Source organism: Streptomyces pratensis (assembly GCF_037137275.1).
GTDB lineage: Bacteria > Actinomycetota > Actinomycetes > Streptomycetales > Streptomycetaceae > Streptomyces > Streptomyces pratensis_B.
Window position 1 is genome coordinate 1 of record NZ_JBBBEN010000066.1, and the last position, 57121, is coordinate 57121.

Consider the following 57121-nt stretch of genomic DNA (forward strand, 5'->3'; position numbering starts at 1 on the left):
CACCAGTGTGTGGACTGCCGGACGTTGGGAACTCCGGGTGCAGGCCGGGCCGGCGGCGTTCCCCTGGGGGCTGGTTCGGCTGAGGTTCCTCCGGTTCTGTCACGTGCCGGGGGAGCCGCTCCCCCCGTGCTCCGGCCGGGGCAGGGCACCGAGTTCGGCGACGTGGCGGGCGACCTCGCGCAGCTTGATGTTGTGGTTCTGCGAAAAGCGACGCAGGACGTTGAAGGCTTCGTTCTCGGCGAGGCCGTGGCCGGCCATGAGAATGCCCATGGCTTCACCGATGACGTGCCGGGAGGCGATCGCCTGCTCCAGTTGCTCGTGGACCCGTGCGCTGGAGAGGGCGACGGCAGCGTGGGAGGCCAGGACCCAGGCGGAGGCCTCACCGACCTCGTTGAACCGTCCAGGATGCCTGGCATACAGGTTCAGCGCGCCGAGGTTGTCGTCCTCGGTGAACAGCAGGACGCCCACCATGCTGCCCACTCCGAGTCCGCGGGCGGAAGACGCGAAGGCGGGCCAGCGCTGATGCGGGGCGGTCATGTCAACGACGCGGTAGACCCGCTCCCCATCCCGGTGGCGGGCCGCGTCGAAACAGGGGCCCTCCTGGAGACGCTCCTGCAGCCGGTCGCTGTCGGTGACCCACTGCTCGGTGGCTGCGAGGGTCCGCACTCGGTCTTCGCGCATGACGAGGACGCCGGCGGCGTCGCAGCCCTCGACCAGCTCGGTCGCGGACGTGGTGATCAGCTCGAACATGTCGGATACGCAGTCTTGCGCCGACAGGTCGCGTGCCATCGTCGCCATCTGTTGCGCGAAATCCTGCCAGTCCATGCCCGTGCGGCTCCCTACCTGGCACCAGCCCTACGGCGGCGGCACAGCGTCCAAGGTGTCCTCACGACCCTACGGAAGACGCGATCAGGAACGGGGCGCCGCCCCTGCGCCGTGAGGGCAGACGTCGATTCCCACATGGGTCAGACCCTGCGGGAGCGGCCTGCCTCGCTCATCGACGCAGGACCCTCCCGCTCCCTGGCCCCCGAGCGGCCGGGCGCCCGCCCGTCGAGGCCGCCCCGGCAGGAGCCTTCTGCGGCCCGGACCGCACCTGCACCGTCCCTCCCACCACGCCGTAACCAGGCAGCAACGCAGCACCATCGCCACAACCCGCGGACTATTCCCGCCCCGCATGATCCTTGCCCGCCGCCCGGCCTGTCGCCCCGCGCCACACCGCCCGCGTCGCTGTCGACGCCGGCCGCGAGCACAGGACGACGAACGCGAACCAGCCGATGAAGCGCCCGGCAGGCGTGCCGGGCGCTTCATCGGGCCATACCTGCAGGTAGGTGTCTCATGCCGGACATACTGGCCGGATCGGTGCTGCGCCCGACACGTCCTGCCGGTTGAACGCGGTGTCCATCGGCCGGTGGGCAAGGGGGGCGGGAGGGGTGGAGGCCGCTCCGCGCCGGAACGGCCCCCGGGAGTTCAAGCTGATCAGCTGTAGACGCCGAACTCGTGTAGTGAGTAACCCCAGCCCGTGCCGCGGGCGGTGAGCTGGAGCCGCACGTGGCGGGCCGTTTCGGTCAGGGCGATGGTGTCGATGTCACCGTTGCCGGTCGTCGTGGTGTGGACCGTGCGCCAGACATTGCCGTCGTCCGAAACCTGGACCTGGTAGGACTTGGCGTAGGCCGGGTCCCACACCAGTTGCAGGGTGCGGACGGGCACCCGTGCGCCGAGGTCGACCGATATCCACTGGGGGTCGCTCCAGTCGCTGGCCCAGCGGGTGTCGGTCTTGCCGTCCGTGGCGCGCTCCGGCGGGCAGGGGCAGTCGCCGTACGAGGCCTGGGAGCTGGAGGCCGTGGTGGCCTTGCCCAAGGCGACATTGGTGCCGGTCACCGGCGGGGCGACGACCTTGACCGACTTCGTCTCGATGCCGGCGTTGCCCTTTCCGTCCTCGGACTGGATGTAGACCTTCCACACACCGAGCTTCTCGGGAGCGGCGACCGCGAACGTGCCGTTGCCCGTGGACCTGAACTGCGCCGGAACGAGCCGCTTGTCGCCGTTGGCGTAGTTGCCGCTGAGGAAGATCTTGTTGGTGAGCCGGTCGCCCTCGGGGTCATGGATGTCCGCGCGGACGGTGAACTCCTTGCCCGCCGGGGCGGACCCGGCGGGCGTCACCGTCATGTCGGTGATGACCGGCGGCAGGTTGTCACCGGCGTTGGAGCCGGTGTATGCCTTCTTCACCGCGTAGTACGACAGCCGCTTGAGACCGTCGGGGAGCAGGTTGAACCACACTCCGCCGAAGTCGTGCTCCAGTCCGTAGTGGAAGAGGGTCGCGCCCAGGGACACGCCCTGGTGGCCGGTGATGCAGTCCCAGGCCTTGGTGTAGCCGTCGCGCTTCTGCACGTCGGTCGGCTCGTCGGGGACGCCGTTGGCGTCGTCGGGCACCTCCCACTCACCGGCGGGGCCGCTCTCGGTGATGATGTAGGGCTTGGTGTAGCCGCCCTCCTCCCAGTCCTGCTGGACCCCGCACGTGTCGCCGTAGGCGTTCATCGAGTACAGGTCGAGGTCGGGGGCGTTGCGCTTGTAGTAGGGCCAGGCGCCGGTCCATGCGTCGGTGGAGGTCACCGGGTGGTCGGCGTCGATGGAGTGGATCTTCTTGGCCGCGTCGTTGACGAACGTCGTGTAGGCGTTGCGCTGGGCTTCCAGCTCTGCGCCGCTGTAGCAGTTCTGGAGGCCGAGGACGGATTCGTTGCCGACGTTCCACATGAGGGTCGCGGGATGGTTCTTGTAGGTCTCGACCCACTTGGCGATCTCGGTGAGCATGGTCGACTTGTACCCGGTGTCGGTGACGTAGTTGGCGCAGCCGCCGCTGCCGGGGCCGCCGCCGGGCTGGAGCCAGAAGCCGTTCATGACCCGCAGGCCGTTCGCGGCGGCCGCGTCGAGAAGCGGCTTGGTGCTGGCGTCCGTGCCCCAGGTGCGGACGGTGTTGACGCCCATCGACGTCAGGTCGGGCATGTACTTCGGAGCGTCCGCCATGGACGGGCCCCAGGTGAGGCCCTTGACCGTGTACGGCTGTCCACCGACGGTGAGCTGCCACGCACCCTGGCCGCCGGTGACGTTGACGGCGCCGCCGGGCGGAGGGTCGATGGTGCCCTGGGAGCCGTAGATCTGGAACTCCCAGAGGGAGTAGCCGTAGCCGCCGGGGCGTGCGGTGCCGAGCATCCGGACGTAACGGCCGGAGCCGGTGAGGGCGAGGTCGTCGGTGCCGCCGTCGCCGTCGGTGACCTTCTTCAGAGTGGTCCAGTCGGTGCCGTTGTCGCTGGCCTGGATCTCGTAGGCCTTGCCGTAGGCGCTCTCCCAGGTCAGTACGGCCCGGCTCAGATTGGCCCTCTCGCCGAGGTCGATCCGGATCCACTGCGGGTCTGACCACTGGCTGGACCAGCGGGTGCCGGTGAGGTCGCCGTCGACGACCTGGGCGGCGGAGAGGCCGTCGCCCTCGTTCGAGGAGGCGGTCGCGGTCTTGCCCTGGGAGATCAGGGGGTCGGCGGCGCGCGCCTCGGTCGGTGCGGCGATGAGTGTGAGGGAGGAGGCGAACAGCGCGCCGAGGGTCAGGGTGAGAGCGGGTCTACGCAGGGAGAGCATGACGGCTCCTGAGGGGATGGGGGGATACGGACGGCCGCCGTCGGGGAGGACGACGGCCATCCGTGGGCAGAGGGGTCGGCGGTGGGCCCCGTGGGGGGCTCTCGGGCCGACTGTCAGGATCGGCCCGGGAGGTCGTCCGCCGCGGGCGGTTTCACCGCGGGGGACGGATCAAGGGAAGGAGACCAGGGTGGACGGCACGGTCGTGGTGCCGGCCGGGACCGTGGAGGCTCCGGTGTTGTTGATGACGTGGTTGTAGTGGCCCATTCCGCCGAGCGACACCACCAGAAGGCTGTGGAACTTCACGCCCGGCTTCACCGGGGCCTTGAAGCCGTGGTCCTGGCGGATGGTCGAATCGACGTTGTAGTTGCAGTAGCTGCCCATCGCCCAGCCCTCGTGGACGTCGACCGAGTCGTCGACGCGGTATGCGGCGTAGCCCTTGGTGTCGCCGTTCTGGATGGCTGCCTGGTTGGGTGCGTCGTACGCCTTCTCGTTCTGGTAGAAGATCGTCCGGCCGCGCTCGCCATACCACTCGACGTCGTACTTGTTGAAGTGCTCCACGAACAGGCCGGTGGCGAGCACGTCGTCGCCGTACACCCGGACCCCGTAGTCCGCGCGGTTGGTCTCCCAGCCGACGCCCTCGCCGTGGTCGGCGCGCCACACCCAGGTGTGGTCGATGATCACGTCGTCGCTGTGGACGGCGATGGAGGTGGTGGCCTTGCCGGCGCCCGCGCCGCCGATGCGGACGTAGACGTCCTGGACGGTGGTGGGGTTGGCGGCATGGTCCCCGGAGGAGTTCTGCGGGCCGACCTCGAGCAGCGTCGGGGAGTTGACCGTACCGGCGTCGATCAGGAAACCGGCGAGCTTGACTCCGTCGACGTCGGCGACCTTCATCGCGGTGACGCCGCCGCCGGGGATGATCGTTGCGAGACCGAGGCCGAGGACGACCGTGTTCGCGCGGTTGACGTTGATGGTCTGGTCGACGTGGTAGATGCCGGGGGTGAAGAGAAGGTTGAGACCCTGGGACAGCGCCTGGTTGATGGTGGCCGCGGTCGCGCCCTCCTTGACCACGTAGAACTTGTCCAGACCGATCGAGGTGCCCTGCGGGGTGCCGTTCCAGGAGACGCCGCGGGCGTTGGTGCGCTTCTCGGGAACGAAGACCTTGTACGTGTTGCCGTCCAGGTACAGGAACGGCTTCTCACGGGAGATCGGCGTGGTCTGCAGCGTGGTGTAACGGGGCTCGGGGAACGAGTTGGCGGGTGCGCCCTCGACGCCCGAGAACGTCTGGTTCCAGACGGAGTTGGACCAGCCGCCGATCGCGCTGTCGCGGGTGTACCACTGCTGCTGCGAGTAGTTGCCGACCTCGCCGTCCACCTTGGAGTCAGCGATGTAGCCGCCGCTGGCCCAGCCGTAACCGCTCGGGGCCAGGTTGAGGCCACCCTTGACGTGCATGCGGCGGAAGGAGGCCGCCTGCGAGACGGCCCAGCGGTTGGTGCCGCTGACCGGGTTGATGGCGAGGTTCTCGGCCGAACGCCAGAAGTTCTGCGTCGCGTTGCCGTTGAACCAGCCGGCGTCGACGGTCACGTCACCGTTGATCGTGGTGTCGTCGGGCTTGAGGCCGAGGCCGGAGATCGAGGTGTAGAAGCCGATCTCCGCGTTGAGGTTGTTGTAGGTGCCCGGCTTGAAGAGGAACTGGTGCCGGCCGTTGCCGAAGTGCGCCGCCTCCTGCTCGTCGAAGACCTGGTCCAGTTTGGCCTGGATGTTGGGCGTGGAGGGGTCGAAGACGTGCACGTTCGGGCCGAGGTCGCCGCCGCCGGGCAGCTGGGGGCCGTCGGTGCCGCCGGACTCGCCGTAGACCTTGAACTCCCAGAGGGAGAACCCGTACTGGGTGCCGCGTTCGGTACCGTTCACTCGGACGTAGCGGGCTTCACCACTGATGTTCAGGGTGTCGGTGCCGCCGTCGCCGTTGGTGGTCTGGTAGGCGGTCGACCAGTCGGAGCCGTTGGCCGACAGCTCGACGCGGTAGCCCTTGCCGTAGGCCGCCTCCCAGTCCAGGACGACCTGGCTCAGCTTCGTGGTCGCGCCGAGGTCGACGCGTATCCACTGCGGGTCGGAGGCGGCACTGGACCAACGGGTGGTGGCGTCTCCGTCGACGGCCGAGGCGGCCGGGGTGCCGTAGTTCTCCTCGCTGGACGCGGTGACCGGCTTGCCTTGGGAGAGCAACACGGGTGCGGCCTCGGCCCGCGTGGCGGGGACGACGGCGAGAAGGGTGGCGGCCAGGGCCGTGGCCATGGCCGCCATGAGGCCGCGGGCTACCGGTGTCGAGGTTCGGCGACCGGGGCCGCGTGGCACCGGGACCACTGGGGATATGGCTGTGGGCATGCGGGGGCTCCTCGAGATGAAACAGGACGGGAGAGCGCTCTCCCGAAACCTTGCCCGCCGCGCCAGTCACGGTCAAGGAGCCCGACAAGGCTTTTCTTTCATCTTTTATTAAGCCGATACATCTGCACTGGGGTGGAGTCGGCGCCCGGCCGGGTGCCGCGTGCGCGGGGAGCCCCGGCCCCCCGACCGGACGGCCATCCTCGGCACCTTCGGACACTCGGTTCGGTCCGGCTCCGGGCTCCGGCGACCCGGGCTGTCACCGATCTTCGCCACCGGCTCCCCCACCGGCACCCCGGACTTGGGGACAGACCGTCGCGTCTGTCCCCGGCTGCGCAAGAAAGGCCCGGAGGCGGCACACCCCGTCGACCCGGCCAGGAACGTCCGGCGGTCCGGCAGTGGCCGCAGGGGGCGGATCCGGTGGGTACTTCGGCGCGAGCCGCTTGCCCCTCCGTCAGAACTGACCGGCCGGACGCCCGAGCCTTGCCCATCTGGCCGGATAGCGACGGCTGGCCGGTGCGGCCGGCATGCCGTGCGGAGGCTCCGGGCCCTCCCACCGGAACCTCGCTTGGGGTACTCGTGTGCGGCGTCCCACGGGATGCGCTGGCCGCCAGGGCCGGGGCGTCGCCCGAGGCACAGGACGCGGGCCCACGGGGAGGCGGCCGTGGTGGCGAGGCGGGAGCCGCAGAAGCCGCTCGCTCCGGTGACGGCGATCGTGGTCATCGGTCCTCCGGGGGTCGAGGGCTGCCGACCGCCCGGACGGTGAGGGTGCGCCAGCCCGGCAGGGCGGCGCCCCGGTCGGCACGGGCGCGCAGGACGGTGGGGCGGCGGGGGGGCTCGACCATGGCTTTGAGGGTGCGCTCCTCCCACGCGTTGAAGAAGTCGCAGTGGAAGAAGTAGCCGCGACCGTTTGCAAGGCGGACCGGCGGATTCAACCGGTTGTCACAACGCCGCATGGTCAGCGAGGTGGGTGGTGATTCGTCGTCAGCAGGCAGCCGATCGGGCGATACGCCCGCATTTGAGGTCCCCGGGCCATTCGGGATTCCAGCGTCATATCGATGCGGCGTTCTGAGATGAGATCGCCGAGGATTTGCGCACGGAAGAAGCGGCCGGAGTTATCGGCGTGGCATCGACGGTGCCCACGCGCTGGCGTCGACAGTGTGGCGGCATACGACCGTTCGACCCGAGGCCCCATTCGGGCGGGTATCTATCATTCTCTGAGCGAGAGGGGATCGCGCTCCTCAACGCCCAAGGCATGGGCGCTCGTGAAATCGCTCGGCAAGTCGACTGTGATCCGGGGGCGACATTTTGTGAGTTGCAGCGCAACGCGGCCACCCGAGGCGGGAAGATCGATTACCGGGCATCGGTCGCGCAAGGGAAATCAGACATGGCCGTCCACCGCCCGAAGGCATCGAAGTTGTTCGCCAGTCCGCGGTTGTACGCGTACGCCCAGGAGTAACTGTCCGAAGAGATCACCACGCCTGGCGGCAAGGCAGAAGGCCCTCACCGGATGGACGCTGTTGGTTTGTTCTGTCCCACTGGATATTGCCCAGTGGGACAGAACAAACCAACAGCGTCCATAGTGGCGCGGGCTCTCACCTGTTCTGAAACCATTGCAGCCAGGTGTACCTGACTGCCGGGTCAGCGGACGAAGTAGCCACGCTCCGCGTCGAAGTATGCCTTCTCGCCCTTGATGTAGGTGATCCCGTACGGACCACCGAGGTTGCGGTACTCGCCGCTGGCCCAGCCGCCCTCGATCTCCGCGTGGCCGCCGCGGGCCGGGCCGTCCCAGTTGTTCGCCCCGTGCGCGGAAGCCGGGCCCGCGGCGACGAACCCGGCCGCGGCGACAGCTGCCAGGGTGATCGCGATACGACGAATCATGAAGATGCTCTCCTTATGTCATCGGTACGTGCAGTGCAACCATCCTGACCACGAAGACCCCCTGTGGCATATGCGGCACGCGGACCCCCCACCAGGAGAACCCGTTCGGCCGACGGCAGCGGTTTTCCCGGCATAGACGTATCTCCCCCGAGCCGCCCGCGCCAGCGCCTGGGCCCGCAGCTGCTCGGCAGCCGGATCGGAGAGATGAGGGCGAAGTGCACACGGTTGTGGATCGGCCGACTGCTTATTGCCGGTCGCTTCACCATGAGGTCGCCGATGGGTTTACTGTCACGCTCGACTTCGTTCGTAGGATGATTCCGCACCTGCTGCCGAACGCGAAACCCGATCCGCATTCTCCGGCCGCATCCGCGCAGACCAGCCGTACTACTCGCAGACACACCGCGAGCACGATATGAACGTGCAGGTCATCGCCCGGCCCGACGGGACACCGCTCTGGTTCTCCCGCACCACACCCGGCCGCACTGCCGACCCGACGTCAGCCCGCGCGCACGGGATTGTCGGGGCAGGTCCCGGCAGATCTTCGTCCCCGTCGGCCGCGCCTACCAAGGTGCCGGTGCCGGCGTCACCTTCCCCACCCGTACTACCACCACCGCGAACAACCCGAGTGCCACCAGCAGTTCACCCGCGACCACGCCCGACTCAGGTCTCCCGGCGAGCGCGCCTTCGCGCAACTGAAGTCCTGGCGAATGCTCCGGCGAGCCAGATGTCTCACTCGCCGCGTCATCACCGTCGTTCAAGTGGTGTTCACCGCCGCGCTGACGGGTCCCTGCACCGCCCCGGCGGGTGTACGGGCCCTGCGGGCGGCCGACACCCCCGGCGCTGCCCACCGGGTCCTCGCCGATCACGCGCGCTGCTACCCGCCCGCTGAGCCGGGCCGCGGATCCGTTCCGAAGCCGCTGTACCCGGACCGGCTGGCGAAGGACTTCCTCGCCCTGACCCTCCCTGGCCACCGAGCTGACTACCCCGGCGCGCGGCTGGGCCTCCCCGGCAACGGCTGCCCTGCTGGAACGGGCCGGGACGGACGCGACCGCACCCTGGGTCTCGCCTGCCGTCACGTTCCCGGCCTCCGCTGCCGATCGGCGGCCGCACTTGAGTGCCTACCAGCACCTCCCGATGCTGGTCGCCGGCCTGCGACCGGCCGTGGAACGGGCGACGCCGCCATTCTCCTCCTCGCAGCTCCGCCCGACATCGGGGCCGAAGTGCGGGAAGCCGTCGCGTCCGCCTTCCCGGACCAACGTAGTCGAGCAAGGCATGGCCGGTCTTCCGCCACGGCACGGCTTGCCCCGTTCAGGGGCGGGTGTCCTTGGCTTGGCAACGCTTGAGGCCAGGGTGAGCGTGAAAGTGATCACCTGGTCCGCGGAGAGGCCGGGGCGCGCACCGTCGAGGAGGTCCTCGCATGCGAAGGGCTCCGAGCCGGTACCGCCCGCCGCGGAGCATGCAGCCCTGGCCTCCGGTGCGGTCATAGTGCTGGACGAAGCTGGTGCAGCGTTCTTCAGCCGAGGTCTCCCGCCACCGGCATGCGGGGAGCCCTGCGAGTCGCCGAACGGGGAGCTCGTGCCGAGTCGGCGGGGTGGGCGGCCCGCCCCGCCTCACCGCTCCTGTGGCCGCACATTTCTCAAACCCCCTCCTCACGGGTGATACGGGCGGCAGTTCAGGAAATGGTCGGTCGCCCGGTGGCTCTGCGGGCCCCAGCAAATGCCGCCGCAGCACTGCACCCAGCCTCACGGTCGTTTACGGGCCCGGTTGTTGACCTTCGCTGTGCCTTGCGCGCACAGGGTTTCCTGGGGTTCCGGGGGCGGGGCTCCGGCTCCGTTCCCCGGCGTGCAGAATGGCTTGGCCACAGATCACACTCGAGGCTCTGGACCTGGGCCGATTGGAATTCCCCTCTACGATTGCGAATGTCTTCTTTGTCAGCACATCTGGTAGGCCCGGTGCCGCCGTCCCCACACGCGGCATCTGGCTCCCCCCACACCGTTTCTGCTCGACAGGTGAGTGAGCACCGCCGCCTGTCCCTGTCCGCAGGGCGGCCGTGATGCCCGCCCCGCTCACCGACCGGGAAATCTTCCTGGTCCGCACAAGCCTGTCCAAGGTCGCTCCTCAAGCCTCGGAGATGACCGTCTACTTCTATGCCATCCTCTTCGCCCGTTATCCCGGAGTACGGGAGCTCTTCCCGGAGAACATGGACGTCCAGCGCGACCGGCTGCTGCGCGGGCTGCTGCGCATCATCGACCTCGTCGACGACATCGACAACCTCGTGCGGTTCTGCTCCCGCCTGGGGCGGGACCACCGCAAGTTCGGAACACTGGAGGCCCATTACCCGGCGGTGGGCGAGTGCCTGGTGGCCTCTCTGGCCCGCTATGCGGGGACCGCGTGGAACCCTGAGGTCGCCGCAGCCTGGACACGTGCGTACACCGTCGCCGCGCAAGTCATGATCGCGGCCGCCGCGGACGACACGCGACTGCGGCCGGCCTCCTGGGGGGCGCAGATCGTCCACCACGAGTACCGCGGACACGGCATCGCCGAGATAACCGTGCAGTCCGACTCGCCCTACCAGTACGTCGCCGGCCAGTACGTGAGCATGGAAACCCCCTGGTATCCCCGCGCCTGGCGCCACTTCTCCCCCGCTCACCCGCCGCGCTCGGACCACACGCTCACGTTCCACGTCCGGGCCGTCCACCAGGGGCTGGTCAGCAACGCACTGGTCCACCACGCCGCCCCGGGGCACCGGGTGCGGCTGGGGCCACCGCAGGGCGAGATGACCCTGGCGGCTGCCGGCGACCGCGACCTGCTGCTGGTGGCCGGCGGGACCGGTCTCGCGCCCATCCGCGCCCTGCTGGAGGAAGCCGCCGCCTCCGGCATGCGCCGGTACGCCGATCTCTTCGTCGGAGCGCGGACCGCCCAGGAGCTGTACGGCCTCGACGACATGCTGCGCCTGGCCCAGCGTCACCACTGGCTGTCCGTCCGAGCGGCCGTTTCGCACCAGGACATCGCTGGGCAGCAGGGGACACTTCCGCAGGTCCTGCGGGAGTTCGGCCCCTGGGACCAGCACGACGCCTTTCTGTGCGGTCCCCCCGACATGGTCGCCGCAGCCGTGCGCACCCTTCTGCACCAAGGCACACCCCCGCAGCACATCCACCACGACCCACTCGACACACCCGTTCTGAACGCCCCCCTCACACCACCCCGGCCCAGTCAGGAGTTCGACCAGCTGTGACCCACCCCCACACCGCCCCCTCGCGGGGAGAACGTCTGCTGCAGATGCACCTGGGCACCGTCGAGCGGGCCGATGCCTTCTACGGCCGGCAGGTCCACCCCTACCTCACCACGGCGATGCGTGACTTCATCAGCCGCCAGTCGATGGTCTTCCTGTCCACGGCTGACTCCGGTGGGCACTGCGACGCCACCTTCCGCGCCGGCCCTCCCGGGTTCGTCGCCGTGCTCGACGACCGCACCCTGGCCTACCCCGAGTACCGCGGAAACGGCGTGCTGGCCAGCGCCGGCAACATCACCGAGAACCCGCATATCGGGCTGCTCTTCATGGACTTCACTCACGAGCACATCGGGCTGCACGTCAATGGTTCCGCCCAGCTCGTCGGCGACCAGGAGCTGCGAACCACGCACCCATGGATACCCGCCGACCCCGCCCCCGGGCGGCACCCCGTGCTGTGGACGCTCATCACCCTCCACGAGGCCTACGTGCACTGCTCCAAACACATCCCCCACCTCGAACCGGCCCCCCGTCCCTCGGGGACGCCCCGCGCCCGCCCCAAGGACACCGACTACTTCACCGAGCCGACCCCGACGCCCAACGTACCGGCCGGGTAAGCGGCAAGGCCGGCAATGCTGGTCAGCTCCCCGGCACCGGCGGCCTTGCCCACAGCGTCACTCTGGCCCGGGTCGGGGAGTCGGCCCTGCGCCGGGCAGGGCCGACTCGCGCGGCGGACCGGCACGGCGACCGCCTGCCCAAGGGAGCAGCGCACGCGGATCGTCGGCGCAGGGGCGTGCTCCGACCGTGTGCTGTCTCCCTCTCTCCGGCTCGGCTACGACGCCTCCGTCGAGGCCTGCGTGCGATCCCGCAACAGGCAGGCTCTGGGTGACTGGTAGAAGCGACTGCGGGACGCCTACGCCACCACGATGGCCGACCTCGGCGTCGCGGAGAGACGGCCTGCGAGCCGTTCCCAGTGCTGCGCCGCGGAAGTTCCGCCGATGGCATTCGCTCGTTGACCGGGCATGGTGCTTGATCCTGATGATCGGTGTGTGCTTGAGGAACGGGTGCGGGCGCATACCACTCCGCAGCGGGCTGCCCGTCGGGCCCCTTGTTCTGCTGGCTGCTGGAGGGTGCCCGGCCTGGCGGATAGCGGAGATCGTCCGGGTGGATGTCTCCACGGTGGTGCGGTGGCGGGGCCGGTATGCCCGGGAAGGGCTGGCCGGGCTGGAAGAGCGGTCCCGTTCGGGCCGGCCGCCGGTGTACGGGCCGGAGGTGCGGCTGCGGATCGTGGCGGCGGCCACCGGTGCACCCCCTCACCCCTATGACGGCTGGTCGCACCGGCTGACCGCCGACCACCTGGCGGACACCGGCATCTCCGCCTCCCAGATCGGACGGGTCTTGGCCGCGCTCGAGGGCAAGCCGCACCGGGCCCGCGGCTGGCTGACCCGGCCCGCCGACCCGAACTTCTTCACCAAGGCCGCCGAGGTGTGCGCCCTTTACCGCAACCGTCCGCCGGACTCGGTGGTGGTGTCCGTGGACGAGAAGACCGAGATGGCCGCCCGCTCCCGCAGGCGTCCAGACCGCCCGCCCCCGGGCGGGGGCGCCAACGGGAGTTTGAGTACGTCCGACATGGAACCGTCTCGGTCACCACTGCGCTGGATGTGCACACCGGGCAGGGCGTCGTGGACGAGCTGCCACGCAACGACTCCGCGCACTTCATCAGGCTCCTGGCCCGGTTGGAGAGATGCATCCCGGCTGGACTGACGATCCACCTGATCCTGGACAACGGCTCCTCGCACCCATCAAGGGCCACCCGGGCCTGGCTGAAGCTGCATTCGCGGATCGTGCCGCACTACACGCCCAAGCACACCTCCTGGCTGAACCAGGTGGAGATCTTCTTCTCCCTCCTGGCCCGTGCCGTCCTGCGTCACGGCGACTTCTCCTCGCAGGGGGACCTGCTGGAGAAGGTTACCGGCTTCACCGTCATCCGCAACGAGACCGCTCGCCCGTTCCGTTGGAACTACGAGGGCCGGCTCCGCCAGACTGAGCACGAGAGCGCCGCCGCTGTTAAGGAACCGTGCCATGCCCGCTGACTTCGTCCTGCAGATCAAGGTCACCCTGGCAGACATCCGCCCGCCGATCTGGCGACGGCTGCAGGTCCCGGCCGACCTCACCCTCGACCGCCTGCACCTGGTGATCCAGACCGCGATGGGCTGGGAGAACTACCACATGCACGTCTTCGCCACCCCGGCTGGCGACTACGGGCGGCGCGACAGCGAACTCGGCCACCGCGACGAGCGCAAGATCCCACTTTACGTAGTCGCTCCCGCCGTCGGCGACCAGATCACCTATACCTACGATTTCGGCGACGACTGGGTGCACCGCATCGAGACCGAGAAGATCCTCCCCAAGGAGCCGGGCACCGCCTATCCGCGCTGCGTGACCGGCCGCCGGGCCTGCCCGCCCGAGGACTGCGGCGGCCCCTGGGGTTACGCGAACTTCCTCGAAGCGATCGCCGATCCCAAGCACGAACAGCACGAAGAACTCCTCGAATGGATCGGCGGCCCCTTCCGCCCCGACTACCTCGACATCGAAAACATCAACAAGCTCCTGACCGCCCAGTAGCCATCGGCGGAACTTCCGCGGCGCAGCACTAGCGGCGATGGACGGATACCGTCGACACGCACCGCGAGGTGATCGCCCTGGCCGCGGCCACCGGCTGCTACCCGTCCCGCTCCACGCGGACTGTGCCGTCTACGTCGCCGACGGCCCCGGCCCGCTGGGCATCCTGCCCATCGTTCAGCGGCGCCGACCGATTCGCTGCGATGTCTCGACACCCTTGCGGGCGACGCGTGCCGGATTCCGTGTCGGGAGAGCCATTGCCGCAGGTGACAGCACTTGTCGGCGTGGAGCTGGTCGGGCCTGCGCCGACCAGCGTCTCGGCGGGAGCGGACAGGCAGTATGGCCTTTACGAACAGGGTCAAAGCCTGGCTGTCGTGGACGTTGGCGCCGCAGACTGCGACGGAGATGGGCATACCGGTCCGCTCGGTGATCAGGTGCATCTTCGACCCGTACTCGCCGAGTCGATCGCACACCTCGCCCAGCCCAACTCGCCGCAGAAGACGAGTTCTTCAAGGACCAAGTGGTGGAGCTTGATGCGCACCCTGCACCTCGTCCACTCGGCGAACCTACGGTGCCGCCCCGGGCGGCACCGTAGGACAGCTTCGCCATGGGCAGTCCGACGCTGCCACGAACGCGAGCACCGCCAGGATCTCCCGATCTCCATGACAACGCCGACCACCACCCTGCGACCGCGACGGAGCCTCCGGCCCCATTCGGGCAGGGACACGATCACCGTGGTTCAGCCTCGTCTCACCCTCACCACGCCGTCGTCGAGGCGCAGGCTGCCGCCCTCGCCCTCAACCACCATGGTCCCCGGCCTCTCCGTGCCGTCACCGAAACTGTCTCCGCAGGGCCCGGAAACCACGGAGGAGTGGTGGTCGACTACCTCCGAAACTCCAGCAAAGGGCGTGACGCACCCAACCCGCTGACCGACCGTGCCAGCCCCATAGAACCGGAGGCCGGCCTGGTCACCGCGGAAATCCGCGCACTACTGCGATGCCCCCGTCCCGCCGGAAGCGAACCAAGATCAACGGGGCAGAAGAACCGCCGAGTCGACCGTCAAGGTACGGCCGAGACACAGCGGGAACAGACTGGCATGTCGCCCCGTAGCGGACGCTTCTCTTCGTGAGCCATTGCCCACGGACCGTCGCCGAGCCGTGCGCGACACCTTGACCTGTCCCTGACGAGGTGGCTTCATGGGAGCGCTCCCATTCATTCGATTCCTTCCATGTCCAGGTCCCCTGGCGCCCACCCATCCGGAGTCGCAGTGAGAACAACACGAGGCACGGTACGCGGCAACCCCGTCATCGCCCTGCTGGCCGCCCTGGCCGCCCTCCTGGGGCTCGTCGGGGTCTTGGGCCCAGCCAGTGCCCAGGCCCGGGAACGAGGCGGCGAACCGGGCCGCACGGCTGACGCGGCGGCCGCCGGTCTCCACATCGGTGACGGCCGCCTGCTCGAAGGCAACGGCAACGACTTCATCATGCGCGGCGTCAATCACGCCCACACCTGGTACCCGGGCCAGACGCAGTCGCTGGCCGACATCAAGGCGACGGGCGCGAACACCGTCCGCGTCGTTCTCTCCGACGGCCACCGCTGGAGCGAGAACGGCCCTCAGGAGGTAGCTGGGATAGTCGACCTGTGCAAGGCCAACCGACTGATCTGCGTCCTGGAGGTCCACGACACCACCGGGTACGGGGAGGAGGCCGCGGCCGGAACACTCGACCACGCCGCCGACTACTGGATCAGCCTGCGTGGTGTCCTCGCCGGCGAGGAGGACTACGTCGTCATCAACATCGGCAACGAGCCCTGGGGCAACACCGACCCGCAGGGCTGGACCGCGCCCACCGTCGCCGCCGTCCAGAAGCTGCGGAGCGCGGGGTTCCAGCACACGATCATGGTGGACGCGCCGAACTGGGGCCAGGACTGGCAGGGCGTCATGCGCGCCAACGCCCAGACCGTCTACGAGGCCGACACCACAGGCAACCTGATCTTCTCGATCCACATGTACAGCGTCTACAACACCGCCGAGAAGGTGACCGCCTACCTGAACAGCTTCGTGGACGCCGGGCTGCCCCTGGTCATCGGTGAGTTCGGAGGGCCGGCCGACCAGTGGGGCGACCCGGACGAGGACACCATGATGGCAGTCTCCGAGGAACTCGGCCTCGGCTATCTCGCCTGGTCCTGGAGCGGCAACACCGACCCGGTCCTCGACCTGGCGATCGACTTCGACCCCAGCCGGCTCAGCTCCTGGGGCGAGCGCATCTTCCACGGTGTCAACGGCATCGCCCAGACTTCCCAGGAAGCCACGGTCTATGGCGATGGCACCCCCGGTGACACCCAGGCTCCTACCGCTCCCGGCACGCCGGCCGCCTCCGCGGTGACGGCGACGTCAGCCGTCCTGGCCTGGGCCGCGGCCACGGACAACGTCGCTGTCGCCGGTTACGACGTCGTCCGTGTCAGCGGCGGGTCGGAAGCCCCGGTCGCCTCTTCCGCCACGAACCGCGCCACGGTGGCCGGCCTGGCCGCCGACACGGAGTACACCTTCGCCGTCTACGCCCGGGACGCGGCCGGGAACCGCTCGGTCCGCTCCCCCACCGTGACCGTCACCACCGACGCGGACGGTGGCACGCCGGGCATACGCTGCTCGGTCGATTACCGGGTGGTCGGCGACTGGCCGGCCGGATTCCAGGGCGAGATCGTCATCCGCAACACCGGCGCCACCGCCATCGACGCCTGGACTCTCGACTTCACCTTCGCCGACGGCCAGAGCCTCACCAACATGTGGGGCGGGACTCCCGCCCAGAGCGGCGGCACCGTCTCCGTCACCCCCGCCTCCTACACCTCCTCCATCCCGGCCGACGGCTCGGTCACCGTCGGCTTCACTGCGGCGCGCGGAACCACGAACACCGCTCCCAGCGCGTTCACCCTCAGCGGCGCCCCCTGCGGTACCGCCTGAACCAGTGCAGGACTCCTGGCCGGCCGGACGCCATGCGCCCGGCCGGCCAGGAGGCGCGAAACGGCCCCAGGGTCAGCGGGCGATCACGTCGGCACGAGTGCCGCGGTCGATGACCGGTCCTCGTCCACGCGCTGGACCGACGGTGCTCGGGGGCGGTGGGACGCCGAACGACTCCGGCAGGTATCTCCACGCGCACCCGCTCGTCAGCCCGTGCACCACAGCCGTGAACCCCGCGCGCTCGTCCACCGAGGCCGTGCTCCCGGCCCTGCGGGACGTGCGCTTCGGTGCCAACGGAGCGGCCGGCTGACTCGGTTGGTCCGGAACAAGTCGGCGCGACAGGTCATCAGCACCCTCAGTCCGGCTTCTTGCCGCATCAACCAACTGCCACGTGGGACACCTTGCTACCGCAGGTGGTACGTCGGCCCCGGCGCCCCGGACGAAGGGCGGCATCCGGACCGGCATGTGTTCCAGGGCGCCGTGTTCGTCCTGCACACCGGGATCGTCTCGCCGTGAGGACCGAGGCCGGCGTCTGGCCCCGGCTGCGCGAGGGCCCTCCAGCAAGCTTCGCAGCGTGAACGCTCTGGGCTTCTCCGGGCGGCCTTCGAACGGCTCCCGTAGACGGGCGTGGAGAGGGGCGCCCAAGACGGGATGCAGCCCCGTTGACCGGAGCAGCGCGGGCAGCGCGGGCAGCGCGGGCAGCGCAGGTAGCGAACATCGCCTGATCACCGGCAGTGTCGGCATCTTGCTCGCCACCACTGCGAGCGGCGGCGACCGAAATGACGTCACCCAGCTGACTCCGCCGCATCAGGTGGTACCGCCGGTGCGAGGCGAGCGCGGTGCGCTGCCGGCGCCGCCCGGACGTGGTGCTGGGCGGTAGAGGCCACGGCCACGGCAAGTGCCGCCGCCTCGTCCGGGAGCTCGGGCGAAGCCGCTGATCGCCCGTCGTGGTATCGAGCACGGCTCCGAACTCGCACCCCACGCCGGCTCGGGGAACGCGCAGCGCTCCCCTGCCCTGGTGCCGCCGCCTGCCAATCCACGGGGAGATGCGCGACGACACCCACGAAGCCGCCTCACCCTCGGATGCGCACTGGTCTACCGACGTTGCCTGACGTTTCGTCAGAAACCTTGCGGCAGGCGCGTTCCGCGTTGGCAGCCCCATGGCCGACCTCAAGCCGGCTTGCGCCACACGGAGATGTGCTTCACGGAGTCCTGGGTGTACGGGGCCTCGTCCCAGTCCGCGACACGGCGTTCCAGCTCGAGCCCAGCGATCCGTGCCATCAGGTCGAGCTCTGCCGGCCAGGCGTACCGGTGCCGGGAATTGTCGCGGCGGTAGCGGCCGTCGTCACCGTCTCGGGTGAAGTGGTGCGAGACAAGGATCTGTTCGACCAAGTCGAACGTGTCGAAGCCAAGGTGCTGCTCGGAGACATCGAAAGGCACCGCACCCTGGCTGGGCGGCAGGAGCCGCAGCGGCGGCACACCCAGCTCGATGACGAATCGGCCGCCGGGCTCCAGATGACGTGCGGCGTTGCGGAAGCACTCGACCTGCTCGTCCTGCGTGAGCAGGTTCGTGATGGTGTTGTAGACGAGATAGACCAGGGTGAATGCGCCCGGTACGACGGTGGTGGCCATGTCCCCGATGACTACAGGGAGGGTTTTCTCGTCGAGCTTGCGCCGCAGCACGGTTACCATGTGCTCGGACAGCTCGACGCCCGCTACGGGCACGCCGCGTTCGCGGAGCGGGACCCCCACTCGTCCGGTTCCGATGGCGAACTCCAGGGCCCGGCCGTCTCCTGCGAGCTCGGCGAGGAAAGCAAGAGCCGGTTCGAGAGCGGCAGCCGAGGACGCTTCGGTCTCCTCGGCGTCGTAGCGGTCCGCGGTCGCCCGGGTCCACAGCTCACTGCTCGTCATGGACGACCACTTTGCCGGGTGCCGAGGGGCACTGTCGACGCATTTGTGTTCTCCGCGGAGCAGCGTGACCCGCCCACAGCTCCTCGCCGTCTTCCCGCGGCCTTCCGCCGACCCGCCCGCCCCCGCGTCCAGGAACGGATGGCGGCGGACTCCTCCCGTTCCGGCCGTTGCCCGCCGCCGGCATCGCGTTGGGCGCGGTGACCGCCGTACCGAAGCGAATGCCAGTTTTTACGGCGGGCAGCCCCGGGTGGCCTCGTACTCCGGCTCGTGCTGGGCTCCCTCGGTGTCGCGGCGCTCGGTCAGTGGCCTGGGGCCGGCGGCCGGGCGGGGCAGAGCGCGAACCCTGGTGTCTCGGGGTGGCGGGGCGCTCGGTCCGGGCGGTGCTGCCTGCGGCACGACGGCGGTGATCAAGAGGGTGAGCTGGCCGATCCGGTGCGGCAAGCGTGCGGAGGCCTGCACGACGAGGGGCTCCCTCTCGTCTTGGGCACGGACGGGGAACAGCTCGGGACCGCCGTTGCCTCAGCGGTCCCGAGCTCTCCGAGGCGCCGGGCGGTCGTGGTGCGAGTCAGGGTGGTCCCGGACGACGAAGTTCAGGGCATGCCACCAGACGTTCGCGCTCTCTCTTCCGCTCCCTCAGGTCCTGCGGCTTCTTTGTGAGCCAGGCGAGGGGGTCCGCACAGGCACTGCCCGTCAGGGCCTCGGTTCGGGCTGTGCAACCGAGCGCCGGACACAGCGTCCCATCGGGGGGTGAGCCGGACGCACCCGCGTGGCAGGGTGTCGGGAGTGGCCAGGGCCGGGTGCGCGCGCCGACCCTGGGGACGGTCATCGAGCGCATCCTGGGGCCCGAGCATCCTCACACCCTGCCACTGCCCTGACCGATCTCGGGAAGCAGGCACAAACCGTCGACCTCCCCCGCTGGGCCCTCGCCGAAGCACCCGCGGCAAACGGCCGAGAGGCCTCCACGGCGAAGGTGACTGCCTCAGCAGACCGGCCCCAGCCCTGAGGCTCAGGCGACCGTGCGCGCAGACGGGGCAGCCTTCTCCAGCACGGCACGCATGGCGGTCGACCGGTGGGCGACGCGCAGGACGCCGTAGCCGAGGAGACCGCCCAGGGTGTTGGCGATCAGGTCGTTGACGTCGACGGCGCGGCCGTTGCCGAGCACGATGTACTGGAGCATCTGGAGCACTTCAACACTCAGGCTGATCAGCGCGGAGGCCATGGCCGTGCCGCGGAGGCCGGTGTGCGGGCGCAGCAGCGGCAGCAGGAAGCCGAGCGGCAGGAACAGGATGACGTTGGGAAGCATGGTGATGTCCGCCATGAGCAGCGGGATCGGCTGGATCTGCCCGTACCATGCCGCTTGGTTGCGATACATGCCGCCGTAGATCCACAGCGGGAAGAAGGTGATCGAGGCGACCGCCGCGGCGTAGAGCGCAGTAGTGCAGCGCAGCGCCAGCGGAGCGCCGCGCCAGCCGGGAGCGTCACGCCGGTGGCGTGCCAAGGCCACGAGCGCGAAGCCGACGAGCGCCGGTCCGAGGACGGCGGAGGTGGGAATCTCGGTCTGGAAGTTCATGTGGGAGTCCATGGGAGGTCGGCATGCCGGTGATTCGTTGCAGGCCGATCCTTTCCGTGCGGGATGCCGTCGCGGATCTGCCGAAGGGCGGAGGACGCTCGGCGCCACTACGACTTTCGGCAGAGGGGTGGTCCCGGCTCCGGTCCTTAAGCTGCGGGCATGCACTCCCCGCACTTCGGTCGAGCCTCTTCCCGTACGCGCCGGGTCCTCTTCCGCCTCGGTGTCGTCGTGGTTGTGGCCGGGCTGGCCTCGGCGCTCGCCGCCGACTACCGCATCGGTCTCCACCTCTCCCCCCTCGCGCTCCCGGCCTCCGCCTCCGCCGTCACGTCACTGCTGGCACTGGCGGTGCTGGCCGCACACCGGTGGCGCGGCGATCCGCGGGTCGCGGCTGCGGCCGGTGCACTGGCGGGAGCGGCGTCCCTCGCGTGCAGTGCGTGGATGCGGGCGGTGGCCGGACGGCCGGGGTCGTCGGCGGGGCACGCCGACGCCTACACCCTGTTCGAGATCGCCGCGCTGATCGTGGTGCTGGTCGTCACCGTCCGGTACGGGGCCGCGCGGCCCGCCGCCGGGGCGGCGGCGCTGCTGTGTCTGGCCGTGATGGTGCGGCCGGTGGCCGTGCGGGTGACGGAGAACAGCCTGATCCTCGTTCTGTTCTGCGCCCTTGCCGTCTGCGCCGGGCTGACCAGCGCGCTGGTGGCCCGGCTCGCGGCCCTGGACCGTCGGCACCACGCGGAACAGGTGCGGTTGGAACAGCGGCTCGCCTTCGCCCGTGACCTGCACGACTTCGTGGCCCATCATGTGACGGGCATCGTGGTGCAGGCCCAGGGAGCGCGGGTCGTCGCGGGCTCCAAGCCGGAGCTGGCCTTGTCGGCGCTGGGCCAGATCGAACGGGCGGGCTCGGAGGCCCTCCGAGCCCTGCGGCACATGGTCAGCGGGCTCCGCACGGAGGCCGCACCGCCCTTGGGCGGAGTGGAAGGGGTCCGCGCCCTGGTCGCGGGGTTCACCCTTCCCGGCGGGGGCGGCGCCCGTCTGTCGGAGGAAGGTCCCGTCGACCGCCTGCCCCCGGCGACGAGCGCGACCCTCCACCGAGTGGCGATGGAGGCGCTGACCAACGTACGGAAGCACGCACCGGGCTCCCGGGACGTGACCGTGACCCTCCGGGCCCTGGCCGGCTCGGCGGATCTCGACGTCGTCAACGCTCCCTCCGCCCCGAGCACGGAGACACCCGTCACGGCGGGGTACGGTCTGACCGGTCTGGAGGAACGTGTCACCGACGAGGGCGGCCTCTTCCAGGCGGGCTTCGACAGCAGCGGGCGCTGGCGGGTGAGCGCCCGCATCCCCTGGGAGAACACGTGGAGGGACCGCCGGTGATCCGGGTACTGCTGGCGGACGACCAGGAGATCGTCCGCACCGGCATGGCCATGATCCTGTCCGCCGAGGACGACATCCAGGTGGTCGCCCAGGCCAAGGACGGTCTCCAGGCTCTGGCGATGGTGGAGTCGCACCGGCCGGACGTGGTCCTCATGGACATCCGTATGCCGCGTCTGGACGGCCTCGACGCCCTGCGTCACCTCACCCGGCCCCATGCCGCGCACCGGCCGCAGGTTGTGATGGTGACCACCTTCGACGACGAGGACTACCTGGCCCGCGCCGTGGCGTCGGGAGCCGCGGGGTTCATCCTCAAGGACTCCGGCCCCCGGCTGCTCGCCGAGGCGGTCCGGGCGGCCGCAGTCGGTGACTCGCTGGTGAGCCCGTCGATCACCGTACGGCTCCTGAGACAGCTCCGTACGGGCGGCTCCACCTCACGGGCCGCTGCCACCCAGCTTTCCCCGCGCGAGCGCGAGGTGGTCGGGCGGTTGGCCGAGGGCCTGACCAACGCCGAGATCGCCTTGGCCCTCTCCATCACGGTAGGCACGGTCAAGACCCACCTCGCCAATGTGCAGGCGAAGCTCGGTGCGCGAAACCGCGTCGAGATCGCGGCCTGGGCGTGGCGCAACGGTCTGGCGGGGCACGGCGTGTGAGTTTCGGAGTCCCGTGGCGCTCCGACGAGCGTCGTCTCCTTCCCCAAAGCCCCTGCTCATCAAGGCCGCCCGGGAGCTCGCGACACCGGTACGGAGCCGACGTGGTCAGACCCTCAGCTCTCGCAGCGTCTGCCCGGTGGTGCACCGGGCAGGGGTGGAGCGATCGACCGGTACGGCGTAGTCCCCGGGCCCCGCACCGGTGAGGCTCGGTTCCGCGGGCGGCAAGGCCAGTGCGGTGGGCGGGGTGCCGAGAGCGTGAGCTGGGCGGTGATGCCGGTGGCGCGCCGGGTGAACTGGGCGAAGACGGTGGTGGTCATGCGCTCGCTCCGGTGCTGGTGTCCGCCCCGCCGCACACCGAGGCCCCCGCCGGGCACCGCGGTCAAGGCGCGCACCCTTCCGACGTCCTCCCTGCCGGCCGCGAACCGCGCCCTGGGCACGTTCGGGGGTCGATCATCGAGGCGGGGCGGCAGCTGAAGGAACGCAACCGGTGTGCATCAGGCGGCGGCTCTCCCGGAGCCGCGCCTGTGCGGCACCCGTCTCCGGTGTCGCACAGGCGCAGCCGCCGGATCAGGGCGTAGAGGCTGGAGCCGGGCGGCGGCCAGGCCGCAGACCACGCAGCCGACGCCGAGCGCGCCTCCCGCGTAGCCGCACGCGGCGATCCCGTGGGCTCCGTGGCCGAGACCGCGCCGAGCGGTACGGCCGGGTTCCGGACGAAGTCCCCGGGCGCCCACCGGACCAGGCCGCCCTCAGCCATGTCCAGGACCGATACGCGTCCCGGTGGCCCTCCGGGTGGTGCAGAGTGAACGCCGAGCGGCCGACGGCATGGACCTCGAAGCACAGCCCGATCAAGCCCGGTCCGCCGACCTCTAAGGCGCCCGGGGCCCGCGCGGAACCAAGCAGGCAAGGCCCCCACGGCGAGGGCACCGAGACCCCGCAGACCCAGTCATGCCGTTCATGACAGGCCGATAACGTGATCTATTTCTCCGACACTCCTTCTCCGCCGAGTCGTTGGGTGGGATATGCACCCCGCCTTCGACTCGGGCTCTCCCACCGTCCGGGCTCTCGCCGCCCGCGCCGGTGACGCCGCTCACGTTCCGACGCTTCTCCCTCCACGTCTCGCCAGGGAGCGGACTCGTATGCGGTCCGTCGCACACACGGGAGCCGGCCGGGGCATGCCCGCCGGGTCTGCGTCGTCCGAGCCCGAGGCGACCGGACCGCCGTCGACGCGCCGGTCGACGCCGTGTGCTCCACCCCGCACCTGGCCGAACGGGCGGCCCCATGGACGCACACCTGGACTCGGCCCCTGCCCCGGCCGGGTCCCGCAGCGAAGGCGGTGCCGTCGATGGCCGCGGCGGGCCCGCGGCTCGTCTCCACGCGTCGTATGCGCCGGCGCACAGGTTGTTCGTCCGACCGGGCGGCTCGGCCGGCCACTCGAAGGGGGCGATCACGAGACCGTGAGGCGCCCCTGGCCGAAGGACAGCAGAACCGTGTACCGAAGCGCTACCGACAAGGCCCTGGTGAAGGGTGAGCCCTCCCCCCACGAAACGGTTCGAGGACATGGTGGGCGATGCCCCCCGAGAATCTCCGGGCAGGAATGCGACCGGGCTCGGCGCCTGATCAGCTCAGTACGCGCCCGGCACCGTCCGTCGTCGTCCTCTTCGCCGACGGCCATGGCACCGCAGTGCCCACGCCCTGTCGCAGGGGCGGTCCGTCTGCGGCACCAGAGGGGCCCCGGGCCCACAACGTGCCCGCCCCGGGGCCCTGCGTGCAGACTTGGGCGCGCATGAGGAACAGTCAGAAAGGCATGGCAGGCGTGGAGATCGCGGCAAAGAACGAGCTGGGTGCGCGAGTACCGGGGCGCAAGTGGACAGTGCGTCTGGACCCGGTCAGTCGGGACAGTGCGGTGGTACGCGTGTCGTGCAGCCGCCCGGCCTGCACTGCCCAGCGCCTCCCCAACCCCGCTGCGGGTCGAGCGGCGGCTGTCTCTCATCTGAAGGCCCATCTGCAAGCTGCTTCAGGTCCTCGGCCCGAGGCGTACTGCTCCTGCAAAGCCGAGGACTGCCACCTGCACATCCGACCCGCCGGCCCCGGACGTGGCACGTCGTGGCGGTGCGGAGGCCCTGTCGTCCTGGCCGTCATCACCGACCGGCAAGGCCGCTGGTGGCAGGCGATGGAGTGCTGTGCGCGCTGCGCGGCCGCCCACCCCTCCGCGAAGATCGTCGCCACTGCCGTCACCGCGCCTGGCCCGGCGCGCGAGAGCCGCCCCGTCGCCGCTGCCGACCGCCTGCCCAGCCCGGTCGCGTCCGGTCCGCAGTTCTCCCACAGTCCCGCAGCCCTGGCCGCCCTACCGCGAGAGGTTCCCGCGCCCCGGCCCGGCGGCGCCCGGCGGCGCCCGGCGTGCGGGAAGATCGCACAGCGGATCGTGCCGCACGATCTGCGCCCTGCCGTTCTGCGCGACGAACTGGTCGAGCTCGGCGATCTCTTCCGTGCCTACCAGCAGCGGACGGAACCCGACCTGGCGTACCTCGCGGATCTGCACGCCCGGAAGGCTCAAGCCTTCACCACGTGGGCGGAGGTCACCGGAGACACCCGGCTGATGCTGGACGCTCGACGCGCCGAGCAGGCCGCCGACGCCGCCCGTATCCAGCACCAGCAGCGGACCGGTCAGAGCGCGGTGGGCGACGGGCCGGTCACCGATCGCCTGCTGACCGCGCCCACGCTGTGGGAGCACGCACGGTCCGTCCTCGCCCACCTCGCCGAGCACACCGGTTCGCCCAGTCCGGAAGCACGGCTGCTGATGCTGATGCTGACTTTGCGTACCGCGCTCACCGGCACGGGAAACCTGGTCGGACAGGACGTCGCTTCCCTGCCCCTGCGGGAGCCGGAGGACTTGGTCGCCCAGCTCGTGGACAACGGCTGGCTGGTCCTTCCCGGCACCATCAGCGACCTGCTCGCCTCCCGGCCGGAGAACCCCACCCAGATCACCGTTCCGTCGCTGGTCCCCGACCACAGCGGCCACGGACCCTTCGCGTTCGGCAAGAAAGTCCGCCCCAAGCTCAGCGGTTGGGCGCAGAGAGTCGTCAGCGAGAAGAAGCTGCGCAAGGCCAGGACGGGAGCAGACGCCCGCCTGCTCGCTATCGCCCTTGCCACCCGGAGCGACTTCGCCGGACGGCTCGGGACCAGCGGCGAGGGCATCGGTGTGGAGGACCTCGCTTCCTGGTGTGTCGTCCCTCTCAGCGAACTCCCCGCCCTGGTGGAGCGGTTGTCCGCAGTGGACTGGTTGACCGATGCCGTGGTCACCGACACTCATCTCACCGGTCGGCTGTCCGAACGAGTGCTTCCGTTGAGCTGTCCCCTGGCCTGAACCGGGGCTCCGTCAGGGAGCAGATGGAGTGGCGATCAGGGGGCGGTCCGGGTGAGGTCTCCGAGTCGGATGGTCGAGGCGCACAGGTGAAGGCCGACGAGGGAGCTGCCGGGGTCTTGTCGTAGCGAGGGGGATGTCTCGCCGGGCTTTCAACTGGTTCATCAGACGCTCGACGGTGTGCCGTTCCGTGCAGAGGTCGGCGTCGTGGGCGGCGGGTCTTCGCAGAGGCCTGCAGCTGCGCGCTCCGGTCAGTGGTGGCGTTGCAGGGGCACCGGGTGCGCACAACGCCGGCCGACAAGGCGGAATCGAGGACTGGCGGAGGTGAACTGGCCGGCCCTCAGGCGCAGCGGTGCTCGGGCACCTACGGTGACGGCGCTGCCGAGCCGGTCAGAGCGTGGAAGCGGCACGCAGCAGCCGGAGCTGACCGATCTCCGTCGCGTTCTTCATCAGCTCCGCGTTCACCCAGGCGGCCATGTGGGCGACTGTCAGTGCGGCATCTTCGTCCCACGGAAACGCCACAGGGGCGTCCAGCCTGGTGTTTTCGAGGTCCTCAAGCACCCCGAGCCAGTCGTCGCGGATGGCGCGCAGCCATCCGACGGTCCCTTCGGCATCCCCCGGCCACGTGATCGCCGTTCGTTCCGGGGGCCGCCGACCCCGCGCGTGTTCGACTGCCGTACTCCACCACCAGCCGATATGCCAGCTCACCCAACCGATGGTCGGAACGGGTACCGGTTCCGGTTCCGTCTCCGCCCAGTCGGGCTGCCACGTTCCGTCGGCCTGCCGATGCACAGTCCAGCAGTGAGAGGCCGGTTCCCACAAAAAGTCCTCAGGCTTCAGTCGTTCCAGGTGGTATTCGAAGAGCGACCAGGTCAGGTCGAACTGCCAGCGCAACAGGTCACGACGGGAAGTGTCCACCGGATGACCTTGGCACAGCCGTCGTGCTTGCCCCAGGTATTTTCCGCCGCCGGAGCCGACTCTGCGGTCCGGAGAGCCGTGGCTTCTCATCGGCGGGTGCACGTCCGGCTGATGACCGGTCGCCCGAGCAGGACGACCGGCCCCGCCGGGCTGGAAACGGCGCCACCTTGTCCGTCAGCCCCGCCACCCTGTTCGTCAGCCCCTCGACGCACGCCTCCGCGATGCGACGGAGCGGCCCGGGGCGCTCACCGAAACCTCCTTCGGCGCATGCCCGGCCGGCCCTCTTGTCGTTCGGGTGCTCATCACGCTGCTCACGGGCTCGGTGATGGCGCGCCTGCAGTCACCGGCCTCACGCCCGCCGTCAGGTCAGAGCTCGATCACCGCCCAGACGCGTCGCCCGTGGGGCCCGGCGTCCGTGCCGCACCCCACCACACCGGTCTGCTCCGTGATCTCGTGCAGGATGCGGTCGCCGTCTAGGACGTGCCCGGTGGGCGCGCCTGCTTGGTGGGACAGAGCGACGACGCACACCTGCCGCTCCTGGTCGGAGAGATGGACGCTGATACGGCGTCCCCGGTCGGAGGCAGCAGCCGTGACAAGGAGGCCGGTGACCGCCTCGACCGCCTCCTGGAGCTCGGGGCCGGGCCCGTACCCCCACTCCCCCAGCTGGGCGACAACGCGGCGGCGTGCCACCCCCACGGACCAGGGCTCGTTCTCCAGCGTCCAGTTCACTCCCCGCCGGTTGCGCATCGTCACTCCGTGCGCCCGCGTTCCTGCCAACGCCCCCGGGGACCGGGCCGGGCCGGCCCCGGGCTCCGGCGGCGGGGGCGAAATGGGCTTCTTGGGCGGGGGCGGCGTCTTCGGTGGGTAACTCGGCGGCGAGCCGGGCCCGGCCACTGGTGTGGTCACGACGGTCTCCCCTCGTACCTGGGCGCGTGCGCCCCTTTCCGTCAGCGTACGGGGGGCAGGCGAACGGGGCGGGGGGCGCGGAACTCTGGCCGACGAAACCGGTCAGCCGACTCCGCTCCCCCGCGCCCGTGGGAGTCCGGCCTTACGGGCGGGCGGCTCCTCGTCCGTCGAGGCGTGCCGGCGCCCGTTCGGCAGTCCCCGTCCGGAGCCCAGGCGCCGGACGAGCTCCGTCCTCGCTGTCCGCCCGGGCCGGCCTCGCCGCTCCGCTGTGGAGACGGCGGCTTCCGGCAGGCGCACCGTGTCACGTGTGCATGAGTTCGGCCGCCCCGAACGACACGTCGAAGCGGTCGCACCAGATGCTCACGCTCGAATACGCGGACCAGTCGACACCCTCCGGCAGGGGGTAGTTCTGTGCTCCCTTGTTCCCCTTCAGCTTGCCGAGGCTGACGTACTTCCCGTCGTCGAACACGCCCCAGCCCGCCCGGCCCTCCTTCACCGGCGCGTCGGTCAGCCACACATGGAGGTCAGGGCCGTTGCTCGTGTCCAACTCCTCCAGCCGCAGGGTGTGCGTCCCGTCGGCCAGCCGGACCAGCTTCACCGATCCCTTGGTCGTGTGCTCATGGCTGATGAACCGACCCTCTGCCAAGGACCGCGGGGCCTCAGGCACGGGGGCGGCCGACGCTGCGTCGTCGGGCACGGCGGCCGGCGGCGCAGCGCCGCCGGTCACGGCCGGGGCCGCCGCGGATGGCAGCGCCTCGTGCACCGTCTCGTCGACCCACAGCGACCACGGCTTGAACCAGACCAGCCCGGCCGCCAGAGCACCCGACACCGCGACCGCTGCTCCGGCCCAGATCCTTCTTCTTGTGACGCGCCCCACGACATACCCCTTCACCCGAACGGTCCTGTGCGCTGCCATCCAACCCGACGCCGCGGCCCGGCAGGGGGTTTCCTTCATGACGAAACCCTTACGGTGCTGCCAGCCTTGCGATCGCGCCTCTGTCCGCCGCGCATCGGGACCGCCGGGCCCCGACCCCACACCTGGAGCCCCTCACGCCATACGCCAACGGCGGCAGGAGACGACGACCAGGAAGGGCCAGAGCGCCTGGGCGAACGTCACGACACGCTCAGCGACGCCGGGCACTCCGGCGCTCTGCAGTTCCGCCAGGAACCACAGCGCGCTCGCGCACATCACAGCGCTCGCGGCGAGGGAGACATCGAACCTCAGCCCCCACGGGGCCGCTTCCGTTCCGCGGAGGGCCGCCAAGGGAGGCCATACCGCCAGGAGGACGAGGCCCACCGCGGCGACGGCCCCGTGCTCCAGTGCCCCGCCGGTGCTCGGAGCGGGCACCAGGGTCAGCGTCAGCGCGCACACTCCACCGCCTGCCAGAGCCATGCGCCCGGCGGGCGCGGCTGTCCGCAGCGCATGCGCCGTGGCCACGTAACACAGGCCCAGCACCAGCAACGTCCCCGTCATCAGCCAGTAACTGCTGGCCCCATAGGACGCCAGCACGCTCAGGGTCTGCTTCGCGGGGTCGTACGCCGGGCCTTGGCGCACTTGCGCAATCGTCCAGGAGCCCACCAGGAGGACGGGAGGGCATCCGGAGGAAAGCAAAGACCACCATGGGGCACGTCGCATCAAGGCATCGCAAGTTCCTGAAAGTACTTCATAGGCTGCCGTACAGCGCCATATGCGCTACGACCCGGGTTTCTTCCGTCAGCCGCGGTTCCACCAGCGGCCAGATCTTGCCTCTTCGGCCACCGTGGCCCGCCGCGGCGACGGTAGTGACGCGGTAGCGACGTCCTGGAGAGGGGCCTTTGCCTGCTCTGGTCGCAGTCACCGGGCTCCCGTCCGAGCCCAAAATGGCGCGAGCCGGGCTTTCGCCGACCGCGGAGGCACGCCCCGTCGCCGGAGCGTAGGGGCCGCGCCGCTCGCGCATCGGCTCTCACAGGGCCCGCGCGTCGAGGGATTCGACGGGCCGGGGCCGGCGGGTCGGGAGGCGCTGGAGCCGACCGGTCTCCTGGCCCGGCTCGGCTCATTCCAGCTCGGCCAGGAACGCCTCACGGGTCACCGCGTACCCCATGGGGCTGATGACTGAGACCGGGCGACCGTTGAAGAGGACGGTGGGCGTGCCCGTGACACCGCTGGCCTTGAAGGCGTCCGCAACCCTGCGCGCCCAGGGCAGGTAGGCGCCCTCGGTGACCTGGCGGTCGAAGCGAGGGCCGCGCAGCCCGTCGACCTCCTCGGCGATCCGCAGCAGCGCGTCGGTCTCGGCGAAGAGGTCGTGGTCTTCTGCGGGCTGGGAAGCGTACAGCGCCCGGATGTACCGCAGGGACTCCGTGGGACCGATGTCGGAGGCAGCGCCGACCGCGCTCAGAGCCCGTAGGGAACCGGTGCCTCCCGCGGCCTCGTCGATGAACGTCGCGAAGTGGTACTCCAGGGTGAGGCGGCCCTCCGCTGCCAGTTCCTCCATGACCGCGCCCAGCCCTCTCTCCACCCGTTTGCAGAACGGACAGCGCAGATCCGCGTACACGCACAAGGTGTCGCCCGGCCCGGGGCGGGTTCCGCCCGTATAGACGAGTGCGGTGCCGTCCGGGCCGGTGGTGTTGGCCGGGGTGGGAGTGGTCGAGGACGTCATCGTCGCCTTCCGGTCGCTGTGTGGGCATTTCGCTCTCCAAGCGCCCCGCGTCCCTCCGGGACGTGCACGAGGTCGTGTGGCCGGGTGCTCCCCGCCTCCGACAGCTGGGCCCGGACGAAGCCCGGTCCTCGCCCTCGACGCTGACCTTGGAAGTACGCTCGGCGCGCGAGGCCGCCGTCCGGCGAACCGTGTCCGAGAGCGCCGGTCGTCGGCTTCGTCGGCCCCGGGGAGGAGTCGGCACCGATGGTGGCAGCAGACTCCGCCGGGAGCAGCGCGCGACGGGGCGACAGGCGCATAAGCCACTCCCCCGGGTGACGCAGGCACCGCACATGGCGCGTGACCGGTTAGCTGACATCCGGCCTCGCCCTCGTTGTCGCCGTCCGCAACGCGCCCGGCAGGGGGGAGCTCGGAGCGGCCGGGTGCACCCGCATGCTCCTCTCGCACGGTGATGTCCGGCACCCCAGGCCGCTGCGCGTGCCGCCGGACCTCGTACGGCAGGATGGACACATGAGCGTAGTCAAGATCAACGTGCTGACTGTCCCCGAAGAACAACGCGAGACCCTGGAGAAGCGCTTCGCGTCCCGGGCCCACGCTGTGGAGGGCTCCGACGGGTTCGAATGGTTCGAACTCCTCCGGCCCGTCGAGGGCACGGACAACTACCTCGTCTACACCCGCTGGCGTGACGAGGAGTCCTTCCAGACCTGGATGGAGGGCCCGATGAAGGCGGCCCACCAGGGCGGTGACGCGAAGAGCGGCGAGCGTCCGAAGCCCGCGGCCAGCGGCTCCACCGTGTGGTCCTTCGAGGTGGTGCAGCAGGCCGCCCCGACGGGCGAGTGACCACGCCCCGGGCCGACTGCGCGACGGCGCGAGAGTAACCACGCGTGTCCAGATGATCCGTCAGGCATGTCGCTCGCGTCCTCCCCGCCGGACTCCGCTCCGCGGGCGGCGGGGCGGTCCCCGGGGAGCCGACGCCTCTTCCGGAGCCTGTGCCGTTGCCGGCCCGTCACAGCGTGCGTAACAGCCGGCGTTCCGGGGCGCGCCCGCGGCCGGCCGGGCCCTGTTCCGTCGGTCTCTGCTGCCCGTCGGGCCAGCCGACGCGGGCGCCTCCGGCCCGGGGTAGTCGTGGACGCCGGGTCGGCCTTCCTGCTGGGTGGGCATCTCCGGCACCAGGTCTGCGGTGCTTCGGCTCTGGCGGCCAGTCACCCGTCGTCCCGATCGGCACGCGGCAGCCGGGGTCTCCGTCGGCGCTGTCTCCGTCGCCGGCGTCTACAGGACCGCGTGCGCAACGTTCGGCGCGATCCGGCGGGGGCTGCTCTCTCGCCGTGGCGCCAGCGGGGCCCGGCTCCCTCGATACGTTGTCGTCGGTGCTGACGCCCGGTCGGTCTCCGTGCCGCCCAACTGAGCGCCGCCTCCCACCGCGGCGTACGCGACGCGCCTCGGCGGGCCGCTGCCGGTCGTCTTAACCCTGTGAAGCTCGTCGGAGCCCGCTCACCGCCCTCGATGTCAGTGGTGGGAGCTAGGTTCAGTCGTGTTCCGCCGCAGTGGTGTGGACATCCCCTTTCGCATGCATGGGAGATGGCGCGTTGTCGGTCTGGGAGAAGTCGAGTACCGCGCGGGTGGTGCCGCCCGCGCGGCCGCGGAAGCTGGCCAAGGTGCCGTTCGCCGAACTGGCCGACGGGCGGTTGCAGGGCGTCGTCTCCAGCGGATCGGACATCGGGCGCGTGTACGTGTCGTCCGTGGCGGCCGGGACGTACGCGTTCGCGTGCAGCACGAACAACAACCGGCCCTGCGGCGGTGCGCGCGGCATGTTCTGCAAGCACATCCAGACGCTCGTATCCGAGGCAGTGCTGCAGTACGGGGTGGAGCGCGTCGCGCGATATCTCAAGGTGGAGATCCCGGAGGGGGATGCCGGTACGCAGTCGCTCACGGCCGCCATGACCGCCTCGTGTCCCGTGCCGGGCGACTCGTCGGCCGCGGCCCAGGTGTTCAGCCGGTTCCTGCGGCAGCTGGCCTATCTCGAACTGGCCCCCATCACCGCGCCTGTGCCCGAGATGCAGTGGTTCCCGCCGACGAGGACGGTGGCCTGATGCGCATGGATCTGCTGTCCCACCCGATCGAGGGGCTGGAGGCCGCGCTCGACGCGGTGGACGCCTTCGACAGCACGCTGGTGCAGGGGCTGCTCCGCCCGCGACCCGCTCAGGGCGCCGCGTTGGCCCGGCTCGCCGACGCCGTAGCCGGGACACCGCTGGGTGGACGGGTCGCAGAGGTGTCCGCCCGGGTCGCGGCCGGGGCCGCCGGCGAGGACGACTTCGTCGCGCTCGCCGCCGCCCGGGAGTCCCTGCTCGGCTCTGTTCATGACGCGCTGACGGCACGGATAGACGAGGCCGCCGGGCGCGCCCGCTCCGAGGGCCCGACCGACGGGGTCGTGGGCCTGCGGGAGCACGCGCCGCATCTGCTCGCCGCCAGCCGGACGTGGCTGTGCGACCTGGCCCGCCGCGGATGGCGCGGCATCGACCACGAGCTGGTCTCCGGGGCCGGGCCGGTCGTCTCCGCGATGCTGCCGGACCTCGCACTGCGCCGTCCGGCGACGCTGCTCGACGGCTTCGTCGCCGAACTCGCCGCGTCCTGCCCCGGGGCGACGCTGGAGCACCTACCCGTGCGCCGCTGGGCCGATCTGTGGTCGCGCGCCGTGCTGTTGACCGTGCCCGGGGCCATCGTGGCCCCGGCCGCCGAGGCGGCGACCGGCCGGCTGCTGCCGATCGGGGTCGATCTGCAGGAGCACGCGACGGCCGTGCAGGCACAGGTCCACGCCGTGTTCGAACCCGCGGGCGACGGGCCGTCGCGGCTGGTCCGCGCCGGGGTGTCGGCGCCCAAGCCCGACACGGTCGTCGGTGCGGGGGTGTGGCAGCTGCTGCGTCCGCGGCTGTCCTTGCTCGCCGCGGTGAGCGAGGGCCGCTCGATGGATCTCGACGCCATGCCGGTCACCGCTGAGGGCGACCTTCTCTGGGACGACGCCCGAGCACGCCCGGGCGGGCCCGCCGACGCGTTCGCCACGGCGCGCGTGACGCTTTCCGCCGCGACGGCCGATCCGGTCGCGCCACTGGACCGGCACCCCGTCCGGATCGCGGTGCCCGTGCTGTTCGAGGGGTACGCGGCCCGCAGCGAGGGGGGCCGGCTGGCGTTCGACGTCGGCGGTTCTCCTCTCACCGTCGACATGGACCGGGTGACGTCCGCCGGGCCCCTCACTCCTGAGGCGGTCGTCGCTTCCCGCGCCTGCATAGCGCTGCTGCGCTGGGATGCCGGGCAGTTCCGCCTTCAGCCGCTCGCGGTCGAGACGACGGTGCGCAAGAAGGCCGTCGCCGTTCACGCCGGGGCGTGGGCGGGCGGCACCACCGACAAGGCGGGCGTCCGGGCCGAGAAGGCCGCCACCGACGCCGTCGCCGTGCTGCGCGAGCGCGCCGGAAAGCTGTTGAGGAAATGACCGGGGAAGCGACCGGGCGGACGCCCGGCATGTCGCATGCGCCCCCGGCAGGGCCCGACCCGGACGACAACCGCCGTCAGGTGCTGTACTGGCGGCTGCTGGCCCGGCTCTTCGACGGCGAGGAGCAGCCCGCGCTGGAATCGGCCGGCCTCGGAGTGGTCGAGGACATCGGACTGCCGTCAGCGCTGCTGGACCCCGGGGTGTCGATCGACTCCGTCGTGCAGCGGTATCCGGAGCTGGCAGCGGAGTTCGACGGCCTGATGGCACCGGAGGCGGATGAGGACGGTGGGCGGGACCGGGCGGCGGAGGTGCGGCGGGCCGCGCTGGTCTCGAAGGTGCTGCTCAATGTCTTCGGGTCGGGTTCGGGCCCGGTGTCCGCACAGCAGTTGGCCCGCTGGCAGTCCGATGCGGGCTGGCTGGAGCGTGCGCTGGGCTGTCCGCCCGGCGGACTCCGCGGTGGACGCGCCGGGGGCCCGGGCCTGGAAGGCGGCGGGCTCGGCCCCGAGCTGGGGGCCATCGAAGCAGATCTCGTCGGACGCATGCGGCTACGGGAGGTGCTGGCCGACCCGGCGCTGGCCGCACAGTTGTCTCCCAGCATGTCGCTGATCGAGCAGTTGCTGCGGGACAAGAGCAACCTGTCGGGCCTCGCGCTGGCCAACGCGAAGGCGCTCATCCGCCGTTACGTCGACGCGGTCGCCGAGGTGCTCCGTACGCAGGTGGACAAGGCCACGGTCGGCGAACTGGACCGTTCGACGCCGCCCAAGCGCGTCTTCCGCAACCTCGACCTGGACCGCACCATCTGGAAGAACCTCACCAACTGGAGCCCCGAGGAAGAGAGGCTCTACGTCGATCGCCTCTACTACCGGCACACCGTTCGCAGGACGGCGCCGCAGCGGCTGATCGTCGTAGTGGACCAGTCGGGCTCCATGGTCGACTCCATGGTCAACTGCACCATTCTGGCCTCCGTCTTCGCCGGTCTGCCGAAGGTCGACGTTCACCTCATCGCCTACGACACCCGGTCGATCGACCTGACTCCCTGGGTGCGCGACCCGTTCGACGTGCTGCTGCGCACGAATCTCGGCGGCGGCAACGACGGACCACTCGCGATGGCGATGGCCCGACCGAAGATCGCCGAGCCGATGAACACCGTCATGGTGTGGATATCGGACTTCTACGAGTTCGACCGCTCGCAGCCGCTGTTCGAGGGGATCGAGGCCGTCCACCGCTCGGGCGTGAAGTTCATCCCCGTCGGGTCGGTGACCAGCTCCGGTCGGCAGGAGGTCAACCCCTGGTTCCGGGAGCGGTTCAAGGCTCTGGGCACGCCGGTGGTCTCCGGCCACATCGGCAAGCTCGTGCACGAACTCAAGACGTTCCTCACCTGAGGTCCGAGGGGGCTGGCCGCCGGCCGCCGCGAGACCTTCCCGCCCCCAGGCCTGCCCTGCCCTCTCCCACACGACTCCTCTCTTTCCCTCGCTTCCTCTTTCCTCGCCTGTCCAGAAAGGCCTCTCATGTCCGACCTGTTGCGAGCCCCCGCCGAGACCAAGTACGCCGAGGAGCTCGACTGGCTCGAGTCGATCGACGACAGCCCCAAGCCGTTCTCCTGGCGGCTGTCCCCCAAGATGGTCCGGCTGTTCGTCCTGGGTTCCGAGCGTGCCGACGGCCTGGACCGGGAAGTCTCGCAGAAGTGGTTCGGCGATCGAAGCTTCGTGGAGCGTTCGATCGTCACGCTCGCCTCCGACCGCGGCCTGCTGCTCATAGGAGACCCCGGCACTGGCAAGAGCTGGCTGGCGGAGCTGCTGTCGGCCGCGATCTCGCGCAACTCCACCCTGGTGGTGCAGGGCACGGCCGGCACCACCGAGGACCACATCAAGTACTCCTGGAACGTGTCCATGGTCATCGCCAAGGGCCAGTCCCGCGAGTCGATGATCCCCTCCCCGATCATGACGGCGATGGAGGCGGGCGCGATCGGCCGCTTCGAGGAGCTGACCCGCTCGACCAGCGACGTGCAGGACGCGCTGATCTCGATCCTGTCCGAGAAGTACATCTCGGTCCCCGAGCTCCAGAGCGGCGGTGAGGCGGGCGGTGACAACATCGTCTTCGCCAAGCCCGGTTTCTCGGTCATCGCCACCGCCAACAGCCGGGACCGGGGCGTCAACGATCTGTCGTCCGCTCTGAAGCGCCGCTTCAACTTCGTCCGCATCCCGGTCATGACGAACAAGAAGAGCGAGGCGGAGATCGTCCGCTTCCGCACAGAGGAGCTGCTGCGCCGGCACGCGATCGACCTGGACGTGCCGCCGACGCTGCTCGACGTCCTGCTCCAGAGCTTCGCCGACCTGCGGGCCTCCGCCGCCGCCGCGGGCAGCGACGACGAGAAGCTGGAGTCCGCGCTGTCGACGGCCGAGCAGATCGGCGTGCTGGAGGACGCCGTCCTGCACAGCAACTTCTTCGGCGAGAGCGCCCTGACCGCGCGCACCCTGGCTTCCTCGCTCGTCGGTTCCCTCGCCCGGCGGGACCCGGAGGACCTGACCATCTTCAACAAGTACCTGCACGGCGTCGTCGAACCTCGCAGCAAGCAGGAGGGCGGCTCATGGCCCGAGTTCCTGGACGGCGGCCGCGATGCCATCGCCACGCTGTCATGAGCGGGCCCCACGAGACGCCGTTCGCCACCCTGCGCGGGCAACTGCACGAGGCCGCGGCGGCCTTCGCCGACGGGCCAGACGCCTTGGAGGGCCTGCTCCTCGGCATGGTCGACGACGTCGACCGCGCGGTACGCGAGCCGCTGGAGATCTTTCCCGTCTGCCATCACTCGCCCTCCTCGGCCCTGGCCATGGCCCGGCGCCTGCGGGAGAAGCGGCCCAAGGTCGTGTACCTGGAGCTGTGCGAGGACATGGCGCCCCTCCTCACCGAGCTGCGCAACTGCCGGCTCCCGGTGGCGGTCCAGGCGTTCGCCGGCGACATCGACGGGTTCCCCGCCGAGTGGGCTCCGCTGTCGGTCGTCGCACCCATCACCGAGGCGTCCGCCGAGTACCAGGCCATCGCGTACGCCCTCGACACCCCCGGGGTCGAGCTGGTCCTCGTCGACCGGTCCTCCGACCACGTCTTCCAGTGGGACGGCCGCTACGGCGAGCGGTCCCCGCAGGCGGGCGCGGACGCGGAGGAGGCGCCCGGGGCTGCGGCAGGGCCGCCGAAGACGGAGGCCGGACTGCACGGCGAGGCGGTCGGCCTGGAGATCGGCGACCTGCGGCCCCGCTTCGCGGAGCTGGAGGAGCATCTGCTGCGCCACGGCAAGGTACGGCACTGGTCGGAGTGGTGGCACCAGTACGTGGAGGTGCCGTTGGGCGACAGCGACCATGCCACTTATCGTCAGGTGATGTTCCTCATCGGCAGCCTGTTCCGGCGGCTCGCTCCCGGTGACGGCGACCGGGTCCGGGTGGACGAGGACAGAGAACGCTACATGTGGACCCGGATGCGGGAGCATCTGGCCTCCAGCGGGGCCGACCCGGCTGACTGCCTGTACGTCTGCGGCGCGTTCCACGCGGCCAGCCGCGTGGCGGAGTTCGGGGTGGCGGGCAGCGGGTCGTTCGCGGTGCCTCCGCGCACGGCCACCACGTGGCAGCACGGGCTGATCCCCTCCAGTCACACGGCGATCGAGGCTCAGTTCGGTCTTGCCTCCGGTTCGGTGTCCATCGCGGCGACGCAGTGGGCGAAGAACCTCAAGCGCACCCGGGTCCAGCCGTACCGGCTGGCGGGGCAGGAGGGTGAGAAGAAGCCGAAGGCCACGAAGGCAGTCGCGCCGGCCGTTGCCGCCGTGGAGGCGGCTGGATCGGACCGGCTCTCCGGCTTCCTGCGACAGCCTCCGGTCCTCGACGGTCTGGACGAGGCCGAACTGCTGAGCTGGTCGGTGGAGATCGTAAGGGCGGCCCGGCGCAACGGCTATGCGGCCTCCACCGCCGACGCCATCGCGGTGTTCGAAACGTCGATCCTGCTGGCCGGGGTGCGGGACCGGGCCAAGCCGACCCCGTACGACTTCCAGGACGCTGCGGTCACCTGCATCGAGAAGGACGTGGTGCCCGGGAGGCGGGACGTGGGCCGCCTCGTCGAGATCATGATGGGCGGCGACCGGACGGGCCGGGTCGGCTACGAGGCGCTGCCACCACTGGCGCGCGATGTTCACGACCGGCTCGCCCCGCTGGAACTGAAGCTCCACCAGCGCGGTGTACGGCGCGCCCTGCTGGACCTGGCCTCCCGGCCGGACCTGTACGCCTGCTCCGACGTGCTGTGGATTCTCCGCCGGCTGATGCCGCCCGGAGCGGCACGGCCGATCATGGGAGAGCGGCGACTGGGCGAGCGCTCCGTGCAGGAGTCGTGGGACCTGTCACTCGGCACCCACCAGCGAGCGCTGATCGAGCTCGGTTACGAAGGCGTGAGCATCGAGCAGGTGCTGGAGCAGCGGCTGCGGCGTGCCGCCTACGATGCGCAGGCGACGACGGCGACCGTGCTGGCCACCGTAGAGGACTCGGCGCTGTATCTCCGCGGCCGGCGTCTCACCGACGAGCTGGGCGACCGGGCGCTGCACGTCCTCGCCGCAGAGCGCAGCGTCGACGGGGCTCCCGAGGTGCTGCGGCGGGTGCGCGGGCTGCTGGCGTACTACCGCACCGGCGAGCCGGGGCCTCCGCCATGGATCGGGGCCTTCGTGAAGACCGGTTACGCCCACTACTGCACGTTGCTGCCGGCGGCCTTCACGGACGAGGACGCGACGGTGGGGCAGGTAGCGGCGATGCTGGGCTTCCTGTTCAGCATGGAAAGCCTGGCCCTGTCGCTGGGCTGCAACCGGGCTCAGTTGGAGCTGGCGGTCGCCCAGTCGCGCCCCACAACTCCGGAGAAGAGGGCGTTGCTGTGGGCGGCCCAGGTGCAGCTGGGCACTCTGTCCCGGACCGAACTGCGGGAGCGGTGCGGCGAGCTGCTGGACGATCCGTTGGTGTTGCCCGCCTACCCCCGCTACCTCAGCGGTTTCGTGCACGCGCTGGAACCGGTGCCGGGGCTGGCGGACGTGGTGGTGGAGGCCGTGTCGAACGCGTTCGGGCGGTTGCCCGACCCGGTGCTGCTGCCGTGGCTGCCGACCCTGATCAGCACGCTGCGTTCGAGTGCGGCAGAGCTGGCGCCGTTGCTTATCCGGGAGGCGGGGCGGGTCTTCCCGGGCCGACTGGCGGAGCTGGACGCGTGGGTGCCGCCGTGGCGGGAGGCGCCGGCCGCCGACACGAGGCCGGGCGGACGAGGGGCGGGCGGCGCCGCGCTGCTCTTCGCGCACCCGGGGACGCTCGACGCGGTCGCGGAGCTGCTCGGCTGCGACGGCTCCTGGACCACGCCCGCGGTCGGGTCGGCGAGCGGAGCGCTGCCGGCACGCCATCCGGATGCGGCGGCCGCCTGGGAGGCGTTGCTCGCGGTACAGCCGAAGGGCTCCACCGCACCAGCACGCTGACCTGTACCGCGAGGTGGGGGCGGGTCGCGGGGCGTCTCCCGCGGGCCGACGCCGTCGGTCCGCGGGCCGCAGTGGTCGTGCGGTGCCGGACCCGACGGCGCCGCGCCCCCGCGGCGGCCGGGGCGGGGAAGCCGTGGGGAGCGCCGGACGGGGTCGGCCGCAGGCGGCCGGGCCTGGCTTCAGAGCCCGGTGCCCCCTGTGGCGTCGATGCACTGGCCGGTGACCCAGCGCGCGTCCGGTGAAGCGAGGAAGGCCACGACGTCGGCGATGTCGGCCGGTCGGCCCATGCGTCCGAACACGGAGTGCGCCGCCAGGGCCGCCCTGGCCTCGGGCGTCCGGCGGCGCCGGGCGTTCATGTCCGTCTCGACGAAACCCGGCACCACCGCGTTGGCCGTGATGCCTCGTCCGGCCACTTCCTTTGCCACCGCAAGCGTCAGGGTCTCCACCGCTCCCTTGGTCATGGCGTACGTCACCGACTCAGGAAAGGACCTGTGCGCGGCGGCCGACGAGATGTTGACGATCCGCCCCTCGTCGCGCATGAGCGTCAGGCCGTGCTGGATGAGGAACAGCGGCGCCTTCACGTTCACTGCGAAGAGCCGGTCGAAATTCTCCGGCGTGGCATCGCTTATTCGCCCGGAGCCGCTCACACCGGCATTGTTGACCAGAATATCGAGCACCGGCTCCTCCCCCTGCCCGGCCATCCCCGCGACGAACGCCTCGTAGAGCGCTTCGGCGTCGCCGGCCACCCCCAGCAGGGAGCCCACCGTGAAAGCCCGGCCGCCCGCTTTCTCGATCTCCTCGACCACCTCCTGGGCGGCGTCCTTGCGCTCACCGTAGTGAACGGCGACCAGGGCCCCGTCATGTGCGAGCCTCCGGGCGATCGCCCGGCCGATACCGCGGCTCGATCCCGTGACCAGCGCGACCTTTCCCGCCAATGACCCCATGCACCCTCCCCCTGGGACGAACACTCCGCAGATCTCGCGAAGCGCAGTCACCCTACCCACCGCCCCGCTACGAATGCGCTGCCGCGAAGCACGTGCCCGGGCTCCTGCCGGCACGGCCGGGACCGGGGCCGCCGGGCGGAAGCACGCCGGGCCTGAGGACTGCCCGGGCCCGGCGCGCCAGGCGGCCGACCTGGGCGGCCGGGGGAAGCGCGGGAGCAGGCGGGCACCCCCTCCCCGCACGCAACTGCTTGATGTTGCTTGAAAGGCAGGTCTAATATGCAGATTCGAGCATCAATTGTCGGAGCAGGGAGACCAGATGACGCACGTGGCTCAGGAGCTGGCCAGCCAGCCGGAGTGCTGGCGCGTGGCCGCAGGTATGGCGCAGGGGCTGGCCCACCGGCTTCCGCAGGCCGGCGAGCGCGTCGCCGTCGTCGGCTGCGGCACGTCGTACTTCATGGCGCAGGCCTACGCTTCTCTCCGCGAGAGCAGCGGCCAGGGCGAGACCGATGCCTTTGCCGCGTCGGAGTTCCCGGCCGGCCGGTCCTACGACCGAGTGGTGGCGCTGAGCCGTTCCGGCACCACGACCGAGGTGCTCGGTCTCCTCGGCCAGCTGGGCGGTTCGACCCGCAGGACGGTGGTCATCGGCGACCCCGACACCCCGATGGCGGCGATGGCCGACGACAAGGCAGTGCTGGAATTCGCCGACGAGAAATCCGTGGTCCAGACCCGCTTCGCGACCTCGGCCCTGACCCTGCTCCGCGCCCATCTGGGCCTGCACACCGATGGGGTCGTCGAGGACGCCCAGGTGGCCCTCTCCGAGCCGCTGCCGCCCGGGCTGGTGGAGTGCGGGCAGTTCACTTTCCTCGGGCAGGGGTGGAGCGCGGGTCTCGCCAACGAGGCCGCGCTGAAGATGCGCGAAGCCGCCCTGGCCTGGACCGAGGCCTACCCGGCGATGGAGTACCGGCACGGCCCCATCAGCATCTCCACCCGGTCGACGGTGACCTGGATGCTCGGCGACGCCCCCGCCGGACTGATGGAAGAAGTGCACGCGACCGGCGCCCGGTGGGTGGCCGGCAGGCTCGACCCGCTGGCTGAGCTGGTGCGGGTGCAGCGCCTCGCGCTGGCCGTCGCGGACGCCCGCGGGCTCGACCCGGACCGGCCGCGTCACCTGACCCGCTCGGTGATCCTCGACGGCACACCCTGAGGCGTCCGGTGATCCCCGACACGCCCTGACCCTCCCGGCCCGGCCGCCCCCCCGCCCACCACCGCCCGCTGCCCGCTGCCCGCTGCCCGCCGAACAGGACCATGACCGCGCGGCGGCCCTTCCTCCGGGAGTTGCCATGCCCATCGCCACCACCGGCGATCTGATCACGGACGCCGCAGCGTGGCAGCGCGCGGTCGCCGCGTTCAACGTCATCACGCTGGAGCACGCCGAAGCGATCGTCGAGGGCGCGGAGGCCGTGGGGTCGCCGGTGATCCTCCAGATAAGCGAGAACGCGGTGGCCTACCACCGGGGCCGGCCGCGTCCCCTGGCCCGCGCCGCGGCGGAGATCGCGGAGCAGGCCACCGTCCCCGTCTCCCTCCACCTGGACCACGTGCAGTCGACCGAGCTGCTGTACCGGGCGGCGGACTGCGGTTTCAGTTCGGTGATGTTCGACGCGGCCCGGATGCCGTACACCGAGAACCTGGCGGTCACACGCGCCGCCGTCGTATGGGCGCACGCGAGGGGCCTGTGGCTGGAGGCCGAGCTCGGGCAGGTCGGCGGGAAGAGCGGGGCGCCCCCGCTCGACGCCCATGCACCCGGAGCCCGTACGGACCCCGAGGAAGCCCGGTCTTTCGTCGCGGCCACCGGAGTGGACGCGCTGGCCGTGGCGGTCGGCACATCCCACGCAATGACCTCTCGGGACGCCCGGATCGACCACGCCCTGCTGGCCAGGTTGCGGGCGACCGTGCCGGTTCCGCTGGTGCTGCACGGCTCGTCCGGCGTCTCCGACGATGACCTGGCCCGCGCCGTGGCGAGCGGTATCACCAAGGTCAACATCGGCACCGCGCTCAACATCGCCCTGACCGGTGCGGTGCGCGAGCATCTGGCCCAGGACCCCCGGGGCGTGGACCCGCGGCGTTATCTGGCCGAGGGGCGGGACGCGATGGCCCGCACGGTGGCCCGGCTGATATCGACGCTGTCCTCCGCCCGGGCGCACACCGCCTGATCGCGCGTCGGGGGCCCGGTTGGCGCGCCGAGCCCAGGGCGAAGGCCGTCGTCAGGACGTGCGGACTGCGCCGGGACCGTCGCCGCACGCGCGCGGTGGGACTGCCGGCACACCGGCACTGTGCGCCGCGGTCGGCGACACCGGGGCCGACGGGGCCCGGGCAAAGGATCATGCCTGCCGGTGCGGGGGAGGCGGGCCCTCCTCGTGGACGAACGGCAGTCCGTGCGCGTGCCGTTCGAGCTCGTCGACGGCGTCGTCCGCCGCCCTGCGGGCTCGCCGCCCCGGGAGGCCCGCGATGCCAGGGATGCAACGCGTTCGGCAGGTCTCACCACGGAGCGCCGGCCGGCGAAGGCTCCGGCTCGGCGCCGTCGAGCACGAAGGGCGCCCGGTGATCAGCTCACGGATGAGTGCGTCGGTGTCCATCAGGGAGCGGCGCGCCGTGTTGAGGGCTGCCCCGTCGTTCGCCAGGGCGACGCGGTCGGCGTCGAACAGGAGGCGGTTCTACGGCAGTGGCGATCCACTGCCCGGCGAAAATGTTGAGGACCTGACAGGTCTCCTCGTCCTGGCCGTAGGAGTTCCGACTCGCACCCAGCGCGGCAGGGGTGTCGGTGCCCTCCCCGGCACGCCGGGGGCGGCACGGGAGGTCACCGGGCGCCTGCCCCGAGCTGGCGACGGAGGTGTGGGGCGGGCGGGGCAGACGCCGGTGCCGACCGGTCATACTGTCGGCCCCACCACAGGATCGGGATATGAGCATGGAACACGACCGACGGAGCTCCCCTCCCCTTCAGGGGAACGAGCGCGAGACGTTGCGGGCTTTCCTCGACTACCACCGGCAGACCCTCGCGATGAAGTGCGCCGGGCTGGACGACGAGGCGTTGCGCCAGCGGTCGATGCCACCCTCCACGTTGTCGCTGTTGGCTCTGGTGCGGCACATGGCGGAGGTGGAGCGCGCCTGGTTCCGAAGGGTTTTCGAGGACGGCGATGCGCCGATGGTCTGGTCCCAAGAGGTCGACTTCCAGGCGGCGTACGACGTGAGCGCGTCGAACCGTACGGAGGCGTTCACCGCCTGGGAGGCCGAGGTCGCGACCTCTCGCCGCATCGAACGGCAGGCCGCCTCCCTCGATCTGACGGGCCACCAGCCGCGCTGGGGGAAGGAGGTGTCGCTACGGATGGTCATGGTGCATGTGCTGCTGGAATACGGCCGCCACAACGGACACGCGGACCTCCTGCGCGAGGGTGTGGACGGGGCGGTGGGGGCCTGAGACGGCGGCTGCCGGGGCGCTGAAAGCCGGGCGGCCCGGGCGGCCGGCCCATGCGGCTTCGGGGAGCCGGCCCCGCGCTCGCTGCCGTGCGAACGAGGGAAGGCCGAGGCGGCGGCAGGCAGACGGCATTTTTCGTCGGCCAAGGCCGCGCGTGTGCCGGAAGTGCGCATGCCGCCTGGGAGGTTCGTATCGGTCCAGCAGACCATGGGATCGTCGGCCGTGTGAGGTGCGCAAGCCGGGCGTCGGCGGCGTCGTTCGTGGAGCATACGAGAGCGGGCGGTTTCTTCGCCGACGCGCTGAAGCGACACGGCGTCCATGGGGGCGACCGTGGCTGCCGCTCACGAAACCTCCTGAGCGCGCACGGCGGGGAGCCGATCCTGTGTCCCGGTCAGCCGCAGGGCGTCGAAGCCGTTGGCGACGACGGCGCGGGCCGGCTCGGTCCCCGGCCCGGCGCCCCATGCGGCCGACGCCGGTGCGTAGACGGTCTGAGAGGTACGGCTCCCGGAGCAGCCGTTCGGTACGCAACAGCCGAGGACGCCACGGAGGCGCCGCCTGCCCGGGCATACGCTCTCGCTCAGGGGCGCGGACCTGCCGTCGGATTCTCGCGCAGCAGACGTCGGGCCTTCTCCCGGAGCCGTTGGCGGTGTTCGGGATCGGTGGCCCGGTCTGCGGCACGGTCCAGCTCCTCGGCGCGTTCACGCGTGCGCCGGGCTCGTTCCGCCGGGCTGTCGGGCAGGTTCATGAAGGCGTCCTCCGTCGTGGGTCCTCCGTCGGCAACCGGTGTCGTGTGCGCGACCGGAGCCCAAGCGTCACCGGAGTCGGCCCGGTCCGCATCTCCAGCGGTCACGTTCGGTGGCTTCTGACGGACGCGGGCCTCGGGGACCACGAGCAGGGGGAAGGCACGGGGGCGCGCGCCTCCCGGCGTCGAGGGACCGGCGGCGGGGCAGAGCGACCGCACCACGCCCCGCTCTCGGCGTAGCGCGACGCGGGCCAGGCTCCGGGGCGCCCGCCCCGGCAGTCGCGCGAAGGGCCGTCCCGCCCGGGCGGGACGGCCCTCACCCGTCCGCGCTCATCCACCGCTGGAGCGTCAGGGGTCAGTCAGTCGGCGGTGTGGTCGGGGTGCCCTTTCGTCCGGCGGGCTTCCTTCATCTCGGCCTCGTAGAGGTGGTCGCGGCCGTCGGCGAGTTCCTGCCTGATCTGCCGCTCGATGGCGCGGAACGGCTCGTAGTAGGTGGTGTTGTACTCCTCGACGATCTGGAACGTCCAGTGGCCGGGAATGACGTTGCGCCCGAGAACCTCACGTTCGACCTGGTCGGCACGGTCTGTGTGGCCCGCCTCTCGCAGCAGTCGCACCGCCTCGTCGAGGCAGAGGTCGGAGCTGCCGGTCAGCTGGTGGAATTCGTACAGAGCGCCGCGGGCACGTTCGGCCGTCTCCAGCGCCTTGGAGAGGGCGCCGAGGGCTTCGACAGTGGTGTCGGTGACGCCTTCGGGCCGTCGGTGCCGCAGGTCGGGTGGCTGGGATCGGGCGTTCATGTCCGTCGCCTTCCGCTTCCGAGAGAGCGGGCGCCCCGGCGCACGCCCTCCTGGGAGGGTCCCGCGTCGGGTACCGCGGTCCGGGTGCTCATGGGGCTCCTTGTCTGCTGCGGGGCACGGTCCGTCTCCACCTTCCTACCCCGGCCGGTGCTCGATCTGCCGAAACGACCCGAGGAAGGACGAAGATGATCACCGAGTTCCCTAATCTTCCCTATCTTCCCTTATCAGAAATAACCGAGGGAAGCTTAAGGTAGTCTTCGGACTTATGGAGAACGAGCAGAGGGAGCTGTACACGATCGGCGAGGTGGCCGAGAAGCTGGGTCTGCATGTGAGGACCGTCCGGAACTACGTCCGCGACGGCCGGCTCAACGCCGTACGGATCGGCAAGCAGTACCGGATCAGCCGGGAGGACTTCGCGACGCTGACCGGCCGACCCACCGCCGCGCCACCGGCTTCCGCGCCCGCCGCCGGCCATGTGGAGGTCTCCTCCATCGTCCAGGTCGACGCGCTGAGCCCGGACGCCGCGCACCGACTGACCACCTTCGTCACAGCGAGCGCGCAGTCCTCCCCAGGCGCGTCGGGGCGGCTACGCGTCGAGACCGTCTACGACCCGGAGCGCACCCGAATGAAGATCGTCATCCTCGGCGGAGCCGCGGCCACCGCCGATCTGCTGCACCTGATCCACGGTGTACTGGGCCCCGACAGCGGCCTGTTCCCCGCCGCGGGCGAGGAAGGAGACCACCGTGCCTGACGTCCTCGTGGAGCACCACGGCATCCCCGTCCTGGTGTGCGATGCCGAGGGTCCGGCGATCGCCACCGTTCAGGACGCCCTCGACCATCTGATCGGCGGGGCCTTCCAGGGCGCGCAGGTGGTCGCGGTGCCGGCCCAGCGCCTCGATGAGCGCTTCTTCGACCTGAGTACCGGATTCGCCGGGGCCGTTCTGCAGAAGTTCGCGAACTACCGGCTGCGCCTCGTCGTCGTCGGGGACATCGACCGCCATCTGGCGGCCAGTGCGGCACTGCCCGATCTCGTCCGCGAGGCCAACCGGGGCCGGGACGTCTGGTTCGTCCCGGACCTGGCCGGGCTCGTCGCCCGGTTGCCTTGAGCAGCTCCGGACGGCCGGGCGGGATACGACCCGCCCGGCCGCCGGAGGGCCCCGTCACCCCTCGTCGCCCTCGTCTCCCTCCTCGTCCTCCTCGGCCTCGAAGGCGTCGCCGATCTCGTCGACGACTTCGGCGGCGACCATGCCGCCGGCGACCCCGACAGCCGCGCCCGCAGCCGCCCCGGCCACCACCGCTCCGGCGCCGGGGCCCGTACGGCGCCCTCCGTAGGGGTCGCCCTGGTGGGCTTCGTACGAGGAGGACTCGGACCGGGCCGGGCCGCCGGCGACGACCTGCTTGAGCCAGCCGTCGACCCGCTCGTTCCAGACGTCCTGCGAGGCGGGGTAGTGGGGGGCGGTGAAGCGGTGGACGGTGTCGTGCCCCTCGGCGAAGAGCCCTCCCCGCTTGTCCGCCTCGATCACGACCTCCAGGCCGCCCGGCGAGGCGAGGAAGGTCACCTCGATCTCGTTCACGGCGTGGGCGTGGTCGGCGGGCGGCAGGATCTCGATCTCCTGGTAGCACGGGAGCTGCTGGCCGGTCCCCCGGATGTGGCCGAGTTCCAGGTCCGCCGATCTGAAGACGTATCCCAACTGCCCGAAGGCCTCCAGGACCGCCTCCTGGGCGGGCAACGGGCCCACCGCGAGGGCGTCGAGGTCACCCTTGTCCCGGGCCCCCGAGATCTCCAGCTCGGTCCGGATGCCGAGGACGGGGCCCAGGCGCTGGCCGCGGAGTTCGGTGATGGGCGTCTCCCAGGGCAGGGTGACGGTGAACGGAACGGCGTGGTCGGCCTCCTCCGGGAGCCGGAAGCCGCCGCCGACCGTGAAGCGTTCGAGGACGACCGTGCCTTCGTGCTCCTCATCGCCTTCGACCTCGACCCGGGCGACGAGCAGGAGGGAGAGCCGGTCGACCGACACGTCCGCTCCACCGCCACGCAGACGGACCTCCCCGGAGAGGGGGCCGCCCGGCAGTGCGGGGCCGGTTTGCAGGACGGTGTCGACCGAGGGGCCGCCGACTCCGAGGGCTCCGAGCAACTTCTTGAACACCATGGACGGCGTACGCTCCTTCTGTGGCTGGGATGATCGAGGGCGACTGGGCCGCCTCGCCGGGCGAAAGGGACCCGGAAAGGTAAAGGTTTGCCCATCCTGCGCTCGCTACGCACCGTTTCGGCCAGCAAGATCACCGCCGGGTCCGGGGCGACACCGGGGTCCTCATGAGGTGAGCCCCTCCGGTGTGACACCTGCTGTGACGCGGGCCACTCCCTTATGCTTTGCGCTCCCTTTACTATCAACGAAGCGGGTTCACACCCGTTCCCCATCGTCGACCCCGACGACCCGAACAGAGAAGGAGCTGCGGTCCCGCAATGGGTGAGCCTCCCAGTACGTACCGTGCCATCCCCGCCCCCGTACACCAGGGGACGGAGGTGACACGGTGAGTGAAGTCGTCCTGCTCCTGCTGGCCCTCGGGCTGACCCTGGCGTGCGCGGTTTTCGTCGCGGCCGAGTTCTCGCTGACGACCATAGAACGCAGCGAGCTCGAACGTGCCGCGCAGGCCGGTGAGCGCGGCGCCGAAAGCGCGCTCAAGGCCGCCAAGCGGCTCACTTTCCAGCTTTCCGGCGCTCAGCTCGGCATCACCGTGACCTCGCTGGTCATCGGCATGCTCGCCGAGCCGTCCCTCGCCGTGCTGCTGCGGGGCCCGCTGGAGGCCGTCGGCCTTCCGGTCGGCGCCGTGTCCACGGTCGCCACACTGCTCGGCGTGGCCGCCTCCACCGTCGTCCTCATGGTCATCGGCGAACTGGTCCCCAAGAACTGGGCGATCTCCAGCCCGCTCGCCGTCGCCAAGGTCGTCTCGGGTCCGCAGCGGGCGTTCACCGCCTGCTTCGCCCCGCTGATCCGCCACCTCAACAACACCGCCAACCGCGCCGTGCGCCGGATGGGGCTGGAGCCGGCGGAGGAGCTGGCCTCGGCCCGCACACCGCAGGAGCTCATAGCGCTCGCCCAGCACTCGGCCCGCGAGGGCGCGATCGAACAGGACTCGGCCGAGCTGTTCGTCCGTACCCTGCACCTGGCGGAGCTGTCCGCGGAGAACGTGATGACGCCGCGGGTGGACGTCCGGGCGGTGGAGGCGCACGCCACCGCCGCCGACGCCGCCAACCTCACGCTGGCCACCGGGCTGTCCCGCTTCCCCGTCTACCGGGACAGTCTGGACGAGGTCATCGGCACGGTCCACATCCGTGACGTGCTCGCCCTCGACGAGACCGAACGGGCCCGTACCCCGGTCACCGCGCTGGCCACCGAGCCGCTGCTCGTGCCCGACTCACTCCCGGTGGACCGCCTGCTGGCGCAGTTGCGCAAGCACCGCACCATGGCCGTGGTGATCGACGAGTACGGCGGCACCGCGGGGGTCGCCACGGTCGAGGACATCGTCGAGGAGGTCGTCGGCGAGGTCCGCGACGAGCACGACCCCCACGAGCGCCCCGACCTGGCCCCGGCCGAGCCGCTCGGCGACGGCCGCCCCGTCTGGGAGGCAGGGGGCAGTCTCCGGCTGGACCAGCTCGAGAGGATCGGCTTCCGCGCGCCGGAAGGCCCCTACGAGACGCTCGCGGGCCTGCTCGCGACGCAGCTGGCCCGCATCCCCGTCCGTACGGACCGGCTGGTCGTCGACGGCTGGCAGTTCGACGTGCTCGACATCGAGCACCACCGCGCCGACCGGGTCCGGATCACCGCGCCCGCTCCGGCTCTGGCTCTCGTGGACGAGGACGTCCGATGACCGCTCTCCAGCTCGCCATCGGCGCGCTCACCCTCCTCACCAACGCCTTCTTCGTCGGCGCGGAGTTCGCCCTCATCTCGGTGCGCCGCAGCCAGATCGAGCCGCAGGCCCTGCAGGGCAGCCGGCGCGCCAAGAGCGCCCTGTGGGGCCTCCAGCACCTGTCGGCCGCCATGGCCACCGCCCAGCTCGGCATCACCATCTCCTCGCTGGTGCTGGGAGCCGTCGCGGAACCGGCCATCGCCCATCTGCTGGAGCCTCCGTTCGACGCGGTGGGCGTGCCGGACGCGCTGGTCCACCCGATAGCGTTCGTCATCGCGCTGACCCTGGCGACGTATCTGCACATGCTCATCGGCGAGATGATCCCGAAGAACATCGCTCTGGCCGCCCCCGTCGCCACGGCCCTGGCGCTGGGGCCGTCCCTGGTGGCTCTGACCCGGGCGCTGCGCCCGGTCATCTTCGGGATCAACGCCTTCGCCAACGCGTTGCTGCGGCTGCTCAAGGTCGAGCCGAAGGACGAGGTCTCGTCGGTCTTCACCGATGACCAGCTCGTCCGGCTGGTGAAGGACTCCAGCGAGGCCGGCCTGCTCGCCCCGGCCGACGGCGAACGCCTGCGCGACGCCCTGGAGCTGGGGACCCGGCCGGTCGGCGAGGTGATGGTTCCGCTGAACCGGACCGTCACCGTCGACCTCGGCATCACGCCTCAGGGTCTGGAGCGGGCGGCGGTCGGCTCGGGCTTCTCCCGGCTGCCCGTCACCGGCCCGGACGACGAGCTCCTCGGCTATCTCCACATCAAGGACGCCCTCGGTGTCGCGGAACGCACCCAGCCGCTTCCCACGAGCGCCATCCACCCCATCATCCGGGTGGAGATCGACACCCCCCTCGACGACACCCTCACCGCGATGCGTGCCGCCGGCACGCACCTCGCGGCCGTCGCCGGCGACAAGGGCACGGTCATCGGCTTCGTGACGATGGAGGACGTGTTGGAGGAGCTGGTCGGGGCCGCCCCGGCCTGACGACCGGGAGGACGCCCAGCCGTCACGAGGGCGGCGGCGAAGCGGAAGTCCAGGCGGCCCGACACGCGTGATCGCGCGTCGGGCCGCCGTACGCGGTCCCCTCCAAGGACCGCAGGGGCCCGGCCCGAACGCGTAAGCTCGGCGAATGGCCAAGTACTTCGACGTGCACCCCGAAAACCCCCAGCCCCGCACCATCAGCACGGTGGTCGACAGCATCCGTTCCGGCGCGCTCGTCGCCTACCCGACCGACTCCTGCTACGCGTTGGGCTGCCAGTTGGGAAACCGCGACGGGATCGGCCGGATTCGATCGATCCGGAACCTCGACGATCGTCACCACTTCACCCTGGTGTGCCACAGCTTCGCGCAGCTGGCGCAGTTCGTCCGCGTGGACAACGACGTCTTCCGCGCCATCAAGGCGGCTACGCCCGGCAGCTACACCTTCATCCTCCCGGCGACGAAGGAAGTGCCCCGGCAGTTGATGCACCCTAAGAAGAAGACGGTCGGCGTGCGCATCCCGGATCACGTCGTGACGCAGGCCCTGGTCACCGAGCTCGGCGAGCCGCTGCTCTCCAGCACCCTGCTGCTGCCGGACGAACAGGAGCCGCTGACCCAGGGCTGGGAGATCAAGGAACGTCTCGATCACGAGGTCGACGCGGTGATCGATTCGGGCGACTGCGGAACCTCGCCGACGACGGTCATCGACTTCTCCGGGGGCGAGGCGGACGTCGTACGCCGCGGTGCCGGGGACCCTTCCCGCTTCGAGTAGTCCGTGCCTCGACGGCCGGGGAAACTGCGCCGACCGGGTGACCTTGGCCGGCTGCCCGAGGTCGCCCGGGTGACGTTCGGGCCGGTGTCCGCGTTCGGTTCCGGAGCTCGGCGAGACTGGCAGGCGTGACAGGTGAGCGACTGCGGTTCGACGGCTGGATCGCCGGTGTGGGCACGTCCTCGGGAACCCGCGTGGTGGTGGGGCACTGGCCTCGCTCCCCGTTCGGGCCCTTCAGCGACGTCATGGTGCAACGCCCCGGCGGAAAGCGGCTCCTGCTCGCTCCTTCCGGGCCCGTCGCGGACTTCGTCGCCGCCACCTACCGCTTCGACCGCATCGATGTGGTGCCTGTGGCGGTCTCCGTCTCCGGCGACGTGTGGCTCGTCGAGGCCGGGCCACTGCGCCTGCGGCTGCGGACCGGACGGCAGTCCCCGTTCGGGCTGCTCCTGTCCGCCGTGCCGGCGTCTTTCGCCCGCAGCCCGCTCTGGGCGCGGCTGTGCGATCTCCCGGCCCGGACGCTGATGCCCGGCGTACGCACCCTGGGGAGCGCCGGTTCAGGGCGACGGGAATGGTACGGGGCTCGGGGCCTGCGACCGGTGCTCGCCGCGGACGCCTCATGGGGCGGAGCGAGCCTGGGGGCGCTCGCCCCGCTCGATCCGCCCGTCGCCTTCGGATTCGGATCGGCCCCCCGACGCCCTTGCGTGGTCCGCGTCACCACAACGGTGGAACGAAGAGCCCCGTCCGGCTGACCGTGCCCGTGGGGCCCCACGAAGGTCTGCCGGCCGGGGGTCCCTGTTGCGGTCGCCGGGTACGCAGCGTCCGATCCCGGTCGGCTGGCCGGGGCGGGCCGGGCCCTGGCGTCGATCGCGGCGCGTCCTGCGGGGCGGTCCGGGCCTGTCCCCGGGGCCCGGCCGGTCGGGGATGCGAGGCGGCTGGGCTCGGCGCAGGGTGGAGCCATGGCGAATCCTCCGATCGTCATCCATCGGCCGACCCCTTCGGGCGGCCGGCGGGTGACCGTGCACTACGAAGGCCGGGACGAGATACTCGGGCTGGCCCACAGCGACCATGACGTGATCGTGTTCCTCACCGAGGCCGGCCTGGAGGAACCCGACCGCATCCTCGACAACCCGGTCTGGGTGGAGTGGCGGGGCGGGCGCGCCCACCGCTACGAAGCGGCCTGAGGGCCCGTGCCCGTCCCTCCGCCTCACCCGCCCCTGGGCCGGCCGACCGGCTTCCCGGCCGCCGGGGTCACTGCCGCAAGCCGTCGAGGATGGCCGAAACTGTCTCTTCCGGCGTCTGGTCGGATGTGTCGAGCCACCATCCGATCCACGGCGTCCGGCTCCGCAGATGGGCGTCGAACGCCTCGACGGTCCACTCCCCGTATCCCTGCTTCCCCCGCGTCCTCTCCCTCGCCTGCACGGTCTGCGCCGAAGGGGCCAGGACGACGACGTGCAGCGGACGGGTGCGGACCCTGGCGACGTACCGCGCGAGGTCGTCGCCGATGACGATGTCCTGGACGATCACGGTCCATCCGTCGTCCGCGTAGGCGTCGGCCACCAGCGCGGAGACCCGCTGGCGAAGGTCCAGCTGCTCGCGCTGGTCCGCGGTCCCCTCTGTCGTCATCTCGGCGCGGCCCGAGACGATCATCCGGCGGAAGACGTCGCCACGGACGTGGACGGCGCGCGGCAGGCGCTCCGCCAGAAGCTGGGCGACGGTGGACTTCCCCGAGGCCATCACTCCGGTGATCAGTACGACGCAGGGGCCGAGACCGACGTCCATGCGCATCTCCTCTCCGTCAGGGCGTCCGCCCGCTCCACCCGGCCGGCGGGCCGCCGATACGTCGCGGCGGGCCGTCGAACGGCCGCCGCCGACGTCCTGTGCCCACCGGGGCGGGCCGGGTGGCGGCCCCGCTCTGCGGGTCGGGCCTGTTCACACCGCGCCCGCCGTGCTTGCCTTCCCGCTGTCGAGCAGGTCCCCCGCCTCCTCGGCACTTGTCTCCCGCAACTTCTCGGCCAGCAGAACCCAGCGGGTGATGCCCACGGACCGCAGGAACGGCAGGTCGTGTCCGGCGATGACGAGAGCGCCCTCGTAGGACGCCAGGGCGCTCGTCAGCTGGCGCACACTGGCCAGGTCGAGATTGTTGGTCGGCTCGTCCAGCAGCAGCAGTTGGGGGGCGGGGGCGGCGAGCATCGTGGCCGCGAGCGCGGCCCGGAAGCGTTCGCCGCCCGACAGGGTGCCCGCGGGCTGCTCCGCGCGGGCGCCCTTGAAGAGGAAGCGGGCCAGCTGGGAACGGATCTGGTTGTCGGTATTGCCGGGAGCGGTACGGGCCACGTTGGCGGCGACGCTCAACTCGTCGTCGAGGGTGTCCAGCCGCTGGGGCAGGAACTTGAGCGGCACGGACACCACGGCCTCGCCAGAACGCGGTGCGAGCTCCCCGGCGAGCGTACGCAGCAGGGTGGTCTTGCCCGCTCCGTTCCGGCCGACCAGGGCGACGCGCGCGGGCCCCTTCACCTGGAGACCGCCATCGCGCAGTCGGCCGAAGGGGAGGCTGAGGTCCCTCACCGTCAGGACGGTGCGCCCCGCGGGCACCGCGGTGTGGGGCAGGCTCACCCTGATCTCGTCGTCCTGGCGGATGGCGCCGGCGGCTTCCTCCAGGCGCTCGCGGGCCTCGTCCAGGCGGTCCTCGTGCAGTCCGCGCAGCCGGTCCCCCGATTCCTGGGCGGAACGCTTCCGCTCTCCGGCGACGATGCGCGGCGCACGCCGCTGCGCGTCCAGTTTCCTGTCGTGGCGCCGACGGCGGGCCACCTTGGTCCGCGTCTCCTCCAGTTCGCGCCGCTGACGCCGTACGTCGGCCTCCGCCGCGCGCAGCGTCCGCCCGGCCGCCTCCTGTTGGGTGGCGAGGGCGTCTTGGTAGGCGGACCAGCCGCCTCCGTACCAACTGACCGAGCCGGACCGCAGTTCGGCGATGCGGTCGACGCGCTCGAGGAGGTCCCGGTCGTGGCTGACGACGATCAGGACGCCGGCGCGCCACGACTCGACGGCCTCGTAGAGCCGACGCCGGGCGACGAGGTCGAGGTTGTTGGTGGGCTCGTCGAGGAGGAGGACGTCCGGGCGCTCCAGCAGCAGCGCGGCCAGGCGCAGCAACACGGTCTCTCCGCCGGAAAGCTGCCCGACCGTGCGGTCCAGTCCGATGTCGCCAAGCCCGAGGGCGCTGAGGGTGGCCTGGGCACGTTCCTCCAGGTCCCAGTCGTCGCCGACGGTCTCGAAGTGCTCCTCCCGCACGTCTCCGGACTCGATGGCGTGCAGGGCGGCCCTCCGTTCGGCGATGCCGAGGGCCCCCTCGACCCGGAGGGCCGTGTCCAGGGTGAGGTTCTGGGGCAGATAGGCGAAGTCACCGCCGACGGTGACGGACCCCCCGGTGGGCCGCAGCCGCCCGGAGAGCAGCCGCAGAAGGGCCGACTTGCCGGTGCCGTTGGCGCCGACCAGGCCGGTACGGCCGCAGGGGACGGTGAGGGAGAGGTCCTCGAAGAGACGCGTGCCGTCGGGCCACTGGAAGGTGAGGCCGGACACGGTCACGGAGGCGCCGGGCGCGGTGGGATGGCTCATGGGGTTCTCGCAGTCGCAGAAGCGGGGCAGTCAAGGGGCTTCTTGTGCGAGCAGCACGCGGCGACCGGCCGGGGGGAGGTGGGGAGCGGTCTCGCGGAGACGAGGAGTGGCTCAGCACCGAGGTCGCATCCACGCGGGAGTCACGGGCGGCAGACATGCCGACAGCGTCGTGACGGTGTACGGGCCATGGCCGTACCGCGTGATGATCGCGGACCTCAGATGCGCAACGTCCACCTCTATCGGAGACGACAGGACTCGCTCAGCCTAGTGGAGGCCCCGGTGGGACGTCGAGCCATTTCCTCCGCGAGCGTTCTGCGGGGCAGGAGCCGGGGCCGGCGGGGCGTCATCCTGGTCGGGGCAATGCGCGGGTGTGCGCTGGCTGGGCAGATGGACGCCAGGTGCTACGGCGGAGGTTCTGCGGATGGCGAGCGTGCCGAGCACGGCGGCGATGGCCGCCAGGACGAACCCATAGGGCGGGGTGGCGCCCGTCGGATGGGTTTCGTAGACCAGGGCCGCCGACAGGACGATCAGGGACGCGGTGACCCGGCCGTCGTGCGCGGTGGCGGCGACGACGGCCATGCCCCACAGCAGGTACCAGGGCTGAACCATGGGCGAGAGGGCGACCAGGCCGAGCAGGGAGAGGCCTAGGGCGTGGGCCGGCGCCACCGCTCCCCTCATCGCGCGCCGGGCCAGCAGGGCTGTCAGGGCGAGCGCGGCCGTCAGGCCCAGGGTCTGGACGGCGGACTTGACCGGCTCCGGGTCGGCGCCCACGAGGAGACGCAGCAGTTCGCCCAGCCCGAGGCCGAGGTCGCTGGGGACGGAGAGCGCGGTGTGGATGTTCGCGGCGACGCTCTGGGTCCTGAGCCAGCCGAAACCGGTGCCGCTGAGCACCGTCGCGGCGCCGGCGACCGCGCAGGCGATGAGGCCCGGCGCGAGGAGCGCCTTGGCCCAGCGGCGTATCCGGGGCCCGGTGGCGGAGGCGTGCACGAGGACCCCGATGAACAGGAGCGCCATCGCCGCCGGCGACTTCACCATCATGGCCAGGCCGACGAGAGCGCTGCCGGCGGCCCGCCTGCCGCGCAGCGCGAGCACCAGGCCGCCGAGCATGAGCCCGATCATCAGCCCGTCGTTGTGCATGCCGCCGATCACGTGGATGAGCAGGAGCGGGTTGAGCGCCCCCAGCCACAGAGCCCGGCGCTCGCTGCGGCCGTGCTCGCGCGCCAGGCGGCGCAGTCCCCAGACGATCAGGGCCAGCGACCCGAGCGCGATGAGCCGCATCCCGAGGACGGCGGGGACGATCGTGCCGCCGGTGGCCCCCGCCACGGCCGCGGACAGCAGCAGGAAGAGCGGTCCGTAGGGGGCCGGGGTGTCGCGCCAGTGGTTGCCCACGCTCGCGGCGGCGTCCCCTCCGATCCCGGCGGGGTCCAGGACGGAGGGGCCGACGGTGTAGACGTCGTGTCCTTCCAGGACCATCGCACCCTGGGCGATGTAGCTGTAGACGTCTGCGCTGTAGAGCGGCGGCGCCAGCAGAAACGGCACCGTCCACCACACGAGGGTGACAAGGGTGTCGCGGACGGAGGCGGCGCTCCTGCCGTACTGCCACCAGGCGACGACGAGCACGGTCAACCCGGCGTAGGCGACGACGGCAGCGGCGGTCCGGGTCGCGGACCCGTGGTCGGTCCACAGGCTCCAGGGGTCGTGGGCCGGCAGCTTCCCGGAGAACCAGCCGCCCGCGGCGACCGCCAGAGAACCTGCCGCACCCGCCCGACGGCAACCGACCGCGCTCAAAGCCCACATGACCGCCCAACCTATCGGACGGCATTGCCCGTCTCCGCCCCTCCCCCGGCACGGGCGGCGGCTCCGTCCGGTGCACGGCGTGCCGCTATCTCACGTCCCCGCGCCAGTCCCACAGGTGGCTGTCCGGCGCTCGCGGGCCGTACTCCGCGCGGCCGCCCGGCCCGTACGCGCCGATCTCGGTGACCAGCCCGACGCCCTCACGCAGGTCCGCCCCGCTCCAGCCGGTGACGTCGAGGAGCAGGCCGTCGAGCGGGCCGCCCACCAGCTCGCGGTAGTCGTGCCCCGGTTTCGGTCCGGGGCGGGGGTCGTCGTGGTCGGCGCCGTACACCCGTCGCTGCCTCATCAGCTCGTCCATGCGGGCAGCATCCCACCGGGCACTGACAACGGCTCGGTACGCGGGTCCATCCGGCCATCGTCAGCCGCCCCCTCATCTCAGCCGCGCCCGCCCGGCGTCCCGCTGCCGGGCGCGGTTGCCCGGCCGGACTCGGGGTGCCGGTGGACCCTGAGCCCGGCCGCCTGGTTGTGGACGGACCGCCGCCAAAAGCGGGTGCACGTCCGCCCGTGTGCCGGGGTACTCACCGTCGACGGCCTTCCGCCCCGTCTGGTCCCCCCGCCCGGAGAGTCCGGCTTCGCCCCCGGGCGGCCCCCACCCGCACGGGTCGGCCTCGCCCCCGGGTGGCCCCTCGGCCCTCTTGCCGGTCCTCCCATCGGAAGCGGCAGCGGCGTCGGGACCCGGGTCGCCCGGCCCGGCGGCGGCGGGCACGGCTGGGGCCGGTGCGGGACCCGCTGGTCCGTCCGTCCGTCCGTCGCCGAGCCGGGCGGGGCCCGGCGGGCTCCCCGCACCTCTTTGCACCGCCGCTCGCGGCCATCGCGTGGCGTCTGAGCCACCTCGGCGTGATGCCGGACCTGCACGCGGACCACACGAGCGGCAGCCGTGCCGGACCCGCGACGGTCACCGCACTTCCGTCGTCCCGCGGTCGCCTCCTCGGGCCGCTCGCCATATGATGCAGGGACTCACGCACCGCGGAGCAGCCCATGAACCGGCGTCGGACTCCCCGCTCAGGCAGCGCCGAGGACCTGCTCAGCACGTTGCAGAACCTCACCGCCCGTGCTCGGCGGGAGGTGGAATTCCACCAGGCCAGAGTGGAACTCGCG

47 protein-coding genes and 2 pseudogenes (1 of these 49 cut by a window edge) are annotated in these 57121 nt (G+C 71.1%); 28 read left to right on the forward strand and 21 right to left on the reverse strand.

Translation table 11 applies throughout. The features are described 5' to 3' along the window. Positions 1–99: 99 nt before the first annotated feature. The 4 genes from V9U70_RS06030 to V9U70_RS06045 form a co-directional block, all read right to left on the reverse strand. A complete protein-coding gene (locus V9U70_RS06030; RefSeq protein WP_336673417.1) occupies positions 100–825 on the reverse strand; it encodes a GAF and ANTAR domain-containing protein in 726 nt (241 codons plus the stop codon). Between the two features lie 651 nt (positions 826–1476). Continuing rightward, positions 1477–3627 (reverse strand): discoidin domain-containing protein, encoded by a 2151-nt coding sequence (locus V9U70_RS06035; protein WP_336673418.1) that lies wholly within the window; start codon positions 3625–3627, stop codon positions 1477–1479. A gap of 168 nt (positions 3628–3795) precedes the next feature. Next, entirely contained in the window at positions 3796–6006 is a 2211-nt protein-coding gene (locus tag V9U70_RS06040) for a discoidin domain-containing protein (protein ID WP_419723939.1), read from the reverse strand. 716 nt (positions 6007–6722) lie between these two features. Beyond that, entirely contained in the window at positions 6723–6959 is a 237-nt protein-coding gene (locus V9U70_RS06045) for a hypothetical protein (RefSeq protein ID WP_336673464.1), read from the reverse strand. Positions 6960–7138: 179 nt separating this feature from the next. Here V9U70_RS06045 and V9U70_RS30500 point away from each other — a divergent pair, with 179 nt between their 5' ends. Next, positions 7139–7462, forward strand: coding sequence for a helix-turn-helix domain-containing protein (locus V9U70_RS30500; protein ID WP_419723944.1), 324 nt, complete (start codon positions 7139–7141; stop codon positions 7460–7462). 182 nt (positions 7463–7644) lie between these two features. Here the strand turns inward: V9U70_RS30500 and V9U70_RS06050 are convergent, their stop codons facing one another. Further along, entirely contained in the window at positions 7645–7884 is a 240-nt protein-coding gene (locus V9U70_RS06050; RefSeq protein WP_336673420.1) for a hypothetical protein, read from the reverse strand. Between the two features lie 355 nt (positions 7885–8239). Between V9U70_RS06050 and V9U70_RS06055 the strand changes: the two are divergent. From V9U70_RS06055 to V9U70_RS06080, 6 genes and pseudogenes are all read left to right on the forward strand, one after another. Continuing rightward, positions 8240–8654, forward strand: a pseudogene (locus tag V9U70_RS06055) (transposase family protein); the annotation flags it as partial. A gap of 1283 nt (positions 8655–9937) precedes the next feature. Next, on the forward strand, positions 9938–11119 hold the full coding sequence (locus V9U70_RS06060; RefSeq protein WP_336673421.1) for a globin domain-containing protein: 1182 nt from the start codon (positions 9938–9940) through the stop codon (positions 11117–11119). After that, positions 11116–11730 carry a pyridoxamine 5'-phosphate oxidase family protein gene (locus tag V9U70_RS06065; RefSeq protein ID WP_419723940.1) on the forward strand — a complete coding sequence of 205 codons (615 nt, stop codon included), beginning with the start codon at positions 11116–11118 and terminating at the stop codon, positions 11728–11730. Before V9U70_RS06060 ends, V9U70_RS06065 begins: the two co-directional genes overlap by 4 nt. A 421-nt stretch (positions 11731–12151) precedes the next feature. After that, a pseudogene (locus V9U70_RS06070) lies at positions 12152–12502 on the forward strand (helix-turn-helix domain-containing protein); the annotation flags it as partial. Between the two features lie 98 nt (positions 12503–12600). After that, entirely contained in the window at positions 12601–13206 is a 606-nt protein-coding gene (locus V9U70_RS06075; RefSeq protein WP_336673422.1) for a transposase, read from the forward strand. Further along, positions 13196–13738 (forward strand): plasmid pRiA4b ORF-3 family protein, encoded by a 543-nt coding sequence (locus tag V9U70_RS06080; protein ID WP_336673423.1) that lies wholly within the window; start codon positions 13196–13198, stop codon positions 13736–13738. The genes V9U70_RS06075 and V9U70_RS06080 overlap by 11 nt, the downstream gene beginning before the upstream one ends. On the opposite strand, the gene V9U70_RS30505 is transcribed toward V9U70_RS06080, so the two are convergent. Further along, positions 13693–14208 (reverse strand): transposase, encoded by a 516-nt coding sequence (locus tag V9U70_RS30505; protein ID WP_419723941.1) that lies wholly within the window; start codon positions 14206–14208, stop codon positions 13693–13695. The genes V9U70_RS06080 and V9U70_RS30505 overlap by 46 nt on opposite strands. Positions 14209–15002: 794 nt before the next feature. Between V9U70_RS30505 and V9U70_RS06085 the strand changes: the two genes are divergently transcribed. Beyond that, positions 15003–16691: a cellulase family glycosylhydrolase gene (locus V9U70_RS06085; protein WP_336673424.1), complete on the forward strand. Its 1689-nt coding sequence runs from the start codon at positions 15003–15005 to the stop codon at positions 16689–16691. A gap of 1167 nt (positions 16692–17858) precedes the next feature. On the opposite strand, the gene V9U70_RS06090 is transcribed toward V9U70_RS06085, so the two are convergent. Then, positions 17859–18599, reverse strand: a complete 741-nt coding sequence (locus V9U70_RS06090) for a class I SAM-dependent DNA methyltransferase (protein ID WP_336673425.1) — start codon at positions 18597–18599, stop codon at positions 17859–17861. 1006 nt (positions 18600–19605) lie between these two features. Beyond that, positions 19606–20169 (reverse strand): VanZ family protein, encoded by a 564-nt coding sequence (locus V9U70_RS06095; RefSeq protein ID WP_336673426.1) that lies wholly within the window; start codon positions 20167–20169, stop codon positions 19606–19608. A 159-nt stretch (positions 20170–20328) separates the two neighbouring features. Between V9U70_RS06095 and V9U70_RS06100 the strand changes: the two genes are divergently transcribed. The 3 genes from V9U70_RS06100 to V9U70_RS06110 all read left to right on the forward strand — a co-directional run bounded on the left by V9U70_RS06100 (position 20329) and on the right by V9U70_RS06110 (position 25554). Continuing rightward, the gene (locus V9U70_RS06100; protein ID WP_336673427.1) at positions 20329–21540 is read left to right on the forward strand and encodes a sensor histidine kinase; all 1212 of its coding nucleotides are present in this window, start codon (positions 20329–20331) and stop codon (positions 21538–21540) included. Continuing rightward, positions 21537–22190: a response regulator transcription factor gene (locus tag V9U70_RS06105; RefSeq protein ID WP_336673428.1), complete on the forward strand. Its 654-nt coding sequence runs from the start codon at positions 21537–21539 to the stop codon at positions 22188–22190. Before V9U70_RS06100 ends, V9U70_RS06105 begins: the two co-directional genes overlap by 4 nt. A gap of 2170 nt (positions 22191–24360) precedes the next feature. Further along, complete coding sequence (locus V9U70_RS06110; protein ID WP_336673429.1) at positions 24361–25554, forward strand: hypothetical protein; 1194 nt, start codon at positions 24361–24363, stop codon at positions 25552–25554. A 387-nt stretch (positions 25555–25941) separates the two neighbouring features. Here the strand turns inward: V9U70_RS06110 and V9U70_RS06115 are convergent, their stop codons facing one another. From V9U70_RS06115 to V9U70_RS06135, 5 genes are all read right to left on the reverse strand, one after another. Further along, on the reverse strand, positions 25942–26469 hold the full coding sequence (locus V9U70_RS06115) for a DinB family protein (protein ID WP_336673430.1): 528 nt from the start codon (positions 26467–26469) through the stop codon (positions 25942–25944). Positions 26470–26835: 366 nt separating this feature from the next. Continuing rightward, complete coding sequence (locus V9U70_RS06120; protein ID WP_336673431.1) at positions 26836–27216, reverse strand: hypothetical protein; 381 nt, start codon at positions 27214–27216, stop codon at positions 26836–26838. A gap of 460 nt (positions 27217–27676) precedes the next feature. Next, positions 27677–28252, reverse strand: coding sequence for a DM13 domain-containing protein (locus V9U70_RS06125; RefSeq protein ID WP_419723942.1), 576 nt, complete (start codon positions 28250–28252; stop codon positions 27677–27679). A gap of 171 nt (positions 28253–28423) precedes the next feature. Beyond that, on the reverse strand, positions 28424–29011 hold the full coding sequence (locus tag V9U70_RS06130; RefSeq protein ID WP_336673432.1) for a DUF998 domain-containing protein: 588 nt from the start codon (positions 29009–29011) through the stop codon (positions 28424–28426). 397 nt (positions 29012–29408) lie between these two features. After that, positions 29409–30011, reverse strand: a complete 603-nt coding sequence (locus V9U70_RS06135) for a DsbA family protein (RefSeq protein WP_336673433.1) — start codon at positions 30009–30011, stop codon at positions 29409–29411. A 507-nt stretch (positions 30012–30518) separates the two neighbouring features. Here V9U70_RS06135 and V9U70_RS06140 point away from each other — a divergent pair. From V9U70_RS06140 to V9U70_RS06165, 6 genes are all read left to right on the forward strand, one after another. After that, positions 30519–30848 (forward strand): antibiotic biosynthesis monooxygenase family protein, encoded by a 330-nt coding sequence (locus V9U70_RS06140; RefSeq protein ID WP_336673434.1) that lies wholly within the window; start codon positions 30519–30521, stop codon positions 30846–30848. A gap of 731 nt (positions 30849–31579) precedes the next feature. Beyond that, complete coding sequence (locus tag V9U70_RS06145; protein ID WP_336673435.1) at positions 31580–32098, forward strand: hypothetical protein; 519 nt, start codon at positions 31580–31582, stop codon at positions 32096–32098. Next, positions 32068–33492 carry a hypothetical protein gene (locus tag V9U70_RS06150; RefSeq protein ID WP_336673436.1) on the forward strand — a complete coding sequence of 475 codons (1425 nt, stop codon included), beginning with the start codon at positions 32068–32070 and terminating at the stop codon, positions 33490–33492. The genes V9U70_RS06145 and V9U70_RS06150 overlap by 31 nt, the downstream gene beginning before the upstream one ends. Before the next feature lie 29 nt (positions 33493–33521). Further along, positions 33522–34874 carry a VWA domain-containing protein gene (locus V9U70_RS06155; RefSeq protein ID WP_419723943.1) on the forward strand — a complete coding sequence of 451 codons (1353 nt, stop codon included), beginning with the start codon at positions 33522–33524 and terminating at the stop codon, positions 34872–34874. Positions 34875–35000: 126 nt separating this feature from the next. Then, positions 35001–36131: an ATP-binding protein gene (locus V9U70_RS06160; RefSeq protein WP_336673438.1), complete on the forward strand. Its 1131-nt coding sequence runs from the start codon at positions 35001–35003 to the stop codon at positions 36129–36131. Further along, positions 36128–38971: a DUF5682 family protein gene (locus V9U70_RS06165; RefSeq protein ID WP_336673439.1), complete on the forward strand. Its 2844-nt coding sequence runs from the start codon at positions 36128–36130 to the stop codon at positions 38969–38971. The genes V9U70_RS06160 and V9U70_RS06165 overlap by 4 nt, the downstream gene beginning before the upstream one ends. 179 nt (positions 38972–39150) lie before the next feature. Here the strand turns inward: V9U70_RS06165 and V9U70_RS06170 are convergent, their stop codons facing one another. Further along, positions 39151–39915: an SDR family oxidoreductase gene (locus V9U70_RS06170; protein ID WP_336673440.1), complete on the reverse strand. Its 765-nt coding sequence runs from the start codon at positions 39913–39915 to the stop codon at positions 39151–39153. A 316-nt stretch (positions 39916–40231) separates the two neighbouring features. Here V9U70_RS06170 and V9U70_RS06175 point away from each other — a divergent pair, with 316 nt between their 5' ends. The 3 genes from V9U70_RS06175 (at position 40232) to V9U70_RS06185 (ending at position 43387) form a co-directional block, all read left to right on the forward strand. Further along, entirely contained in the window at positions 40232–41119 is an 888-nt protein-coding gene (locus V9U70_RS06175; protein ID WP_336673441.1) for an SIS domain-containing protein, read from the forward strand. Between the two features lie 136 nt (positions 41120–41255). Beyond that, the gene (locus V9U70_RS06180; protein ID WP_336673442.1) at positions 41256–42125 is read left to right on the forward strand and encodes a class II fructose-bisphosphate aldolase; all 870 of its coding nucleotides are present in this window, start codon (positions 41256–41258) and stop codon (positions 42123–42125) included. Between the two features lie 752 nt (positions 42126–42877). Further along, positions 42878–43387: a DinB family protein gene (locus tag V9U70_RS06185; protein WP_336673462.1), complete on the forward strand. Its 510-nt coding sequence runs from the start codon at positions 42878–42880 to the stop codon at positions 43385–43387. 574 nt (positions 43388–43961) lie between these two features. Here the strand turns inward: V9U70_RS06185 and V9U70_RS06190 are convergent. After that, a complete protein-coding gene (locus V9U70_RS06190; protein WP_336673443.1) occupies positions 43962–44129 on the reverse strand; it encodes a DUF6381 family protein in 168 nt (55 codons plus the stop codon). Between the two features lie 356 nt (positions 44130–44485). Continuing rightward, positions 44486–44920: a hypothetical protein gene (locus V9U70_RS06195; RefSeq protein WP_336673444.1), complete on the reverse strand. Its 435-nt coding sequence runs from the start codon at positions 44918–44920 to the stop codon at positions 44486–44488. A 265-nt stretch (positions 44921–45185) separates the two neighbouring features. Between V9U70_RS06195 and V9U70_RS06200 the strand changes: the two genes are divergently transcribed. Beyond that, positions 45186–45671, forward strand: a complete 486-nt coding sequence (locus tag V9U70_RS06200; RefSeq protein ID WP_336673445.1) for a helix-turn-helix domain-containing protein — start codon at positions 45186–45188, stop codon at positions 45669–45671. Then, a complete protein-coding gene (locus V9U70_RS06205) occupies positions 45664–46026 on the forward strand; it encodes a DUF4180 domain-containing protein (protein WP_336673446.1) in 363 nt (120 codons plus the stop codon). The genes V9U70_RS06200 and V9U70_RS06205 overlap by 8 nt, the downstream gene beginning before the upstream one ends. A 54-nt stretch (positions 46027–46080) precedes the next feature. On the opposite strand, the gene V9U70_RS06210 is transcribed toward V9U70_RS06205, so the two are convergent. Further along, entirely contained in the window at positions 46081–47067 is a 987-nt protein-coding gene (locus V9U70_RS06210) for a sporulation protein (protein WP_336673447.1), read from the reverse strand. Between the two features lie 382 nt (positions 47068–47449). On the opposite strand from V9U70_RS06210, the gene V9U70_RS06215 reads away from it, so the two are divergent. From V9U70_RS06215 to V9U70_RS06235, 5 genes are all read left to right on the forward strand, one after another. Further along, complete coding sequence (locus tag V9U70_RS06215) at positions 47450–48787, forward strand: hemolysin family protein (protein WP_336673448.1); 1338 nt, start codon at positions 47450–47452, stop codon at positions 48785–48787. Further along, on the forward strand, positions 48784–49800 hold the full coding sequence (locus tag V9U70_RS06220; protein WP_336673449.1) for a hemolysin family protein: 1017 nt from the start codon (positions 48784–48786) through the stop codon (positions 49798–49800). Before V9U70_RS06215 ends, V9U70_RS06220 begins: the two co-directional genes overlap by 4 nt. Positions 49801–49945: 145 nt before the next feature. Beyond that, entirely contained in the window at positions 49946–50566 is a 621-nt protein-coding gene (locus V9U70_RS06225; protein ID WP_336673450.1) for an L-threonylcarbamoyladenylate synthase, read from the forward strand. A gap of 125 nt (positions 50567–50691) precedes the next feature. Next, the gene (locus V9U70_RS06230; RefSeq protein ID WP_336673451.1) at positions 50692–51312 is read left to right on the forward strand and encodes a hypothetical protein; all 621 of its coding nucleotides are present in this window, start codon (positions 50692–50694) and stop codon (positions 51310–51312) included. A gap of 207 nt (positions 51313–51519) precedes the next feature. Further along, on the forward strand, positions 51520–51744 hold the full coding sequence (locus tag V9U70_RS06235) for a hypothetical protein (RefSeq protein ID WP_096624144.1): 225 nt from the start codon (positions 51520–51522) through the stop codon (positions 51742–51744). Between the two features lie 67 nt (positions 51745–51811). Here the strand turns inward: V9U70_RS06235 and V9U70_RS06240 are convergent, their stop codons facing one another. The 4 genes from V9U70_RS06240 to V9U70_RS06255 form a co-directional block, all read right to left on the reverse strand. Continuing rightward, positions 51812–52342, reverse strand: a complete 531-nt coding sequence (locus V9U70_RS06240; protein WP_336673452.1) for a P-loop nucleotide/nucleoside kinase family protein — start codon at positions 52340–52342, stop codon at positions 51812–51814. 150 nt (positions 52343–52492) lie between these two features. Beyond that, on the reverse strand, positions 52493–54169 hold the full coding sequence (locus tag V9U70_RS06245) for an ABC-F family ATP-binding cassette domain-containing protein (protein ID WP_336673453.1): 1677 nt from the start codon (positions 54167–54169) through the stop codon (positions 52493–52495). Positions 54170–54433: 264 nt separating this feature from the next. Next, complete coding sequence (mptB, locus tag V9U70_RS06250; RefSeq protein WP_336673454.1) at positions 54434–55966, reverse strand: polyprenol phosphomannose-dependent alpha 1,6 mannosyltransferase MptB; 1533 nt, start codon at positions 55964–55966, stop codon at positions 54434–54436. An 85-nt stretch (positions 55967–56051) separates the two neighbouring features. Continuing rightward, positions 56052–56321, reverse strand: coding sequence for a hypothetical protein (locus V9U70_RS06255; RefSeq protein ID WP_336673455.1), 270 nt, complete (start codon positions 56319–56321; stop codon positions 56052–56054). Positions 56322–57001: 680 nt separating this feature from the next. On the opposite strand from V9U70_RS06255, the gene V9U70_RS06260 reads away from it, so the two are divergent. Then, positions 57002–57121: the start of a PP2C family protein-serine/threonine phosphatase gene (locus tag V9U70_RS06260; RefSeq protein WP_336673456.1), read on the forward strand. It continues 714 nt past the right edge of the window; the window shows 120 of its 834 coding nt (coding positions 1–120); its start codon is at positions 57002–57004; its stop codon lies beyond the right edge, outside the window.

Excerpts from the sequence above, each read along its gene's own strand:
- V9U70_RS06235 (WP_096624144.1), top strand. The coding sequence starts at position 51,520 with ATGGCGAATCCTCCGATCGTCATCCATCGGCCGACCCCTTCGGGCGGC.
- V9U70_RS06110 (WP_336673429.1), top strand. The coding sequence starts at position 24,361 with ATGGAGTGCTGTGCGCGCTGCGCGGCCGCCCACCCCTCCGCGAAGATC.
- V9U70_RS06240 (WP_336673452.1), bottom strand. The coding sequence starts at position 52,342 with ATGGACGTCGGTCTCGGCCCCTGCGTCGTACTGATCACCGGAGTGATG.
- V9U70_RS06045 (WP_336673464.1), bottom strand. The coding sequence starts at position 6,959 with ATGCGGCGTTGTGACAACCGGTTGAATCCGCCGGTCCGCCTTGCAAAC.
- V9U70_RS06200 (WP_336673445.1), top strand. The coding sequence starts at position 45,186 with ATGGAGAACGAGCAGAGGGAGCTGTACACGATCGGCGAGGTGGCCGAG.
- V9U70_RS06245 (WP_336673453.1), bottom strand. The coding sequence starts at position 54,169 with ATGAGCCATCCCACCGCGCCCGGCGCCTCCGTGACCGTGTCCGGCCTC.
- mptB (WP_336673454.1), bottom strand. The coding sequence starts at position 55,966 with ATGTGGGCTTTGAGCGCGGTCGGTTGCCGTCGGGCGGGTGCGGCAGGT.
- V9U70_RS06035 (WP_336673418.1), bottom strand. The coding sequence starts at position 3,627 with ATGCTCTCCCTGCGTAGACCCGCTCTCACCCTGACCCTCGGCGCGCTG.
- V9U70_RS06145 (WP_336673435.1), top strand. The coding sequence starts at position 31,580 with ATGGGAGATGGCGCGTTGTCGGTCTGGGAGAAGTCGAGTACCGCGCGG.
- V9U70_RS06095 (WP_336673426.1), bottom strand. The coding sequence starts at position 20,169 with ATGAACTTCCAGACCGAGATTCCCACCTCCGCCGTCCTCGGACCGGCG.
- V9U70_RS06155 (WP_419723943.1), top strand. The coding sequence starts at position 33,522 with ATGTCGCATGCGCCCCCGGCAGGGCCCGACCCGGACGACAACCGCCGT.
- V9U70_RS06040 (WP_419723939.1), bottom strand. The coding sequence starts at position 6,006 with ATGCCCACAGCCATATCCCCAGTGGTCCCGGTGCCACGCGGCCCCGGT.
- V9U70_RS06195 (WP_336673444.1), bottom strand. The coding sequence starts at position 44,920 with ATGAACGCCCGATCCCAGCCACCCGACCTGCGGCACCGACGGCCCGAA.
- V9U70_RS06210 (WP_336673447.1), bottom strand. The coding sequence starts at position 47,067 with ATGGTGTTCAAGAAGTTGCTCGGAGCCCTCGGAGTCGGCGGCCCCTCG.
- V9U70_RS06030 (WP_336673417.1), bottom strand. The coding sequence starts at position 825 with ATGGACTGGCAGGATTTCGCGCAACAGATGGCGACGATGGCACGCGAC.
- V9U70_RS06140 (WP_336673434.1), top strand. The coding sequence starts at position 30,519 with ATGAGCGTAGTCAAGATCAACGTGCTGACTGTCCCCGAAGAACAACGC.
- V9U70_RS06180 (WP_336673442.1), top strand. The coding sequence starts at position 41,256 with ATGCCCATCGCCACCACCGGCGATCTGATCACGGACGCCGCAGCGTGG.
- V9U70_RS06175 (WP_336673441.1), top strand. The coding sequence starts at position 40,232 with ATGACGCACGTGGCTCAGGAGCTGGCCAGCCAGCCGGAGTGCTGGCGC.
- V9U70_RS06060 (WP_336673421.1), top strand. The coding sequence starts at position 9,938 with ATGCCCGCCCCGCTCACCGACCGGGAAATCTTCCTGGTCCGCACAAGC.
- V9U70_RS06080 (WP_336673423.1), top strand. The coding sequence starts at position 13,196 with ATGCCCGCTGACTTCGTCCTGCAGATCAAGGTCACCCTGGCAGACATC.
- V9U70_RS06135 (WP_336673433.1), bottom strand. The coding sequence starts at position 30,011 with ATGACGTCCTCGACCACTCCCACCCCGGCCAACACCACCGGCCCGGAC.
- V9U70_RS06190 (WP_336673443.1), bottom strand. The coding sequence starts at position 44,129 with ATGAACCTGCCCGACAGCCCGGCGGAACGAGCCCGGCGCACGCGTGAA.
- V9U70_RS06160 (WP_336673438.1), top strand. The coding sequence starts at position 35,001 with ATGTCCGACCTGTTGCGAGCCCCCGCCGAGACCAAGTACGCCGAGGAG.
- V9U70_RS06090 (WP_336673425.1), bottom strand. The coding sequence starts at position 18,599 with ATGACGAGCAGTGAGCTGTGGACCCGGGCGACCGCGGACCGCTACGAC.
- V9U70_RS06050 (WP_336673420.1), bottom strand. The coding sequence starts at position 7,884 with ATGATTCGTCGTATCGCGATCACCCTGGCAGCTGTCGCCGCGGCCGGG.
- V9U70_RS06220 (WP_336673449.1), top strand. The coding sequence starts at position 48,784 with ATGACCGCTCTCCAGCTCGCCATCGGCGCGCTCACCCTCCTCACCAAC.
- V9U70_RS06255 (WP_336673455.1), bottom strand. The coding sequence starts at position 56,321 with ATGGACGAGCTGATGAGGCAGCGACGGGTGTACGGCGCCGACCACGAC.
- V9U70_RS06185 (WP_336673462.1), top strand. The coding sequence starts at position 42,878 with ATGGAACACGACCGACGGAGCTCCCCTCCCCTTCAGGGGAACGAGCGC.
- V9U70_RS06100 (WP_336673427.1), top strand. The coding sequence starts at position 20,329 with ATGCACTCCCCGCACTTCGGTCGAGCCTCTTCCCGTACGCGCCGGGTC.
- V9U70_RS06120 (WP_336673431.1), bottom strand. The coding sequence starts at position 27,216 with ATGCGCAACCGGCGGGGAGTGAACTGGACGCTGGAGAACGAGCCCTGG.
- V9U70_RS06225 (WP_336673450.1), top strand. The coding sequence starts at position 49,946 with ATGGCCAAGTACTTCGACGTGCACCCCGAAAACCCCCAGCCCCGCACC.
- V9U70_RS06170 (WP_336673440.1), bottom strand. The coding sequence starts at position 39,915 with ATGGGGTCATTGGCGGGAAAGGTCGCGCTGGTCACGGGATCGAGCCGC.
- V9U70_RS06165 (WP_336673439.1), top strand. The coding sequence starts at position 36,128 with ATGAGCGGGCCCCACGAGACGCCGTTCGCCACCCTGCGCGGGCAACTG.
- V9U70_RS06130 (WP_336673432.1), bottom strand. The coding sequence starts at position 29,011 with ATGCGACGTGCCCCATGGTGGTCTTTGCTTTCCTCCGGATGCCCTCCC.